General features: G+C 70.1%; 54 protein-coding genes (2 of these 54 cut by a window edge). 6 read left to right on the top strand and 48 right to left on the bottom strand.

All coding sequences use genetic code 11. The features are described 5' to 3' along the window. The 13 genes from metK to pyrR form a co-directional block, all read right to left on the bottom strand. A protein-coding gene (metK, locus tag ACFYNL_RS24965; protein WP_388807138.1) for a methionine adenosyltransferase crosses the window boundary here: on the bottom strand, nt 1-232 show its start. It extends 977 nt beyond the left edge of the window; 232 of the gene's 1,209 nt are visible here — the first part of the coding sequence; it begins with the start codon at nt 230-232; the stop codon falls past the left edge of the window. A 238-nt stretch (nt 233-470) separates the two neighbouring features. After that, the gene (gene coaBC, locus ACFYNL_RS24960) at nt 471-1,673 is read right to left on the bottom strand and encodes a bifunctional phosphopantothenoylcysteine decarboxylase/phosphopantothenate--cysteine ligase CoaBC (RefSeq protein ID WP_388807136.1); all 1,203 of its coding nucleotides are present in this window, start codon (nt 1,671-1,673) and stop codon (nt 471-473) included. Between the two features lie 105 nt (nt 1,674-1,778). Continuing rightward, nucleotides 1,779-2,051, bottom strand: a complete 273-nt coding sequence (gene rpoZ / locus ACFYNL_RS24955) for a DNA-directed RNA polymerase subunit omega (RefSeq protein WP_003988945.1) — start codon at nt 2,049-2,051, stop codon at nt 1,779-1,781. Between the two features lie 109 nt (nt 2,052-2,160). Further along, nucleotides 2,161-2,718 (bottom strand): guanylate kinase, encoded by a 558-nt coding sequence (gene gmk, locus ACFYNL_RS24950; protein WP_388807134.1) that lies wholly within the window; start codon nt 2,716-2,718, stop codon nt 2,161-2,163. Between the two features lie 60 nt (nt 2,719-2,778). Continuing rightward, entirely contained in the window at nt 2,779-3,102 is a 324-nt protein-coding gene (locus ACFYNL_RS24945; protein WP_003977346.1) for an integration host factor, read from the bottom strand. A 320-nt stretch (nt 3,103-3,422) separates the two neighbouring features. Beyond that, on the bottom strand, nt 3,423-4,268 hold the full coding sequence (pyrF, locus tag ACFYNL_RS24940; protein WP_388807132.1) for an orotidine-5'-phosphate decarboxylase: 846 nt from the start codon (nt 4,266-4,268) through the stop codon (nt 3,423-3,425). Next, the gene (locus tag ACFYNL_RS24935; RefSeq protein ID WP_388807130.1) at nt 4,265-5,380 is read right to left on the bottom strand and encodes a quinone-dependent dihydroorotate dehydrogenase; all 1,116 of its coding nucleotides are present in this window, start codon (nt 5,378-5,380) and stop codon (nt 4,265-4,267) included. Before ACFYNL_RS24935 ends, pyrF begins: the two co-directional genes overlap by 4 nt. A 75-nt stretch (nt 5,381-5,455) precedes the next feature. After that, entirely contained in the window at nt 5,456-8,764 is a 3,309-nt protein-coding gene (carB, locus tag ACFYNL_RS24930) for a carbamoyl-phosphate synthase large subunit (protein ID WP_388807128.1), read from the bottom strand. Next, entirely contained in the window at nt 8,757-9,914 is a 1,158-nt protein-coding gene (carA, locus tag ACFYNL_RS24925) for a glutamine-hydrolyzing carbamoyl-phosphate synthase small subunit (RefSeq protein ID WP_388807126.1), read from the bottom strand. The genes carB and carA overlap by 8 nt, the downstream gene beginning before the upstream one ends. Further along, complete coding sequence (locus ACFYNL_RS24920; protein ID WP_388807124.1) at nt 9,911-10,498, bottom strand: hypothetical protein; 588 nt, start codon at nt 10,496-10,498, stop codon at nt 9,911-9,913. The genes carA and ACFYNL_RS24920 overlap by 4 nt, the downstream gene beginning before the upstream one ends. Then, entirely contained in the window at nt 10,495-11,781 is a 1,287-nt protein-coding gene (locus ACFYNL_RS24915; protein WP_388807122.1) for a dihydroorotase, read from the bottom strand. Before ACFYNL_RS24915 ends, ACFYNL_RS24920 begins: the two co-directional genes overlap by 4 nt. Then, a complete protein-coding gene (locus ACFYNL_RS24910; RefSeq protein ID WP_388807120.1) occupies nt 11,778-12,764 on the bottom strand; it encodes an aspartate carbamoyltransferase catalytic subunit in 987 nt (328 codons plus the stop codon). Before ACFYNL_RS24910 ends, ACFYNL_RS24915 begins: the two co-directional genes overlap by 4 nt. A gap of 104 nt (nt 12,765-12,868) precedes the next feature. Then, the gene (gene pyrR, locus ACFYNL_RS24905) at nt 12,869-13,438 is read right to left on the bottom strand and encodes a bifunctional pyr operon transcriptional regulator/uracil phosphoribosyltransferase PyrR (RefSeq protein ID WP_019757326.1); all 570 of its coding nucleotides are present in this window, start codon (nt 13,436-13,438) and stop codon (nt 12,869-12,871) included. A gap of 255 nt (nt 13,439-13,693) precedes the next feature. On the opposite strand from pyrR, the gene bldD reads away from it, so the two are divergent. Then, entirely contained in the window at nt 13,694-14,197 is a 504-nt protein-coding gene (gene bldD, locus ACFYNL_RS24900; protein WP_019757325.1) for a transcriptional regulator BldD, read from the top strand. Between the two features lie 173 nt (nt 14,198-14,370). Here the strand turns inward: bldD and nusB are convergent, their stop codons facing one another. The 19 genes from nusB to ACFYNL_RS24805 form a co-directional block, all read right to left on the bottom strand. After that, nucleotides 14,371-14,805 carry a transcription antitermination factor NusB gene (gene nusB / locus ACFYNL_RS24895; protein ID WP_388807117.1) on the bottom strand — a complete coding sequence of 145 codons (435 nt, stop codon included), beginning with the start codon at nt 14,803-14,805 and terminating at the stop codon, nt 14,371-14,373. A 2-nt stretch (nt 14,806-14,807) separates the two neighbouring features. After that, nucleotides 14,808-15,374, bottom strand: a complete 567-nt coding sequence (gene efp / locus ACFYNL_RS24890; RefSeq protein ID WP_015661807.1) for an elongation factor P — start codon at nt 15,372-15,374, stop codon at nt 14,808-14,810. Between the two features lie 51 nt (nt 15,375-15,425). Beyond that, nucleotides 15,426-16,532, bottom strand: coding sequence for an aminopeptidase P family protein (locus ACFYNL_RS24885; RefSeq protein ID WP_388807115.1), 1,107 nt, complete (start codon nt 16,530-16,532; stop codon nt 15,426-15,428). 736 nt (nt 16,533-17,268) lie between these two features. Continuing rightward, complete coding sequence (locus tag ACFYNL_RS24880) at nt 17,269-18,153, bottom strand: Pro-rich N-terminal domain-containing protein (RefSeq protein WP_388807113.1); 885 nt, start codon at nt 18,151-18,153, stop codon at nt 17,269-17,271. 168 nt (nt 18,154-18,321) lie between these two features. Continuing rightward, nucleotides 18,322-19,413: a 3-dehydroquinate synthase gene (gene aroB, locus ACFYNL_RS24875; protein ID WP_388807111.1), complete on the bottom strand. Its 1,092-nt coding sequence runs from the start codon at nt 19,411-19,413 to the stop codon at nt 18,322-18,324. Next, a complete protein-coding gene (locus ACFYNL_RS24870; protein ID WP_388807109.1) occupies nt 19,410-19,925 on the bottom strand; it encodes a shikimate kinase in 516 nt (171 codons plus the stop codon). The genes aroB and ACFYNL_RS24870 overlap by 4 nt, the downstream gene beginning before the upstream one ends. Continuing rightward, nucleotides 19,922-21,106 carry a chorismate synthase gene (gene aroC / locus ACFYNL_RS24865; protein WP_388807107.1) on the bottom strand — a complete coding sequence of 395 codons (1,185 nt, stop codon included), beginning with the start codon at nt 21,104-21,106 and terminating at the stop codon, nt 19,922-19,924. Before aroC ends, ACFYNL_RS24870 begins: the two co-directional genes overlap by 4 nt. A 182-nt stretch (nt 21,107-21,288) precedes the next feature. Beyond that, the gene (locus ACFYNL_RS24860) at nt 21,289-21,687 is read right to left on the bottom strand and encodes a hypothetical protein (protein ID WP_388807105.1); all 399 of its coding nucleotides are present in this window, start codon (nt 21,685-21,687) and stop codon (nt 21,289-21,291) included. A 51-nt stretch (nt 21,688-21,738) separates the two neighbouring features. After that, complete coding sequence (locus ACFYNL_RS24855; RefSeq protein WP_388807103.1) at nt 21,739-22,578, bottom strand: shikimate dehydrogenase; 840 nt, start codon at nt 22,576-22,578, stop codon at nt 21,739-21,741. Further along, nucleotides 22,559-24,304 (bottom strand): endolytic transglycosylase MltG, encoded by a 1,746-nt coding sequence (mltG, locus tag ACFYNL_RS24850; protein WP_388807101.1) that lies wholly within the window; start codon nt 24,302-24,304, stop codon nt 22,559-22,561. The genes ACFYNL_RS24855 and mltG overlap by 20 nt, the downstream gene beginning before the upstream one ends. 124 nt (nt 24,305-24,428) lie before the next feature. Beyond that, nucleotides 24,429-24,893 (bottom strand): Holliday junction resolvase RuvX, encoded by a 465-nt coding sequence (gene ruvX / locus ACFYNL_RS24845; protein ID WP_388807296.1) that lies wholly within the window; start codon nt 24,891-24,893, stop codon nt 24,429-24,431. Between the two features lie 35 nt (nt 24,894-24,928). Further along, entirely contained in the window at nt 24,929-27,601 is a 2,673-nt protein-coding gene (gene alaS, locus ACFYNL_RS24840; RefSeq protein ID WP_388807099.1) for an alanine--tRNA ligase, read from the bottom strand. Further along, nucleotides 27,601-27,954 carry a hypothetical protein gene (locus ACFYNL_RS24835; protein WP_388807097.1) on the bottom strand — a complete coding sequence of 118 codons (354 nt, stop codon included), beginning with the start codon at nt 27,952-27,954 and terminating at the stop codon, nt 27,601-27,603. Before ACFYNL_RS24835 ends, alaS begins: the two co-directional genes overlap by 1 nt. 9 nt (nt 27,955-27,963) lie before the next feature. Next, nucleotides 27,964-28,404, bottom strand: a complete 441-nt coding sequence (locus ACFYNL_RS24830) for a DUF948 domain-containing protein (protein WP_388807095.1) — start codon at nt 28,402-28,404, stop codon at nt 27,964-27,966. A gap of 345 nt (nt 28,405-28,749) precedes the next feature. Further along, nucleotides 28,750-29,364 (bottom strand): 30S ribosomal protein S4, encoded by a 615-nt coding sequence (gene rpsD / locus ACFYNL_RS24825; protein ID WP_062674288.1) that lies wholly within the window; start codon nt 29,362-29,364, stop codon nt 28,750-28,752. Between the two features lie 301 nt (nt 29,365-29,665). Further along, nucleotides 29,666-31,021: a replication-associated recombination protein A gene (locus ACFYNL_RS24820; protein ID WP_388807093.1), complete on the bottom strand. Its 1,356-nt coding sequence runs from the start codon at nt 31,019-31,021 to the stop codon at nt 29,666-29,668. Nucleotides 31,022-31,064: 43 nt separating this feature from the next. Beyond that, a complete protein-coding gene (locus tag ACFYNL_RS24815) occupies nt 31,065-31,727 on the bottom strand; it encodes a vitamin K epoxide reductase family protein (protein ID WP_388807091.1) in 663 nt (220 codons plus the stop codon). A 195-nt stretch (nt 31,728-31,922) separates the two neighbouring features. After that, nucleotides 31,923-33,185 (bottom strand): histidine--tRNA ligase, encoded by a 1,263-nt coding sequence (gene hisS, locus ACFYNL_RS24810; protein ID WP_388807089.1) that lies wholly within the window; start codon nt 33,183-33,185, stop codon nt 31,923-31,925. An 11-nt stretch (nt 33,186-33,196) separates the two neighbouring features. Continuing rightward, nucleotides 33,197-33,904 carry an MBL fold metallo-hydrolase gene (locus ACFYNL_RS24805; RefSeq protein WP_388807087.1) on the bottom strand — a complete coding sequence of 236 codons (708 nt, stop codon included), beginning with the start codon at nt 33,902-33,904 and terminating at the stop codon, nt 33,197-33,199. Nucleotides 33,905-34,085: 181 nt separating this feature from the next. Here ACFYNL_RS24805 and ACFYNL_RS24800 point away from each other — a divergent pair, with 181 nt between their 5' ends. Then, a complete protein-coding gene (locus ACFYNL_RS24800) occupies nt 34,086-34,931 on the top strand; it encodes a peptidylprolyl isomerase (protein ID WP_388807085.1) in 846 nt (281 codons plus the stop codon). Nucleotides 34,932-35,066: 135 nt separating this feature from the next. Beyond that, nucleotides 35,067-36,296, top strand: a complete 1,230-nt coding sequence (locus tag ACFYNL_RS24795) for a DUF349 domain-containing protein (protein WP_388807083.1) — start codon at nt 35,067-35,069, stop codon at nt 36,294-36,296. An 89-nt stretch (nt 36,297-36,385) separates the two neighbouring features. On the opposite strand, the gene relA is transcribed toward ACFYNL_RS24795, so the two are convergent. The 15 genes from relA to pgsA all read right to left on the bottom strand — a co-directional run bounded on the left by relA (nt 36,386) and on the right by pgsA (nt 52,068). After that, a complete protein-coding gene (gene relA, locus ACFYNL_RS24790; RefSeq protein ID WP_388807081.1) occupies nt 36,386-38,923 on the bottom strand; it encodes a GTP pyrophosphokinase in 2,538 nt (845 codons plus the stop codon). A gap of 501 nt (nt 38,924-39,424) precedes the next feature. Continuing rightward, on the bottom strand, nt 39,425-39,964 hold the full coding sequence (locus tag ACFYNL_RS24785) for an adenine phosphoribosyltransferase (protein ID WP_388807079.1): 540 nt from the start codon (nt 39,962-39,964) through the stop codon (nt 39,425-39,427). Then, a complete protein-coding gene (gene secF, locus ACFYNL_RS24780; protein ID WP_388807077.1) occupies nt 39,961-41,082 on the bottom strand; it encodes a protein translocase subunit SecF in 1,122 nt (373 codons plus the stop codon). Before secF ends, ACFYNL_RS24785 begins: the two co-directional genes overlap by 4 nt. Nucleotide 41,083: 1 nt before the next feature. Further along, the gene (gene secD, locus ACFYNL_RS24775; RefSeq protein ID WP_388807075.1) at nt 41,084-42,826 is read right to left on the bottom strand and encodes a protein translocase subunit SecD; all 1,743 of its coding nucleotides are present in this window, start codon (nt 42,824-42,826) and stop codon (nt 41,084-41,086) included. A 132-nt stretch (nt 42,827-42,958) separates the two neighbouring features. Then, nucleotides 42,959-43,456, bottom strand: coding sequence for a preprotein translocase subunit YajC (gene yajC / locus ACFYNL_RS24770; protein WP_388807073.1), 498 nt, complete (start codon nt 43,454-43,456; stop codon nt 42,959-42,961). Between the two features lie 174 nt (nt 43,457-43,630). Then, nucleotides 43,631-44,701, bottom strand: a complete 1,071-nt coding sequence (gene ruvB, locus ACFYNL_RS24765) for a Holliday junction branch migration DNA helicase RuvB (RefSeq protein WP_388807072.1) — start codon at nt 44,699-44,701, stop codon at nt 43,631-43,633. A 59-nt stretch (nt 44,702-44,760) separates the two neighbouring features. Continuing rightward, a complete protein-coding gene (gene ruvA, locus ACFYNL_RS24760; protein ID WP_388807070.1) occupies nt 44,761-45,366 on the bottom strand; it encodes a Holliday junction branch migration protein RuvA in 606 nt (201 codons plus the stop codon). Further along, nucleotides 45,363-45,902: a crossover junction endodeoxyribonuclease RuvC gene (gene ruvC / locus ACFYNL_RS24755; RefSeq protein WP_388807068.1), complete on the bottom strand. Its 540-nt coding sequence runs from the start codon at nt 45,900-45,902 to the stop codon at nt 45,363-45,365. The genes ruvA and ruvC overlap by 4 nt, the downstream gene beginning before the upstream one ends. Before the next feature lie 166 nt (nt 45,903-46,068). Beyond that, nucleotides 46,069-46,821: a YebC/PmpR family DNA-binding transcriptional regulator gene (locus ACFYNL_RS24750; protein ID WP_019759338.1), complete on the bottom strand. Its 753-nt coding sequence runs from the start codon at nt 46,819-46,821 to the stop codon at nt 46,069-46,071. A gap of 48 nt (nt 46,822-46,869) precedes the next feature. Next, nucleotides 46,870-47,478, bottom strand: a complete 609-nt coding sequence (pdxT, locus tag ACFYNL_RS24745) for a pyridoxal 5'-phosphate synthase glutaminase subunit PdxT (RefSeq protein ID WP_388807066.1) — start codon at nt 47,476-47,478, stop codon at nt 46,870-46,872. A 24-nt stretch (nt 47,479-47,502) separates the two neighbouring features. Continuing rightward, nucleotides 47,503-48,408: a pyridoxal 5'-phosphate synthase lyase subunit PdxS gene (gene pdxS, locus ACFYNL_RS24740; protein WP_388807064.1), complete on the bottom strand. Its 906-nt coding sequence runs from the start codon at nt 48,406-48,408 to the stop codon at nt 47,503-47,505. 126 nt (nt 48,409-48,534) lie between these two features. Further along, complete coding sequence (locus ACFYNL_RS24735) at nt 48,535-49,077, bottom strand: hypothetical protein (RefSeq protein WP_388807062.1); 543 nt, start codon at nt 49,075-49,077, stop codon at nt 48,535-48,537. Between the two features lie 185 nt (nt 49,078-49,262). Then, the gene (locus ACFYNL_RS24730) at nt 49,263-50,477 is read right to left on the bottom strand and encodes a glycosyltransferase family 4 protein (protein ID WP_388807060.1); all 1,215 of its coding nucleotides are present in this window, start codon (nt 50,475-50,477) and stop codon (nt 49,263-49,265) included. Further along, nucleotides 50,474-51,382, bottom strand: a complete 909-nt coding sequence (locus tag ACFYNL_RS24725; RefSeq protein WP_388807058.1) for a phosphatidylinositol mannoside acyltransferase — start codon at nt 51,380-51,382, stop codon at nt 50,474-50,476. Before ACFYNL_RS24725 ends, ACFYNL_RS24730 begins: the two co-directional genes overlap by 4 nt. Then, nucleotides 51,379-52,068 (bottom strand): phosphatidylinositol phosphate synthase, encoded by a 690-nt coding sequence (gene pgsA / locus ACFYNL_RS24720; RefSeq protein WP_388807056.1) that lies wholly within the window; start codon nt 52,066-52,068, stop codon nt 51,379-51,381. The genes ACFYNL_RS24725 and pgsA overlap by 4 nt, the downstream gene beginning before the upstream one ends. 303 nt (nt 52,069-52,371) lie before the next feature. Between pgsA and ACFYNL_RS24715 the strand changes: the two genes are divergently transcribed. Together ACFYNL_RS24715 and ACFYNL_RS24710 are read left to right on the top strand one after the other, a co-directional pair. Then, nucleotides 52,372-54,570, top strand: coding sequence for an elongation factor G-like protein EF-G2 (locus ACFYNL_RS24715; protein WP_388807054.1), 2,199 nt, complete (start codon nt 52,372-52,374; stop codon nt 54,568-54,570). Between the two features lie 189 nt (nt 54,571-54,759). Then, complete coding sequence (locus tag ACFYNL_RS24710) at nt 54,760-56,421, top strand: hypothetical protein (protein WP_388807052.1); 1,662 nt, start codon at nt 54,760-54,762, stop codon at nt 56,419-56,421. A gap of 118 nt (nt 56,422-56,539) precedes the next feature. Here the strand turns inward: ACFYNL_RS24710 and ACFYNL_RS24705 are convergent, their stop codons facing one another. After that, entirely contained in the window at nt 56,540-57,088 is a 549-nt protein-coding gene (locus ACFYNL_RS24705; RefSeq protein WP_388807050.1) for an HIT family protein, read from the bottom strand. A 78-nt stretch (nt 57,089-57,166) separates the two neighbouring features. Here ACFYNL_RS24705 and ACFYNL_RS24700 point away from each other — a divergent pair, with 78 nt between their 5' ends. Further along, nucleotides 57,167-57,230, top strand: the 5' end (the start) of a protein-coding gene (locus tag ACFYNL_RS24700) for a potassium channel family protein (protein WP_388807048.1). It continues 596 nt past the right edge of the window; 64 of the gene's 660 nt are visible here — the first part of the coding sequence; its start codon is at nt 57,167-57,169; its stop codon lies off the right edge, out of view.

The raw sequence follows: 57,230 nt of genomic DNA, 5'->3' as shown, positions 1-57,230 counted from the left end.
AGCCGATCTCGAGGATCTTGTTCCGGACCAGAGTGGCGATGTCCGCGTACGTCTTGGTCGTGACCTCACCGGCCACGTGGACCAGACCGGTCGTGATCAAGGTCTCGACGGCGACCCGGGAGGTCGGGTCCTCGCGCAGAAGCGCGTCGAGAATGGTGTCGCTGATCTGGTCAGCGATCTTGTCGGGGTGACCTTCGGTCACGGACTCCGAAGTGAACAGGCGACGGGACACAACGCTCCCTGTGGTTGCAGCGGCTGCTGGCTGATCATTGGCGGACGGGACGGGGGCTGCGCCCGGCGTCGTCCGAGGACAGTTTATCTGTCGTGCTCGGTCACGGACCCCCTGTCTCGCCTCTCGGGAGCGCTGTGACCTGCGGCACGGGCATTCTGCCCAATGTCACCCGCCCTGACCAGAGGCGCCACACCCGAATCGTGCGGCGCCCCACGGAAGTCCGCAGCGCATCAAACATTCATCCGAACCGCCGCGTCACCAGGTCCCATACGGTTTCGGCCAAGGCTTCCTTGGGCCCGTACGGCACCGGGGTCTCACTGCCGTCGGCGCCGAGGACGACCGCCTCGTTCTCCTCCGAACCGAACGTCTTGCGCTCGCCCACCTCGTTCACCACAAGGAGATCGCACCCCTTGCGTTCCAACTTCCTGCGGCCGTTGGCCAGGACGTCGTCCGTCTCGGCGGCGAAGCCGACGACGACCTGGCCGGGGCGGGCTCGCTCGGCGGAGAGCTCGGCGAGAATGTCCGGATTCCGCACCAGAACGATGGGCTCCGGGTCCTGGCCGTCCTTCTTCTTGATCTTCCCGGCGGCGTACGCGGCCGGGCGGAAGTCCGCGACGGCCGCGGCCATCACCACCGCGTCGGCGTCCGCGGCCGCCTTGAGGACCGCCTCCCGCAGTTGTAGTGCCGTGCCGACCGGGACGACGTCCACGCCCGCCGGGTCGGGGAGCCCGGCGTTGGCCGCGATCAGCGTGACACGGGCGCCCCGGGCCGCGGCCGTACGGGCGAGGGCGTAGCCCTGCTTGCCCGAGGAGCGGTTGCCGAGGAAGCGGACCGGGTCGAGGGGCTCGCGTGTCCCACCCGCGCTGACGACGACGTGGCGGCCCTTGAGGTCCGGCTCGGCGACACCCCGTGCCAGGACTCGGCGGCAGACCTCGAAGATCTCGCCGGGCTCGGGCAGCCGGCCCTTACCGGTGTCCACGCCGGTGAGGCGGCCGACGGCGGGCTCGATGACGACAGCGCCGCGCCGGCGCAGGATCGCCACGTTCTCCTGGGTGGCCGGGTGCTCCCACATCTCGGTGTGCATGGCGGGTGCGAAGACGACAGGACAGCGGGCCGTGAGGAGCGTGTTCGTCAGCAGGTCGTCGGCGAGGCCGTGGGCGGCCCTGGCGAGGGTGTCGGCCGTCGCGGGGGCCACGATCACCAGGTCGGCGTGCTGGCCGATGCGGACGTGGGGGACCTCGTGGACGTCGTCCCAGACCTCGGTGGAGACCGGGTTGCCGGAGAGGGCGGACCAGGTGGCGGCGCCGACGAAGTGCAGTGCGGAGGCGGTGGGTACGACGCGCACGTCATGGCCGGACTCCGTGAGCCTGCGCAGCAGCTCACAGGCCTTGTACGCGGCGATGCCGCCGCTGACCCCCAGAACGACCTTCGGCTTGTCCACCGTCTCTCCCCGCACTCGGCAACGTACGACTCCACTACACACCACAGGCCCGGCAGTCGCGCTGCCGGGCCTGTGGAAAAGTCAGCTGCAAGCTGTAAATAGCACTTACTGCGCCGGGCCCTCGACGGCCTCGGACGTCAGCAGACCCGCGTTGATCTCGCGCAGGGCGATCGAGAGCGGCTTCTCGTGGACATGGGTGTCGACGAGCGGACCGACGTACTCGAGGAGGCCCTCGCCGAGCTGCGAGTAGTACGCGTTGATCTGGCGGGCCCGCTTGGCCGCGTAGATCACGAGGCTGTACTTCGAGTCGGTGGCCTCGAGGAGCTCGTCGATCGGCGGGTTGATGATGCCCTCGGGCGCGGAGATGGAAGAGGACACGCTCTACCTTCCGATGGATGGGAAAGATTCAGTGCGAGTGATCAAGCCTGAGCGATCACTTCTGAATGATCAGTCACGACCAGACAGTCAACGATCACACAGTCAACGATCACACAACGTCCATCAAGGCTAGCAGCTCGCGCGCCACGTCCTCGACGGAGGTGTTGACCAAGGTCACATCGAACTCCGGTTCCGCCGCGAGTTCGACCTTCGCCGCGTCCAGGCGGCGCTCGATCACCTCGGGCGGCTCGGTGCCGCGTCCGGTGAGTCTGCGCACGAGCTCCTCCCAGGAGGGAGGAGCCAGGAACACCAGCTGGGCCTCCGTCATGGACTCGCGGACCTGCCGGGCCCCCTGGAGGTCGATCTCCAGCAGGACGGGCTCACCCGCCTCCAGCCGCTCCTGCACGGCCGCGCGCGGCGTGCCGTAGCGGTTGCCGGCGAACTCGGCCCACTCCAGCAGTTCGCCATTGGCGATCAGCTTGTCCATCTCGTCGTCGGTGACGAAGAAGTAGTGGACTCCGTGCTGCTCGCCGGGGCGAGGCTTTCGGGTCGTCGCCGACACCGAGAGCCAGACCTCCGGGTGTTCCTTGCGCATATGAGCGACGACCGTGCTCTTGCCGACCCCCGAAGGGCCGGAGAGCACGGTCAGCCGCGGACGTTCACTCATGCAGCGATTATTCCAGCAATCCCGGAGTGCCCGGGACTCCCGGTCCGGAGTACTCCGGACTCAGGAGCCGGTGCTGCCGAACTCACGCTCCAGGGAAGCGATCTGGTTCGAGCCGAGACCGCGCACGCGGCGGCTCTCGGAGATGCCGAGTCGCTCCATGATCTGCTTGGCGCGGACCTTGCCCACGCCCGGCAGCGACTCAAGGAGAGCGGAGACCTTCATCTTGCCGATGACGTCGTTCTCCTGGCCCTGCTTGATGACCTCGTGCAGGGAGGCGCCGGAGTGCTTGAGTCGATTCTTGACCTCGGCCCGCTCCCGGCGAGCCGCGGCGGCCTTTTCGAGCGCGGCTGCGCGCTGTTCAGGGGTAAGGGGCGGAAGAGCCACGCCTACGTCACCTCGGATGTCGAACTGTCGGATACGGACCGGTGAGGAACCTAGTCGCCCCACACCTGGGGAGGCACGAGCAACACGCTGCCCGTTCTCCCCCACTGCTTTGGAGAGCGTGGGAGGTGCCCCCACTCGTCGGAGACTAGCGGTCAAGTCCGCCAGAGTCAGCGAGAACAGCGGAAAAGTCCTGGTCAGCCTCCGTCAGGCCTGACATTTAGGACATAATGCCCCGGATTTGAGGATGTATTCAGACTCAAGTCGCCGCGAGCCACTCGTCGGAGGTCCCGTGCGAGCAGCTCGAACACGCCTGACGACGGTCAGCCGGCCGTCACAGCCGCCCGGACCTCCTCGGCGAAGCGTGACGAGGCATCACGCAGCGCGACGACGTCGGGTCCGTGCCGCAGCACCCCCCGGCTGACGTTCGGGACGACATTGCGCACCGCGGCGCCGAAGACCCGGGGAAGGTCGGCCGGGGTGGCGCCCTGCGCGCCGATGCCGGGCGCGAGAAGCGGACCGTTGATGTCGAGGTCGTACGTCGACAGGTCGCCGAGCGTGGCGCCGACGACCGCTCCGAAGGACCCCATGGGCTCCTCCCCCACGTTCTCCGCCGCGAGGTGCGCCAGCATCGTCGCCGCGACGGTGCGGCCGTCCGCACGCACCGCGTGCTGGACCTCGCCGCCCTCCGGGTTCGACGTCAGCGCGAGCACGAACAGCCCGGCACCGCTCTCGCGGGCCAGCGCGACGGCCGGGGACAGCGAGCCGTAGCCGAGATACGGGGAGACGGTCAGCGCGTCCGAGAACAGCGGGGAGTCCTTGTGGAGGAAGGACTCGGCGTACGCGGCCATGGTCGAGCCGATGTCGCCGCGCTTGGCGTCCATCACGACCAGCGCACCGGCCGCCCGCGCCTGAGCCACCGACTTCTCCAGGACCGCGACGCCACGCGAGCCGAAGCGCTCGAAGAACGCGCTCTGCGGCTTGAGCACGGCCACCCGGTCGGCCATGGCCTCGACCACCGTGCGGCTGAACCGCTCCAGGCCGGCCACGTCGTCGTTCAGGCCCCACTCCGCGAGCAGGGAGGCGTGCGGGTCGATGCCGACGCACAGGGGGCCGCGCTCGTCCATGGCGCGGCGCAGCCGTGCGCCAAAGGGTTCCAGAGCACTCATGCGGTCTTCCTTGCCTTCCTGACGTCGGCACCGACTGCGTCGGCGAGGGTGGCGTAGGGGCTGGTGCGCAGGCGCGCGGCGAGCCCCTTGTGGATGGCGCGGCCCCAGAAGGGTCCTTCGTAGATGAAGGCGCTGTATCCCTGGACCAGCGTGGCGCCCGCCAGGATGCGCTGCCAGGCGTCCTCGGCGTTCTCCACGCCGCCCACGCCCACGAGGGTGATCCGGTCGCCCACGCGCGCGTACAGGCGTCGCAGCACCTCCAGGGAGCGTGCCTTGAGCGGTGCTCCGGAGAGACCGCCGGTCTCCTTGACCAGGGAGGGTTCGGATTTCAGACCGAGGCCCTCGCGCGCGATGGTGGTGTTGGTGGCGATGATGCCGTCCAGGCCCAGCTCGACGGCCAGGTCGGCGACCGCGTCGATGTCCTCGTCGGCGAGGTCGGGCGCGATCTTCACCAGGAGCGGCACCCGACGGCGGGTCACCGTGCGGTCGGCCGCCTCGCGGACGGCGCTCAGCAGGGGACGCAGGGCCTCGGTGGCCTGGAGGTTGCGCAGGCCGGGCGTGTTGGGCGAGGAGACGTTGACCACCAGGTAGTCGGCGTACGGCGCCAGCCGCTCCGTCGACTTCACGTAGTCACCGACGGCCTCCGCCTCCGGGACGACCTTCGTCTTGCCGATGTTGACGCCCACGACGGTTCTGAAGACAGGCGTACGCGACGCCAGGCGGGCCGCCACGGCCAGCGAGCCCTCGTTGTTGAAGCCCATGCGGTTGATCAGCGCGTGGTCCTTCACGAGCCGGAACAGCCGCTTCTTGGGGTTGCCGGGCTGGGCCTCCCCGGTGACCGTGCCGATCTCGACGTGGTCGAAGCCGAGCATCGACATGCCGTCGATCGCGACCGCGTTCTTGTCGAACCCGGCGGCGAGGCCGAAGGGGCCGTGCATGCGCAGGCCGAAGGCCTCCGTGCGCAGTTCCTTGTAGCGGGGCGCGAGCGCGGCGGCGACGAAGGTGCGCAGCACGGGGATGCGGACGGCGAGGCGGATCCAGCGGAAGGCCAGGTAGTGGGCCTGTTCCGGGTCCATCCGTGTGAAAACCAGACGGAAGAAGAGCTTGTACATGTCGGTGTCCTCTTGAAGTCTCAGGTGACCTCATGAAGAGGGGGACACCGTTTCCGGTGTCCCCCTCGTGGGCTGCTAGTCGCGGGCCGCGGTCAGGTGTTCCGCGTGTTCCTGGAGGGAACGGACCCCCACGTCACCGTGGTTGAGTGCGTCGATGCCCTGGACGGCGGCGGCGAGCGCCTGGACCGTCGTGAGGCAGGGGACCGACCGCGCCACGGCCGCCGTACGGATGTCGTAGCCGTCGAGGCGGCCGCCGGTGCCGTACGGGGTGTTGACGATGAGGTCGACCTCGCCGTCATGGATGAGCTGGACGATGGTCTTCTCGCCGTTCGGGCCGGTGCCCTCGGACTGCTTGCGCACGACGGTGGCGTTGATGCCGTTGCGCTTGAGCACCTCGGCCGTACCGGACGTGGCGAGCAACTCGAAGCCGTGGGCGACCAGTTCACGCGCCGGGAAGATCATCGAGCGCTTGTCCCGGTTGGCCACCGAGATGAACGCGCGGCCCTTGGTGGGCAGCGGGCCGTAGGCGCCCGCCTGCGACTTGGCGTACGCCGTGCCGAAGACGGAGTCGATGCCCATGACCTCGCCGGTGGAGCGCATCTCCGGGCCGAGGACGGTGTCGACGCCGCGGCCGTGGATGTCGCGGAAGCGCGACCACGGCATGACGGCCTCCTTGACGGAGATCGGCGCGTCCAGCGGCAGCTCGCCGCCGTCGCCGTTCGCCGGGAGCAGGCCCTCGGCGCGCAGCTCCGCGATGGTCGCGCCCAGCGAGATGCGGGCGGCGGCCTTCGCCAGCGGCACCGCGGTCGCCTTCGAGGTGAAGGGGACCGTGCGGGACGCGCGCGGGTTGGCCTCCAGGACGTACAGGATGTCGCCGGCCATCGCGAACTGGATGTTGATCAGGCCGCGCACGCCGACGCCCTTGGCGATGGCCTCCGTGGAGGCGCGCAGGCGCTTGACGTCGAAGCCGCCGAGGGTGATCGGGGGCAGGGCGCACGCCGAGTCGCCGGAGTGGATGCCGGCCTCCTCGATGTGCTCCATGACGCCGCCGAGGTACAGCTCCTGGCCGTCGTAGAGGGCGTCGACGTCGATCTCGATGGCGTCGTCGAGGAAGCGGTCGACGAGGACCGGCCGGGTGGGGCTGATCTCGGTCGACTCCGCGATGTACGCCTCCAGGCGCGTCTCGTCGTAGACGATCTCCATGCCGCGTCCGCCGAGCACGTACGACGGCCGCACCAGGACCGGGTAGCCGATCTCGTCGGCGATGGCCTTGGCCTCGGTGAAGGTGGTGGCCGTGCCGTGCTTGGGGGCGGGAAGCCCGGCCTCGGCGAGCACGCGCCCGAAGGCGCCCCGGTCCTCGGCGGCGTGGATGGCCTCCGGCGAGGTGCCCACGATCGGCACGCCGTTGTCCTTCAGCGCCTGGGACAGGCCGAGCGGGGTCTGGCCGCCCAACTGGACCACGACACCGGCGATCGGGCCGGCGAGCGACTCGGCGTGGACGATCTCCAGCACGTCTTCCAGCGTCAGCGGCTCGAAGTACAGCCGGTCGGAGGTGTCGTAGTCGGTGGAGACGGTCTCCGGGTTGCAGTTGACCATGACGGTCTCGAACCCGGCCTCGCTCAGCGCGAAGGAGGCGTGGACGCAGGAGTAGTCGAACTCGATGCCCTGGCCGATGCGGTTCGGGCCGGAGCCCAGGATGATCACCGCGGGCTTCTCGCGGGGCGCGACCTCGCTCTCCTCGTCGTAGGAGGAGTAGAAGTACGGCGTCTTCGCGGCGAACTCGGCGGCGCAGGTGTCGACCGTCTTGTAGACCGGGCGGATACCGAGCGCGTGCCGCACCTCGCGGACGACGTCCTCGCGCAGACCGCGGATCTCGCCGATCTGCTGGTCGGAGAAGCCGTGCCGCTTGGCCTCGGCGAGCAGCTCGCGGGTGAGCTCCGGGGCCTCGGCGAGTTCGTCGGCGATCTCCTTGATGAGGAAGAGCTGGTCGACGAACCAGGGGTCGATCTTCGTGTACTCGAAGACCTCCTCGGGCGTGGCGCCCGCCCGGATGGCCTGCATGACGGCGTTGATCCGGCCGTCGGTGGGCCGTACGGCCTCCCGCAGCAGCTCGTTCTTGTCGCCGGGCTCGCCGACGAACGTGAACTGGCTGCCCTTCTTCTCCAGCGAGCGCAGGGCCTTCTGGAAGGCCTCGGTGAAGTTGCGGCCGATGGCCATGGCCTCGCCGACCGACTTCATGGTCGTGGTCAGCGTGGAGTCGGCCTGCGGGAACTTCTCGAAGGCGAACCGCGGGGCCTTGACGACCACGTAGTCGAGCGTGGGCTCGAAGGAGGCGGGGGTCTCCTGCGTGATGTCGTTCGGGATCTCGTCGAGGGTGTAGCCCACGGCGAGCTTGGCGGCGATCTTGGCGATGGGGAACCCGGTCGCCTTGGAGGCGAGGGCCGAGGAGCGCGACACGCGCGGGTTCATCTCGATGACGATGACGCGGCCGTCGGCCGGGTTCACCGCGAACTGGATGTTGCAGCCACCGGTGTCCACGCCGACCTCGCGGATGACCGCGATGCCGATGTCACGCAGGATCTGGTACTCGCGGTCGGTGAGGGTCATCGCCGGGGCGACGGTGATGGAGTCGCCGGTGTGCACGCCCATCGGGTCGAAGTTCTCGATGGAGCAGACGACCACGACGTTGTCGTGCTTGTCGCGCATCAGCTCCAGCTCGTACTCCTTCCAGCCGAGGATGGACTCCTCCAGGAGCACCTCGGTGGTCGGCGAGAGGGTGAGGCCCTGCCCGGCGATGCGGCGCAGCTCCTCCTCGTCGTGGGCGAAGCCGGAGCCGGCGCCGCCCATGGTGAAGGAGGGGCGGACGACGACCGGGTAGCCGCCGAGCTCCTCGACGCCCGCGAGGACCTCGTCCATGGAGTGGCAGATGACCGAACGGGCGGACTCGCCGTGCCCGATCTTCTTGCGCACCTCCTCCACGACCTCCTTGAACTGGTCGCGGTCCTCGCCCTTGTGGATGGCGGCCACGTTGGCGCCGATGAGCTCGACCCCGTACTTGTCCAGGACGCCGTTCTCGTGCAGCGCGATCGCGGTGTTGAGCGCCGTCTGACCGCCCAGGGTGGGCAGCAGGGCGTCCGGCCGCTCCTTGGCGATGATCTTCTCGACGAACTCCGGGGTGATCGGCTCGACGTAGGTGGCGTCGGCGATCTCCGGGTCGGTCATGATCGTCGCCGGGTTGGAGTTCACGAGGATGACGCGCAGGCCCTCGGCCTTGAGCACGCGGCACGCCTGCGTACCGGAGTAGTCGAACTCGGCGGCCTGGCCGATGACGATCGGGCCGGAGCCGATGACCAGGACGGACTGGATATCGGTGCGCTTAGGCACGCTGGCCCTCCATCAGGGATACGAAGCGGTCGAACAGGTAGGCGGCGTCGTGCGGGCCGGCTGCCGCTTCGGGGTGGTACTGGACGCTGAAGGCCGGCCTGTCGAGGAGCTGGAGGCCCTCCACCACGTTGTCGTTGAGGCAGACGTGGGAGACCTCGGCGCGGCCGTAGGGGGTCTCGGAGACCTTGTCGGTCGGGGCGTCCACGGCGAAGCCGTGGTTGTGCGCGGTGACCTCGACCTTGCCGGTCGTACGGTCCTGGACCGGCTGGTTGATGCCGCGGTGGCCGTACTTCAGCTTGTAGGTGCCGAAGCCGAGCGCGCGGCCCAGGATCTGGTTGCCGAAGCAGATGCCGAAGAGCGGGGTGCCGCGCTCCAGGACGGCCTGCATGACGGAGACCGGGTGGTCGGCGGTGGCCGGGTCGCCGGGGCCGTTGGAGAAGAACACGCCGTCGGGGTTCACGGCGTACACGTCCTCGGCGGTGGCCGTGGCGGGCAGTACGTGCACCTCGATGCCGCGTTCGGCCATCCGGTGCGGGGTCATGCCCTTGATGCCGAGGTCGACGGCGGCGACGGTGAACTTCTTCTCACCGATCGCCGGGACGACGTACGCCTCCTTGGTGGCGACCTCGGCGGAGAGGTCGGCGCCCTTCATCTCGGGGGCCTGGCGGACCTCGGCGAGCATGGTGCCCTCGTCGGGCAGGGCGTTGCCGGAGAAGATGCCGACGCGCATGGCGCCGCGCTCGCGCAGGTGGCGCGTGAGGGCGCGGGTGTCGATGCCGGAGATGCCGACGACGCCCTGGGTGCGCAGCTCGTCGTCCAGGGAGCGCCGGGAGCGCCAGTTGGACGGCACGCGCGCGGGGTCGCGCACGACGTATCCGGCGACCCAGATCCGCTTGCTCTCCGGGTCCTCGTCGTTGACGCCGGTGTTGCCGACGTGCGGGGCGGTCATCACGACGACCTGGCGGTGGTACGACGGGTCGGTGAGGGTCTCCTGGTAGCCGGTCATGCCGGTGGAGAACACGGCCTCGCCGAAGGTCACCCCCACGGCCCCGTAGGCGCGGCCGCGGAAGATCCGGCCGTCCTCCAGGACGAGTACGGCGGGAGCCGCCTTGTGCCTCGGCGAGGCGGTCCCCTGGTTGGAGGTCGTCATCGTTCGGCGCCTTCCGTGCTGTTGCTGTTGATCATGGAGTTAATGACGTCGACCCACTCGTTGTGCTCGGCTGCGTGGTCCGAGCGGAACCCCGAGTCGATCAGCCGTTCACCGTGGGCCCAGGTGACCACGAGCAGTCCGCCCTCGGTGAGGACCTTGCCGGCGATTCCCTTGTCCAGCCGGGCCTCGCGCAGCTGTGCGGCCGGGACGAAGAAGTCGGTCGCGCCGGGGCGTACGACGTCCAGTCCCGCGTCCGTCAGGGTGAGCTCGACCCGGCTGCGGGTGCCCAGGCCGTGCGCCACGATGCGGTCCAGCCACTGACCTGCCGTGGTCGAGCCGTGGTAGCGGCCGCTCATGCTCAGTCTGGCCGGGCCGGGGTCGTCCGGCGCGCTGGGCAGCTCGGGCAGGTCGCCCTGGAGCGTGCCGCGCCATTTCCAGCCCTCGCGCATCAGCCAGTAGACGAGCGCGACGAAGAGGGCTAGTCCGACGACCCAGCCGATGCGGGCGGCCCAGTCGGTCACTTCGGCCGACTTCTGGTCGGCCGCGAGGTGGGTGCCGGCTGCGAGCAGTGGTGCAGGTGTCACGTGAGCTTCCCGTCGACGAGCGTGGCCTTGCCCCGGAGCCACGTGTGCGTGACACGGCCCGGCAGCTCACGCCCCTCGTACGGGGTGTTGCGGCTGCGCGAGGCGAAGCCCGCGGGGTCCACGCCCCCACGGTATTCCGTGTCGACGAGCGTGAGGTTGGCGGGCTCACCAGCCGAGACGGGACGCCCGTGGCCCTTGGCCTGCCCGATCTCGGCGGGCTTGAAGGACATGCGCTCGGCGACCTTGGCCCAGGTGAGGAGCCCGGTGTCCACCATGGTCTCCTGCACCACCGACAACGCGGTCTCCAGGCCGACCATCCCCATGGCGGCCGCGGCCCACTCGCAGTCCTTGTCCTCGTGCGGGTGCGGGGCGTGGTCGGTGGCGACGATGTCGATCGTGCCGTCGGCGAGCGCCTCGCGCAGGGCCATGACGTCACGCTCGGTGCGCAGCGGCGGGTTCACCTTGTAGACCGGGTTGTACGTGCGGACCAGTTCGTCGGTGAGGAGCAGGTGGTGCGGGGTGACCTCGGCGGTGACGTCGATCCCGCGGGACTTGGCCCAGCGCACGATCTCCACCGAGCCCGCGGTCGACAGGTGGCAGATGTGGACACGCGAGCCGACGTGCTCGGCGAGCAGGACGTCCCGGGCGATGATCGATTCTTCGGCCACCGCGGGCCAGCCGCCGAGTCCGAGTTCGGCGGAGACGACACCCTCGTTCATCTGGGCGCCCTCGGTCAGTCGCGGCTCCTGCGCGTGCTGGGCGACGACACCGCCGAACGCCTTCACGTACTCCAGCGCCCGCCGCATGATCACGGCGTCGTCGACGCACTTGCCGTCGTCGGAGAAGACGGTCACCCCGGCGGCCGACTCGTGCATGGCGCCCAGCTCGGCGAGCTTCTTGCCCTCCAGGCCGACGGTGACGGCGCCGATGGGCTGCACGTCGCAGTAGCCGTGCTCACGGCCCAGTCGCCAGACCTGCTCGACGACACCGGCGGTGTCGGCCACCGGGAAGGTGTTGGCCATGGCGAACACGGCCGTGTAGCCGCCGGAGGCGGCCGCGCGCGTGCCGGTCAGCACGGTCTCGGAGTCCTCACGGCCGGGCTCGCGCAGGTGGGTGTGCAGGTCGACGAGCCCCGGCAGGAGCACCTTGCCGCCGGCCTCGACGACGTCGGCGCCCTCGTCGGAGAGCCCGGCACCGACGGCCTCGATGACGGAACCGTTGATCAGGACATCCTGCGGCTCGCCGCCGAGCACCTTCGCACCACGGATCAGGATCTTGCTCATCGGTCTTGCTTCTCCTCGGTACGGGTGTGGGTGACGGCGGGTTCGTTGCCCCCGAGCAGCAGGTACAGAACGGCCATCCGGATGGAGACTCCGTTTGCGACCTGCTCGATCGCGGTGCAGCGCTCGGAGTCGGCGACCTCGGCGGTGATCTCCATGCCGCGGACCATCGGGCCGGGGTGCATCACGACGGCGTGCTCGGGCATCCGCGCCATGCGGTCGCCGTCGAGCCCGTAGCGTCGCGAGTACTCGCGCTCGGTGGGGAAGAAGGCGGCGTTCATGCGCTCGCGCTGCACGCGCAGCATCATCACCGCGTCGGACTTGGGCAGTGTGGCGTCGAGGTCGTACGACACCTCGCAGGGCCAGTTCTCGACGCCGACGGGCACCAGGGTGGGCGGCGCGACCAGGGTGACCTCGGCGCCCAGGGTGTGCAGCAGGTCGACGTTGGAGCGGGCGACCCGGCTGTGCAGGACGTCACCGACGATCGTGATGCGCTTGCCGTCGAGGTCCTGGCCGATGCCGGCGTCCCGTCCGACGAGGCGGCGGCGCATGGTGAAGGCGTCCAGCAGCGCCTGGGTGGGGTGCTGGTGGGTGCCGTCACCGGCGTTGATGACGGCGGCGTCGATCCAGCCGGAGTTGGCCAGCCGGTACGGGGCTCCGGAGGCGCCGTGCCGGATGACGACGGCGTCGACGCCCATGGCCTCCAGGGTCTGGGCGGTGTCCTTGAGGGACTCGCCCTTGGAGACGCTCGACCCCTTGGCGGAGAAGTTGATCACATCCGCGGACAGCCGCTTCTCGGCGGCCTCGAAGGAGATGCGGGTGCGGGTGGAGTCCTCGAAGAAGAGGTTCACGACGGTGCGGCCGCGCAGGGTCGGCAGCTTCTTGATCGGCCGGTCGGCGACCCGGGCCATCTCCTCGGCGGTGTCGAGGATCAGGACGGCGTCGTCGCGGGTGAGGTCGGCGGCCGAGATGAGATGACGCTGCATCTGTCAGGCTCCGTAAGGCAGTTCAGGTCAGGAGTGTTCGGACGGCACGCACGCGTGGAGGCGCGCCGAGCCGGCGTACGGCAGCGCCGTACGCCTTCCGCGTGCTACGGGGTCTGCTTCGCACCGAGCAGCACGGTGTCACGACCGTCCTCCTCGGCGAGCTGGACCTTGACCGTCTCCCGCAACGACGTGGGGAGGTTCTTGCCGACGTAGTCGGCGCGGATGGGCAGTTCGCGGTGGCCGCGGTCGACGAGGACCGCGAGCTGGACCGCGCGCGGACGCCCGATGTCGTTCAGGGCGTCGAGGGCGGCACGGATGGTGCGGCCGGAGAACAGGACGTCGTCGACGAGGACGACGAGGCGGCCGTCGATCCCGTCGCCGGGGATCTCCGTGCGGGCCAGCGCACGCGGCGGGTGCATGCGCAGGTCGTCGCGGTACATGGTGATGTCGAGCGAGCCGACCGGGATCTTTCGCTCGGTGATCTGCTCCAGCTTTGCGGCGAGCCGCTGGGCGAGGAAGACGCCGCGGGTCGGAATGCCGAGGAGCACCACGTCGTCGGCGCCCTTGGCGCGTTCGACGATCTCGTGGGCGATGCGGGTCAACACCCGCGCGATGTCAGGGCCTTCGAGAACGGGCCGGGCGTCGGACGCTTGCGTGTCCTGCTGGCTGTCCATACGAAAGGGACCTCCTTCTCCGCCTCACGGGACGGACCTTAAAGGACGTCTGGTTTGCGCCATCCACCGTAGCAGGCCGAGGAGACCCCACCGTTCACCCCCTTGGCCTAATAGGCCGCTGATAGCACGGAAGCGTCGGTGTGGACCATTCGGCTTGACGCGCCAGAGTAACGCTGCGTAACCTCACAGTGAGTTACCAGCCGCGCGGCCTGGAACCCAAAGCCAGTCGCGTCGACACAGTGTCCGGGGAGCTATATGTCCAGCGAATACGCCAAACAGCTCGGGGCCAAGCTCCGGGCCATCCGCACCCAGCAGGGCCTTTCCCTCCACGGTGTCGAGGAGAAGTCCCAGGGTCGCTGGAAGGCCGTGGTGGTCGGTTCGTACGAGCGCGGCGACCGTGCCGTGACCGTGCAGCGCCTTGCCGAGCTGGCGGATTTCTACGGCGTTCCGGTGCAGGAACTGCTGCCGGGCACCACGCCGGGCGGCGCCGCCGAGCCGCCGCCGAAGCTGGTCCTCGACCTGGAGCGGCTGGCTCATGTGCCGGCCGAGAAGGCGGGCCCGCTGCAGCGGTACGCCGCTACGATCCAGTCGCAGCGCGGTGACTACAACGGCAAGGTGCTGTCGATCCGCCAGGACGACCTGCGCACACTCGCCGTCATCTACGACCAGTCCCCGTCGGTCCTCACCGAGCAGCTGATCAGCTGGGGTGTGCTGGACGCGGACGCGCGTCGTGCGGTCACCCACGCCGAGGAGAGCTGAGGTCCCTCGGGATCGACCCACTCCGCAGAAACGTGCCGCCGGGGTGGCCGGAACTTTACGGTTCCGGCCACCCCGGCGGCGTTCTGCGGGCTTCAGGGGACGCGGAGGCACCACAGACGCCGGAGGGCCCGCAGCATGCGTGCTGCGGGCCCTCCGGCGTTTTCGGAAATCCCTTACGCTTCCCCGCGTCGCAGCGAGGGCTTCAGGTCCTTGAGCCGGCCGAGCAGGCCGTTGACGAACGAGGGCGACTCGTCCGTGGAGAACTCCTTCGCCAGCTGCACCATCTCGTCGAGCACGACCGCGTCCGGGGTCTCGTCGACCCAGATCAGTTCGTACGCGCCGAGGCGCAGGATATTGCGGTCCACGACCGGCATCCGGTCGAGCGTCCAGCCGACGGAGTACTGCGCGATCAGCTCGTCGATGCGCTTCGCCTTCTGCGCGTACCCCTCGACCAGCTGCATGGTGTACTCGCTCACCGGCGGCTGCCGGGTGTCGGTCCGGGAGAGCCGGATCCAGTCCGCGAGGACCGTCAGGACGTCGGCCCCGCGCTGGTCGCCCTCGAAGAGGATCTGGAAGGCGCGCTTGCGGGCCGTGTTGCGGGCAGCCACGGTTAGCTGTTCACCCGGCCGAGGTAGTCGCTCGTACGGGTGTCGACCTTGATCTTCTCACCGGTGGTGATGAAGAGCGGGACCTGGATCTGGTGACCGGTCTCCAGCGTGGCCGGCTTGGTTCCGCCGGTGGAGCGGTCGCCCTGGACGCCCGGCTCGGTCTCCTGGATGACGAGCTCGACGGCGGCCGGCAGCTCGACGAAGAGCACCTCGCCCTCGTGCTGCGCGACGGTGGCGGTGAAGCCCTCGATCAGGAAGTTGGCGGCGTCGCCGACGGCCTTGCGGTCGACCATCAGCTGGTCGTAGGTCTCCATGTCCATGAAGACGAAGTACTCGCCGTCCATGTAGGAGAACTGCATGTCGCGCTTGTCGACGGTGGCCGTCTCGACCTTCACGCCGGCGTTGAAGGTCTTGTCGACGACCTTCCCGGACAGCACGTTCTTGAGCTTGGTGCGCACGAAGGCCGGGCCCTTGCCGGGCTTGACGTGCTGGAACTCGACGACGGACCAGAGCTGGCCGCCTTCGAGCTTGAGCACCATGCCGTTCTTGAGGTCGTTCGTGGAAGCCACGGTTGCGGAATCTCCTGGACTGACGTGGACGACCCCGGCGCACGCCACTGTCTACAGGGCGAGCAGCTCCTTGGTCGTGATGGTGAGTAGCTCGGGTCCGCCGTCCGCCTCGGGGCGGACGACGAGCGTGTCATCGATCCGGACGCCGCCCCGGCCCGGGAGGTGGACCCCCGGTTCGACGGTGACCGGCACGCAAGCGTCCAGTTTACCCATGGCCGCGGGAGCCAACTGAGGGTCCTCATCGATTTCGAGCCCTACGCCGTGGCCGGTGAGGGGTGGCAGGCCCGTGTGGTACCCGGCGGAGTCCAGTACCTGACGTGCGGCGCGGTCCACGTCGCGGTAGGCGACTCCCGGTGCCAGGGACTCCCGTCCGGCGCGCTGGGCGGCGAAGACGAGGTCGTACAACTCGATCTGCCAGTCCGCGGGGGATGTGCCGATGACGAACGTACGGCCGATCTCGCAGCGGTAGCCGCGATACATCGCCCCCAGGCATACGGAGAGGAAGTCACCCTCCTCGACCCGGCGGTCGGTGGGCCGGTGGGCGGGCCGGCCTGCGTTCGGGCCGGTCGCGACGGACGTGGGGAAGGCGGGGCCGTCGGCGCCGTGATCGACCAGGCGTCGTTCGAGTTCCAGTGCGAGGTGACGTTCGGTACGGCCGACCAGGATGGATTCGAGCAGCTCCCCGAGGGCCTGGTCGGCGATCTCGGCCCCGATGCGGAGGCAGGAGATCTCCTCCTCGTCCTTGACCACCCTGAGCTGCTCCACGGCTGAGCCGAGGTCGGCGAGGCGCAGTCGCGGGACGACCGAGCGGATGGCTCGGTGACGGGCCACGGTGAGGTGGTGTTCCTCCACGGCGAGACAGACCCCGCCCTGCGCCGCTGCGAGGTCGGCGGCGGCGACGGCCGGGTCGCCTCCGGCGCTGGGGAGGACGTGGATCCGCAGGGCCTCGTCCGGGCGGCCCACACCGGGCCGGTCGTCCGGCGGGCCGGAACACACGAGCAGGTCTTCGGTCTTGCCGAGAAGCAGCACGGAGCCCTGCGGGGCGGCGCCCGCGAGGTAGCGGACGTTGGCGGGGCGGGAGATCAGCGCGGTGGCGCTGCCGCTGGCCTGGCAGCGGTCCCTCAGCCGGGATCGGCGGGTGGCGTACGCCTCTGACATGACCCGAGCGTAAGAGCTCCGCGGGGTTGGCGCCGGTTGGGGGCGTCTGAGTGGGCGGTGAGCGGTTTGTGCGGGTTGGGGTGGCGGCTGGGGGCCGGGGTGGGGCCGGCTGTGGTGTGCCGGGTGCGGGCGCGCGGGGGCTGGGCGCGCAGTTCCCCGCGCCCCCGGAGGGCGACCGAGAGGGGCCGCTCGGGCCTGCGGGGACGTGCGCGGAACCGCCGGGAGCCGGGGTGGGACCGGACGTGGCGTGCCGGGTGCGGGCGCGTGGGGGCTGGGCGCGCAGTTCCCCGCGCCCCCGGGGGGGCGACCGAGTGGGGCCGCTCGGGCGTGCGGGGATGTGTGCGGGACCGCCGGGAGCCGGGGTGGGACCGGACGTGGCGTGCCGGGTGCTGGCGCGCGGGGGCTGGGCGCGCAGTTCCCCGCGCCCCCGGAGGGCGACCGAGAGGGGCCGCTCGGGCCTGCGGGGACGTGCGCGGAACCGCCGGAAGCCGGGGTGGGGTCGGCTGTGGTGTGCCGGGTGCGGGCGCGTGGGGGCTGGGCGCGCAGTTCCCCGCGCCCCCGGGGGGCGACCGAGTGAGCCGGGACCGGCCGTGCGGGGATGTGCGCGGGATCGCCGGAAGCCGGGGTGGGACCGGACGTCGTGAGCCGGGTGCTGGCGCGCGGGGGCTGGGCGCGCAGTTCCCCGCGCCCCCGGAGGGCGACCGAGAGGGGCCGCTCGGGCCTGCGGTCGGCTCGGTTACCAGTTCGGGGGGCTTGCGATGGACCGGGAGAGGACGTCGTCCAGGACCTGGGCCGTCTGAGGGACGTCGAGCTGGGAATTGTCGATGATCGGGAGGCCGGAGCCGTACCAGCCCGCCATGCGGCCGTGGATGCGGGCGACCTCCTCGTCGCTGAGGCGGCGGTTGCCCGTGCGTTCGGCGTTGCGCTCCAGGACGATCTCCAGGCCCGGGAGCAGCACCACGGGCAGGAGGCCGGGGCCGACGTGGCGCTTCCAGCCGCCGAGCCCCACGACGGGGCGGTCGGGGAAGACGGCGTCGTCGAGGATGCAGGAGATGCCGTTGGCCAGGAAGTTGCGCGCGGCGAAGCCGCAGGTGCGGCGGGCCAGGCGGTACTGGGCCTCGGAATGGTCGTTCCACCCGGACTGGGGGTCGGCGAAGCCCGAGCGGACCCATTCGCGTACGTCGTCGAGGCTGATGTGGGCCGTGGGGACCCGTCGGTGGTCCGCCCAGTACTTGGCCACGCTCGTCTTGCCGGCTCCCGCCGGTCCGATGAGCAGCACCGCGAGGGTGGTGGTGGTCGGGTCGGGTGCCGCGGTGGCCGGTGGGGTGCTCGGCACGGCGACGGGACCGCCGGGCGGCAACGGGACGTGGCCCGTGGTCTCCGGTGCCGGCGGGGCAGGGGCGTGGTGCGGTCCGGGCGGGACCTGGCCGGGAGGTGTGTATCCCGAAGCAGGGGGCGGCGGGGGCACGGGAGCGGAGTGCTGGTGCGGGGCGGGTCCCTGATGCGGGGTGGCTTGCTGCTGCGCGCCCGGGTGGTGCTGACCCGGGTGTTGTGCGGCCGGTGACCAGCCGTGCCCCGACTGGTGGGGCGGCGGCAGCGGAGACCCCACTGCGTGCTGCATCCGGTGCCACTCCGTCTCGTCTTACAGGGCCATTGACGCTGGCAGCAGGGCACGCACCCCGCCGCTACCGAACGGTACCGCCCCCGGCCACCATTTGGTGAACGGCCGGAGGCGGCCCGAAGTGCCCGTCGCCACAGGCGAATCGGACGGAGAGGCGGTTCGGTGGACTTACTGGCCGACTTCGCCGTAGGCGGCGAGCAGCACGGCCGGGTCCGGGCCCTCCAGGACGGTCGGCTTGGCCAGGCCGTCCAGGACGATGAAGCGCAGCAGGTCGCCGCGGGACTTCTTGTCGACCTTCATGGTCTCCAGCAGCTTGGGCCACTGGTCGTGGCGGTAGTGCAGCGGAAGTCCGACCGACTCCAGGATCGTGCGGTGGCGGTCGGCCGTCGCGTCGTCCAACCGGCCTGCCAGACGGCCCAGTTCGGCGGCGAAGTGCATGCCCACCGCGACCGCGGCGCCGTGCCGCCACTTGTAGCGCTCGTTCTTCTCGATGGCGTGACCGAGCGTGTGGCCGTAGTTGAGGATCTCCCTGAGCCCCGACTCCTTCAGATCCGAGGAGACCACCTCGGCCTTGACCCGGATCGACCGCTCGATCAGCTCGGCGGTGTGCGGGCCCGCGGGGGTACGGGCGGCCTCGGGGTCGGCCTCGATCAGCTCCAGGATCCTCGGGTCGGCGATGAAACCGGCCTTGATGACCTCCGCGAGACCCGACACGTAGTCGTTGACCGGGAGGGAGTCCAGCGCGGCCAGATCGCAGAGCACACCGGCCGGCGGGTGGAAGGCACCGACGAGGTTCTTGCCCTCGGCGGTGTTGATGCCGGTCTTGCCGCCGACCGCCGCGTCCACCATGGCCAGCACGGTGGTGGGGATCGCGATCCAGCGCACCCCGCGCAGCCAGGTCGCCGCGACGAAGCCGGCGAGGTCGGTGGTGGCCCCGCCGCCGACGCCGACGATGACGTCGGTGCGGGTGAACCCGGACTGGCCGAGCGCCTTCCAGCAGTACGCGGCCACCTCGGCGGTCTTCGCCTCCTCGGCGTTCGGCACCTGGATGGCGACCGCCTCGTAGCCCTGCTCGGCCAGGTCGGCACGGAGCGCCTCACCGGTCTCGGCCAGCGCCTCGGGGTGGACGACGGCGACGCGCTTGGCCTTCTCCCCGATCAACCCGCCCAGCTCGCCCAGGAGCTGACGGCCCACCAGGACCTCGTACGGGTCGGATCCCGCCGTGCCGCCGACCTGGATCCGGGTCACTGCCTCGCTCATGCTTCCTTCAACTCCAAAGCGTCCAACGCTACTTCGGTGACCTCTTCGGGCGTACGTCCGTCGGTGGCGACCACGACCGTGGCGACCTCCTCGTACAGGTGCCGGCGGGCCTCCATCAGCTCGCGCCACTGCTTGCGCGGGTTGACCGCGAGCAGCGGGCGGGCGACGCCCAGGCCGGTGCGTCTGACCGCCTCCTCGACGTCCATCGACAGGTAGGCCACCCGCTGGCCGGCGAGCAGCGCCCGTGTGTCGGCGTCGAGGATCGCGCCGCCGCCCAGCGCCAGGACGCCGTCGTGCTCGGTGAGCGCCCGGTGCACGGCCGCCTTCTCGATCGCCCGGAAGGCCGGCTCCCCCTCGTCGACGAAGATGTCGGCGATGGTCCGGCCCTGCTCGGCGACGATGTCGTCGTCGGTGTCCCGGTATCCCACCCCGAGCCGTTCGGCCAGAAGCTCCCCGACGGTGGACTTGCCCACTCCCATGGGGCCCACCAGGACGACGACCGGCCGGTTCATCGGATGGCGAGGTTGTCGAGGTACGAGGTCACGTTCCGGCGGGTCTCGGTCACCGAGTCGCCGCCGAACTTCTCCGCCACCGCGTCCGCGAGCACGAGGGCCACCATGGCCTCGGCGACGATGCCGGCTGCCGGCACCGCGGAGACGTCGGAACGCTGGTGGTGGGCGGCGGCCGCCTCGCCCGTGGTGACGTCCACGGTCTGCAGGGCGCGGGGCACGGTCGCGATCGGCTTCATCGCGGCGCGGACCCGCAGCAGCTCACCGGTGGTCAGGCCGCCCTCGGTGCCGCCGGAACGGCCGGAGGTGCGCCGGATGCCCTCGTCGGTCTTCACGATCTCGTCGTGCGCCTTGGACCCCGGGACGCGCGCCAGTTCGAAGCCGTCGCCGATCTCGACGCCCTTGATCGCCTGGATGCCCATGAGCGCGCCGGCGAGCCGGGCGTCCAGCTTGCGGTCCCAGTGCACGTGCGAACCGAGGCCCACGGGGACGCCGTACGCCAGGATCTCGACCACGCCACCGAGGGTGTCGCCGTCCTTGTGGGCCTGGTCGATCTCGGCGACCATCGCCTTCGAGGCGTCGGCGTCCAGACAACGCACGGGGTCGGCGTCCAGCTTCTCGACGTCGGCCGGGGTCGGGTACACGCCCTGCGGCGCCTTCGCGGAGGCCAGCTCGACCACGTGGCTGACGATCTCGATCCCGGCGGTCTCCTTCAGGTACGACCGCGCCACCGCGCCCAGCGCCACACGAGCGGCGGTCTCCCGGGCGGAGGCCCGCTCCAGGATGGGGCGCGCCTCGTCGAAGCCGTACTTCTGCATACCGGCGAGGTCGGCGTGGCCGGGACGCGGCCGGGTCAGCGGGGCGTTGCGGGCGAGCCCCGCCAGGATCTCGGGGTCGACCGGGTCGGCGGCCATGACCTGTTCCCACTTCGGCCACTCGGTGTTGCCCACCATGATCGCGACCGGCGAGCCCAGGGTGAGTCCGTGGCGGACGCCGCCGAGGAAGGTGACCTGGTCCTGCTCGAACTTCATGCGCGCACCGCGGCCATAACCGAGCCGGCGCCTGGCCAGGTGGTCCGCCACCATCTCCGTGGTGATCGGCACGCCGGCGGGAAGGCCCTCCAGCGTCGCGACGAGTGCGGGGCCATGGGACTCCCCCGCGGTCAGCCAGCGCAACCTGCTCAACGGTGCTCCTCGATGCTCGCGCCCGGTACTGCCCTGTGTACGCGCGTCCTCGCGTACGGCGACGGCGCGACCGGATGCGCGGCCCCGGCCCGCCATCTCCGATCCTCCCATGTCCGGCGCCGGTGTCCGGCCGCCGGTCCATCAGGCGGACGGCGAACGGCCGGGGGGCGCGACGGAGGCGATCAGGCCGGGTGGTTGCCCTGGCGCTGCTGCGGGGCGTACGCGCCGAGGAAGTCGGCGCCGCTGGGCTGCGGCCCCGGCTGCACGGCCGGCGCCTGGTGCGGGGCGTACGCGCCGAGAAAGTCGGCGCCGCTGGGCTGCTGTGCCTGCTGCTGGGGAGCATACGGACCCAGATGATCGGCGCCCCGCCCCTGCCCGGCCTGCGCCGTCGGCTGACCGGCCGGGCCCTGACGCCTGGCGCGTCGCTGGGCGATCTTGCGCTTCAGCTTGAAACCCCAGGACGCCAGGACGAGGAGCACGATCAGGACGAGCACGGAGATCTGCACCCAGTCCGGCATGAACTGCAGAACGATCTCGAATATCTCGCTCTTGCCGGACGCCGACGACACGCCAGTGGACACGCTGGTGCTCCCCCTCTGTTGTTCTCCGCCCCCTGCGGAACCCAGCGGATCCTAGCGGGCCGCGAGCGCGCGCTCCCCCGCTTTTCGCATGGCCTCCAGGGGCGCGGGGGCACGCCCGGTCATCTGCTCCACCTGGAGCACCGCCTGGTGCACCAGCAGGTCGAGCCCGCTGACGACGGCTCCGCCGAACATGGACCAGCGGGCCGCGAGGGGGGTGGGCCAGGGGTCGTAGAGCACGTCGAAGAGGGTGGCGGGGCGCTCCGGTACGGCCGTGGCGAGGGCGTCCGTCGCACTGGCGGGGGTGGTCGCGATCACCAGCGGTGCGTGCAGCGCCCGCTCCGCGTCCGCCCAGTCCGCCGTTCGCACGTCGACGTCGAGCCGCTCGCCCCACTGCCGCATCTCGGCGGCACGGGCCTCGCTGCGCACATACGCCACGACCTCACCGGTACAGACGCGCGCCAGCGCGGCCAGCGCGGACGAGGCCGTGGCGCCGGCGCCGAGGATCGCGGCGGAGTCGACCTGTTCGATACCCCGCTCCCTCAGGGCCGCGACCATGCCGGGGATGTCGGTGTTGTCGCCGGCCCGGCGGCCGTCCTCGGTGAGGACGACCGTGTTGACGGCCTCCACCGAGGCCGCCGTCTCGCTGATCTCGTCGAGCAGCGGGATGACGGCCCGCTTGAGCGGCATGGTCAGCGACAGTCCGGCCCACTCCGGCCCGAGTTGCGCGAGGAACCCGGGCAGAGCGGCCTCGTCGGTCTCGAAGCGGTCGTACGACCAGTTCGTGAGTCCCATTTCCTCGTAGGCGGCGCGGTGCAGCACCGGGGAGAGGGAGTGGGCGATGGGCTTGCCGAGTACGGCGGCCCGGCGGGCGTCAGTTGCCCCTGCTCTCATTGAACTTGTCCTTGAGCCTGAGGAATTCATCGTGGGTCTTGGCGAATTCGGTCTTGTTGAAACCGTCGGTCGCCACGAAGTAGTACCAGCCCTGGTCGGTCGGGTTCAGCGTCCCCTTGATCGCGCCTTCCCCCGGGTTTCCGATCGGGCCGGGCGGCAGACCCTTGTGGTAGTACGTGTTGTACGGGTCCGGGTTGCTCTTGATCTCCGACTCGCTGATGTCGATGTTGCTCTGGCCCTTCAGGTAATTGAAGGTCGAGTCGAACTGCAGGGCACCGTAGGTCTCGGGGTTGGCGAGGTCGAGGCGGTTGTAGACGACCTCCGCCATCTTGCGGTAGTCGTCGTTGGTCTTGCCTTCGGCCTGGACCAGGCTGGCGACCGTGATGACCTGCAGCGGACTGTCCAGCTTGAGCGCCTTGGCCTTGGCCTCCAGACCCAACGCGTCGTACTTCTCCGCGGCTTGGGTCACCATCGCCTTGAGCACGACCTCGGGCTTCATGCCCTTGGCTGCGGGATAGGTACCCGGCGAAAGGAATCCTTCCAGCGGGTCCTTGATCTCCTTGTTGTCGTTCGCCCAGCTGGGCAGTCCGAGACTCTTGAATTTCTCCTCGGCCACCTTCGCGGTGCTGCCGGACTTCAATTCGAGCTGTTCGTCGATCGCCTTGTAGACGGTCACGTTGCGCTCGCCCGGCCTGACCAGGACGTTGTTCTGGCTCTTGGGGTCGAGCATCAACTCGACGGCGCTCGCGGCGGACATCCGCTTCTGCAGCAGATAAGCGCCCGCCTGGATCCTGTCGCCTTTGGGATTGTCCTGCTGAGCGGCGACAAAGGCATCGACGCTCGCCACGACACCGGCTGCCTTCAGCCGCTGCCCGATCACGGATCCGATCGCACCCTTGGGGATCTCGACGGTCACCTTCTCACCGGTGCCGTCACCGGCGTAGTCCGGCACATCGCCGAAACGATCCTGGTAAAACTGGTACCCGAAATATCCGGCCCCGGCGACGCCACCGCCGAAGACCAGAACGATCACCAGGCAGGCGAGACCACTTCGACGTTTCTTGGGTTTGCCACTGCGACCGCGGCCGCCGCGCCCCCGGCCGCCGCCCGACTCGTCGTCGAAGCCGTCGTCCTCGTCATCGTTGCCGCCACCGGCGAAGAAGGCGTGTTCACCCTGGTCGGGGCCCGGGTCCCAGTCGGTCTCGGGCGGCTCGGGCTCAGCCTGCCGCCGACCCGGCGGCTGCGGCGGCGGGTAGGCCTCGGGCGTGCCGTAGTAGTCGGGTTGCCGGCCGCCGTATGTCGCCGCCTGCTGGCCGTAGGGGTCCGACTGGTCGGGGTACTGGGCGTGCGCCTGCGTCCCGTCCTCCCAGCCGCCGTTTCCGTACGACTGCTGCCCCTGACCCGCGTACTGCTGCTGGTCGTAATGGTGCTGGTCGTACTGCTGCTGGTACTGCTGTCCCTGACCCTGCTGCTGGTACTGCTGCGTCTGACCCTGCTGCTGGTACTGCTCCTGCGCCTGACCGTACGCGGCCTGCTGGCCGTCGCCCCAGTCGCCGTACTGCTGTTGCTGTTGCTGTTGCGACTGCTCCGGATAGTGCTGCGGCTGGCCGCCGTAGGCAGCCTGCCGGCCCGCGTGGGCCTGCTGCCCTTCCCATCCGCCGTCCCCGTACAACGGGTCCTCCGGATGCCACGGTTCGGAGCCTGGGCCCCGGCCATACTCAGTCATCGATCCCCTAGAGCCGCGAGGCGGCGGTCACGCGGCTGGTGTTGATCCGGCTCCCGTTCCGCCTCTCTTGTTGCGTCGGCTGTTCGAAAACCGGCGCATCGCGCGGAACGTTACCGTATCGCGATCAGATGACCACTTCGACGCCCTCGCCGGGAGCTTTACCTGACACCCGTTCGGATTCGAGCGCCTGCTGCAAGATGATCACAGCGGCTGCCTGGTCGATCACGGACCGGCCCTTCTTCGACTTCACGCCCGAGGCGCGCAGTCCCTGACTGGCCGTCACGGTCGTCATCCGCTCATCCACGAGCCTGACCGGTACGGGCGCGATCATGCGCGCCAGTTCCTGGGCGAAGGCCCTGACCTTGACCGCGGCCGGTCCCTCGCCCCCCTTGAGGGAGCGGGGCAGACCGATGACGACCTCGATCGGCTCGTACTCCTCGACGAGTTGCTTGAGCCTGCGGTGCGCCGCCGCGATGTCCCGGCCCGGCACCGTCTCCACCGGGGTGGCGAGGATCCCGTCGGGGTCGCACGAGGCGACCCCGATGCGGGCGTCCCCGACGTCGATGGCGAGGCGACGGCCGCGGCGCATGACCGGGCCGTCGCCGTTCGCCTGTCGGTCGGCGCTCACTTGGCCGTTTCCGCCACGAGCCGCTCGACGGCCTCGACGGCCTCGCCGACCGCGGCCGGGTTCTGCCCGCCGCCCTGGGCGACGTCCGGCTTGCCGCCACCGCCGCCGCCGAGGGTCTTGGCGGCCGTACGGACCAGGTCGCCGGCCTTGAGACCGCGCTCACGGGCGGCTTCGTTGGTGGCGATGACCGTCAGGGGCTTGCCGTTGTTGACCGTGAACAGGGCGACCACGGCGGCCCGGCCGCCCTGGATGCGGCCGCGCACGTCGAGGACCAGCTTGCGCAGGTCGTCGGGGGTGGTGCCGTCCGGAACCCGGCCGGTGACGACGGCGATACCGCGCACGTCCTTGGCGGACTCGGCGAGACCGGCGGCGGCCTGGAGCACCTTCTCGGCCCGGAACTTCTCGATCTCCTTCTCGGCGTCCTTCAGCTTGCCGAGCATGGCGGAGACCTTCTCCGGGAGCTCCTCCGGGCGACCCTTGATCAGCTCCTGGAGCTGGGCGACGACCGTGTGCTCACGGGCGAGGAAGTTGTAGGCGTCCACGCCGACGAGGGCCTCGATACGGCGCACACCGGAGCCGATGGAGGACTCGCCGAGCAGCTTGACCAGGCCGAGCTGGGCGGTGTTGTGCACGTGGGTGCCGCCGCACAGCTCCTTGGAGAAGTCGCCGATGGTCACGACGCGGACGCGCTCGCCGTACTTCTCGCCGAACTCGGCGATGGCGCCCTGCTTCTTGGCCTCGTCGATGCCCATGACCTCGGCGTGCACGTCGAGGTCGCGGGCGAGCACCTCGTTGATCTTCTGCTCGACGTCGGTCATCACGGCCGTCGGCACGGCGGACGGCGAGCCGAAGTCGAAGCGGAAGCGGCCGGGCTGGTTCTCGGAACCGGCCTGGGCGGCCGTCGGGCCCAGGGCGTCACGCAGGGCCTGGTGGGTGAGGTGCGTGGCGGAGTGGGCGCGGGCGATGGCCCGGCGGCGCAGGGAGTCGATGGAGGCGTGGGCCTTGGCACCGACCGTGACCTCGCCGACCTGCACGACGCCCTTGTGGACGTACACACCCGGCACCGGCTTCTGGCAGTCGCGGATCTCGATGACGGCACCGGAGTCGACCTTGATCTTGCCGGTGTCGCCGATCTGGCCGCCGCCCTCGGCGTAGAACGGGGTGCGGTCGAGGACGATCTCGACCTCGTCGCCCTCGGTGGCGGCCGGAGAGGAGGCGCCGTCGACGAGGATGCCGACGATGGTCGACTCGCCCTCGGTGTCGCTGTAGCCGATGAAGTCGGTCTCGCCGACCTTGTCCGCGATCTCCCGGTAGGCGCCGGCACCGGCGTGACCGGTCTTCTTCGCCTGGGCGTCGGCCTTGGCGCGCTCCCGCTGCTCCTTCATCAGGCGGCGGAAGCCGTCCTCGTCCACGGACAGCCCCTGCTCGGCGGCCATCTCCAGGGTGAGGTCGATCGGGAAGCCCCAGGTGTCGTGGAGCAGGAACGCCTTGTCACCGGGCAGGACCGTGGAGCCCGCGGCCTTGGTGTCGCTGACGGCGGTGTCGAGGATGTTGGTGCCGGCCTTCAGCGTCTTGAGGAAGGCGTTCTCCTCGGCGAGGGCGACCTTCTCGATGCGCTCGCGGTCGGTGACGAGCTCGGGGTACTGCTGGCCCATCATGCCGATGACGACGTCGATGAGGTCCTTGACGACCGGGCCGGTGGCACCGAGCAGGCGCATGTTGCGGATGGCGCGGCGCATGATGCGGCGCAGGACGTAGCCGCGGCCCTCGTTGCCCGGGGTGACACCGTCGCCGATGAGCATGGTGGCCGTACGCATGTGGTCGGTGACCACACGCAGGGACACGTCCGAGTGGTGGGCGTCGCCGTAGGCCACGCCGGTCAGCTCGGTGGCCTTCTTGATGACGGCCATGGAGGTGTCGATCTCGTACATGTTCTGCACGCCCTGCAGAATCATGGCGAGTCGCTCAAGGCCCAGGCCGGTGTCGATGTTCTTGCTCGGCAGCTCGCCGAGGATCTCGAAGTTGTCCTTGCCGGTGCCCTGGCCACGCTCGTACTGCATGAAGACCAGGTTCCAGATCTCCACGTACCGCTCGTCGTTGACGGCGGGCCCGCCCTCGACTCCGAACTCGGGGCCGCGGTCGTAGTTGATCTCGGAGCAGGGGCCGCAGGGGCCGGGGACGCCCATGGACCAGTAGTTGTCCTTCATGCCGAGGCGCTGGATACGCTCCTTCGGCACTCCGACGACGTCGTGCCAGATGCGCTCGGCCTCGTCGTCGTCCTTGTAGACGGTGATCCACAGACGCTCGGGGTCGAGGCCGTAACCGCCCTTGTCCTGGGGCGTGGTGAGCAGCTCCCAGGCGTACTTGATGGCGCCTTCCTTGAAGTAGTCGCCGAAGGAGAAGTTGCCGCACATCTGGAAGAACGTGCCGTGCCGCGTGGTCTTGCCGACCTCTTCGATGTCGGGCGTGCGCACGCACTTCTGGACGCTGGTGGCGCGGTCGAAGGGCGGCTTGACCTCACCCAGGAAGTAGGGCTTGAAGGGCACCATGCCGGCCGGGACGAGGAGCAGAGTCGGGTCGTCCGCGATGAGCGACGCCGAAGGGACGACGGTGTGCCCGCGCTCCTCGAAGAAGCTCAGCCAGCGGCGGCGAATCTCGGCCGACTCCATCAGTGGTCCTCATTCCGGTTGTACGGGTACGTCTGGTACGTCGAGCCCTCGACGTACTTCGGGTGGTTGCGGTTCTCGATGGCGGCGTGCCGCCGGGGTGCGGGAAGTTCGGGGCTCTCGTTGATCCCGAGGGCGTCGCCCAACTCGGCCTCCCGCACGGCCATGTTGTCCCGGACGTCGAGCGCGAAGCCCACCGCGCGGTCCTTGATGCGGTGACCGGCCTCGATCGCCTTGTTGGCGGCGGTGGCGGCCAGGCTCTCGGGGGTCAATTGCCTCAGCTTGCGGTTGACCTTGGTGGTGGCCCACACACCCGCGGCGACGCCGGTGGTGAACCAGAAGGTACGGCGGAACATCGCTGGCTCTCAGTCCCTCTTCCCTCGGGCGCTGCGCCGAGAGACCGTGCGGCCCACGATCACGGTACGCCTCGACGCCTTGGCGGGCACGTCCTCCTTGCGGCCGCCGAGGGCCCGGCGCACGCCGTAGCCGAAGGCGGCGACCTTGACCAGAGGGCCGCCGAAGGTGGAGGCGACGGTGGTCGACAGCGCGGAGGCGTTGGAGGTGACCTCCTGGACGTCGGAGGCGATCGCGTCGACCCGGTCGATCTGGGTCTGCGCGGACCGCACCGCCGTGGAGGCCTCGGTCAGGAGCGGGACGGCCTGGTCGGTCACGTCCGCGACGAGCTTGGTGGTCGCCTTGAGCGTCTGGGCCAGCCTCGCCAGCGCAACGGCGAGGAAGGAGACCAGGATCGCCCAGAAGACCGCCACCAGGATCCCGGCAACCTCACCACCGGACACTGTGTGCACCCGCTCCCTGAAACGTGCCTCTGCATCGGTCTGCATCGAAAAAGTCGTGCACCGAGCCTATCGCGCCGGGGATGGCGCTCCGCACCGGATTAGCGCTCGTCCGGAGCCTGACCGAGAGAAGCGATTGTACGGAATGATCACGGTTCGGTCCGCGCCGTATCCCCTGCGGGACCGACAGGACGTACGTCCACCCCCCGGGTCCGGTACATCGCCTCCGGGGAGCCCGATGTCGGCGGGAGGGCCGAGGGTCGGCTCTGCCTGCACATGCGAAAGCCCGCCGCCCCCCACCCGCAAGGGCGAGGAGACGACGGGCTGAGGCGCAGGTGTCCTACGGCCGCTGAGGGATCAACGGGCGTAGTACTCGACGACGAGCTGCTCGTCGCAGATCACCGGGATCTCCTTGCGGTTCGGCTCACGGTCCAGGCGGAACGCCAGGGCCTTGAGGTTCACCTGGAGGTAGCGCGGGGTCTCACCCTCGGGGGCGAAGCCGCCCTCACGGGCGATGGAGAAGAGGGTCTTCTCGCGGCTGCGCTCACGGACCATCACGACGTCGTCGGGCTTGACGCGGAAGGACGGCTTGTCGACCTTCTGGCCGTTGACCTCGATGTGGCCGTGAACGACCATCTGACGGGCCTGGTAGATGGTCCGGGCGATGCCCGAACGCAGGACCAGGGCGTCGAGACGACGCTCCAGCTCGATGATCAGGGCCTCACCGGTCTTGCCCTGAACCTTGGAGGCACGCTCGTAGGCGCGGACGAGCTGGCGCTCGGACACGTCGTACTGCGCACGCAGACGCTGCTTCTCCAGCAGACGGACCTTGTAGTCCGAGTTCTGCTTGCGGCCACGGCCGTGCTCACCCGGCGGGTAGGGACGGGCCTCGAAGTACTTGACGGCCTTCGGGGTCAGCGCGATGCCGAGGGCACGCGACTTCTTGACCTTGGGGCGGGACTGGTTCGCCACTTCTTTTCCTTTTCCTGTATCGGCTGCCTCAGGGTTACGGGAGGTCGCAATCCGCAGCCGGGGAATCCCGACAGGCCCCGAGGGACTTGCCAGGTAGCCGCTCCCCTGGTCTGGGCACATACGTGCAGCACACGAACGGCCCACCGACCGGTCCCGGAGCTCCGGGTGGTGGTGGGCTGCCCGCGACACCTACGACGGTGCGCGACGCTCCTGGATCAGAAGATCCGGCTGGTTGTCCCGCCTGAGGCGCCGACCGGAGCCGGACACGGGACTCAGCACTTCGAGCGAGTCTACAGGCTGTTCAGGACCGTCTGCGACCGAGGTGCTTCCTGGTCCACTCCACGGCGTCAGCGTACCGCGCCTCGGCCCCGTGCCTGGTCGGGGTGTAGTACTCGCGGTCCTTCAGAGCGTCGGGGGCGTACTGCTGCTCGGCGATGCCCTCGGACAGGTCGTGCGGGTAGACGTACCCCTGCGCGTGGCCGAGCTTGGCGGCGCCCTTGTAGTGGCCGTCGCGCAGGTGCGGCGGGACGGGGCCCGCCAGTCCCTTGCGTACGTCGTCCAGGGCGGTGCCGATCGCGGTGGTCGCGGAGTTGGACTTGGGGGCGAGGGCGAGGGCGATGGTGGCGTGGCTGAGGGTGAGGGCGGCCTCGGGGAAGCCGATCATGGCGACGGCCTGGGCGGCGGCGACGGCGATGGGCAGCGCGTTGGGGTCGGCGAGGCCGATGTCCTCGCTGGCGGAGATCATCAGGCGGCGGGCGATGAAGCGGGGATCCTCGCCGGCCTCGATCATCCGGGCCAGGTAGTGCAGGGCGGCGTCGACGTCGGAGCCTCGGATGGACTTGATGAGCGCGCTGGCCACGTCGTAGTGCTGGTCGCCGTCGCGGTCGTACTTCACGGCGGCCCGGTCGACGGTCTGCTCCAGCGTCTGCAGGCTGATCTCGGTCTCGCCCTGGTCCAGGGCGGCTCCGGCGGCGGCCTCCAGGGCGGTCAGGGCGCGGCGGGCGTCGCCACCCGCGATCCGCAGCAGGTGCTCCTCGGTGTCCTCGGGCAGACCGACGGCGTCCTTCAGTCCGCGCTCGTCGCTCAGCGCGCGCCTGAGCAGGTCTTTGACGTCGTCGTCCGTGAGGGGTTCGAGGGTCAGGAGCAGGGAGCGGGACAGCAGCGGGGAGATGATCGAAAAATACGGGTTCTCGGTGGTGGCCGCGATCAGGGTCACCCAGCGGTTCTCGACGGCCGGGAGGAGGGAGTCCTGCTGGGCCTTGCTGAAGCGGTGGATCTCGTCGAGGAAGAGGACGGTCTCCTTGCCGAAGCCACCGGTGGCGCGGCGGGCACCGTCGATGACCGCCCGGACCTCCTTGACGCCCGCGGTGATGGCGGACAGCTCCACGAAGCGCTTATTGGTGGCCTTGGAGACGACGTACGCGAGGGTGGTCTTGCCGGTGCCGGGCGGACCCCAGAGGATCACCGACGACGGTCCCGCGGGGCCCTTCGCCCCCTCGCCGACCAGTCGGCGCAGGGGTGAGCCGGGCTTGAGCAGATGCTGCTGGCCCACGACCTCGTCCAGGGTGCGCGGGCGCATGCGCACCGCCAGGGGGCTCCCGGCGGGGTCCTTCTCCTGGCGTTCTTCTGCGGCGGCGGTGAACAGGTCGGGCTCCACGTGGAAACCCTAAATCACCGCACTGACATCGACGTCGGGCGGATCAGGAGGCGGCCCAGAGCTGGCTGCCCCAGCGGGTGAGGATCAGCATGGCGATGACGCCGACGTGGGTCACCGGAAGCACCCAGGTGAACTCGGCGAGGAAGTTCTTCAGCGGGCGCGGGGCCGGCAGGAAGCCGTTGCGGATGTTGAAGGAGGTCACGTACCAGAACATCGTGAGCGTCGCGACCCAGGCGAGCGAGCACCACAGGCACAGCGCGTTGATGTTGTACAGCGACTGGTACATCAGCCAGGTGCAGAAGGCGACGCCGAAGAGGGTGCCGGCGTTGAAGGTGAGCCAGTACCAGCGCGGGAAGCGGGCGCGGGCGAGCAGGCTCATGCCGACGCAGATGACGATGCCGTAGCAGACGAGGCCGAGCACGGGGTTGGGGAACCCGAAGACGGACGCCTGCTCGCTCTGCATGACGCTTCCGCAGGCGACGATCGGGTTGAGGCTGCAGCCGGGCGTGAAGGTCGTCCCCGCGATCTCGGCTTCGAGGAGCTTGAACTTGTCGACGGTGATGACCCATGCGGCGAGCACGCCTGCCGCGCCGGTGATCACCAGCATCCACGCGAACGCGCGGCTGGCGCCCAGCGAGAGGGGCGCCGCTTCGGCGCGCTCCGGCTCTGACTCGGTGGAGACGTCCTGGACTGTCGTCTTGCTCATCACGCCGATTCCGTCACTTGAGACTTGGAGTTTCTCCGGACAGCCACATTCTGCCGTACATACACCCCCGCTCTCAGTTCACTCGGCATAAGGAAATACGCGCGAGCGGGTAATGCCGCTCGGTTCCGGACACGGCGAAACGGCAAGGGGGCGGGGACCCAACGGCCCCCGCCCCCCTCGGCCGGATCGGCTGACTCAGCCCAGTCGGGCTTCCAGCTCGGCGACGATCTCGTTGACGCCGACGGCCGTCTGCTCACCGGACTCCATGTCCTTGAGCTGGACGACGCCCTCGGCGAGGTCGCGCTCGCCGGCCACGACCGTGTAGCGCGCGCCGCTGCGGTTGGCGTTCTTCATCGCGCCCTTGAGGCCCTTGCCGCCGTAGGCGAAGTCGGCCGCGATGCCGTTCTTTCGCAGCTCCGTGACCTTGGCGAACAGCACCCGGCGGGCCTCCTCGCCGAGCGGGACGGCGAACACGCTGGTGGTGGCGGGGAGTTCGAGTTCGATGCCCTCCGCCTCCAGGGCGAGGACCGTGCGGTCGACGCCGAGGGCCCAGCCGACGGACGGCAGCGCGGGGCCGCCGATCATCTCCGACAGGCCGTCGTAACGTCCGCCACCACCCACCGCGGACTGGGAGCCCAGACCGTCGTGGACGAACTCGAAGGTCGTACGCGTGTAGTAGTCGAGGCCGCGCACCAGCTTCGGGTCGTCCTCGAAGGCGACGCCCGCCGCCGTGATCAGCTCGCGGACCTCCTCGTGGTACGCCTTGCAGGCGTCGCAGAGGTAGTCACGCAGCAGCGGCGCCCCGGTCAGCTGCTTCTGCACGGACTCGCGCTTGTCGTCGAGGACGCGCAAGGGGTTGATGTCGACCCGGCGCCGGGTGTCCTCGTCGAGGTCCAGGGCGCGCAGGAAGTCCTGGAGCGCCGCTCGGTACACCGGGCGGCACTCCTTGTCGCCCAGGCTGTTCAGGAGGATGCGGAAGTTGCGCAGCCCCAGGGAGCGGTACGCCTGGTCGGCGAGGATGATCAGCTCGGCGTCCAGCGCGGGGTCCTCGGCGCCGATCGCCTCGGCACCGACCTGGGAGAAGTGCCTGTAACGGCCCTTCTGGGGGCGCTCGTAGCGGTACTGCGAGCCCGAGTACCAGACCTTGACCGGCAGGTTGCCCGTCTTGTGCAGGTTCGCTTCCAGGACCGCCCGGAGTACCGGAGCGGTCGTCTCGGGACGCAGGGCGAGCTTGTCGCCGCCCTTGGTCTCGAAGACGTACATCTCCTTGGTCACGATGTCGGTGGACTCGCCGACACCGCGCGCGAAGAGCTCGACGTTCTCGAAGCCGGGGGTCTCGATGTAGCCGTAGCCGGAGTTGCGCAGCGGGGCGGCGATCGCCTCACGGATGGCCAGGAACCGGGCGCTCTGCGGCGGCAGCAGGTCGTAGGTGCCCTTGGGGGCCTTGAAGGTGCTCACGGAAGGTCTCGTCACATTCCTCGTCGGGGAGCCTGGGCGGCTCCCTGGCCGGCGGCCACCTGCCGCAGGTACGGGTTGGTGGCGCGCTCTTGGCCGATGGTCGTCTGGGGGCCGTGGCCCGACAGCACCACGGTCGAGTCGTCGAGCGGCAGGCACACGCGGGCCAGCGAGTCGAGCATCTCGGCCATGTCACCGCCGGGCAGGTCGGTGCGTCCGATGGAGCCGGCGAACAGCAGGTCGCCCGAGAACAGGATCGACGGGATGTCCGCCGCCTCGGGCAGGCCGAAGGTCACCGACCCCTTGGTATGGCCCGGCGCGTGCGACACCGTGAGCTCCAGGCCCGCCAGTTCGAGCTTCGCGCCGTCGGTGAGCTCCCTGACGTCGTCCGGCTCCCCCACGGTCAGCTCGCCCATCAGCTGCATGCCGATGGACCGGCCGAGCGCCTTCCCGGGGTCGCTCATCATGTACCGGTCCTCGGGGTGGATCCAGGCCGGTACGTCGTTCGCTCCGCACACCGGGACGACCGAGGCCACGTGGTCGATGTGGCCGTGGGTGAGGACGACGGCGACGGGCTTGAGCCGATGCTTCTTCAGTGCTTCCTCGACTCCGGGGGCCGCCTGGTGGCCCGGGTCGATGATCACGCACTCCTCACCGGCGGCGGGGGCGACGAGATAACAGTTCGTCCCCCAGGCCCCGGCGGGGAACCCGGCAATGAGCACGATCGTCCTTCGTTTGTGTCGACACAGATGGTCTGTCGGCGGGCTGACGCCTGTCGTCAGAGCCTACCGGCGCTGCCGATTACACAGCGAACCCATATACGGTACGGGGCACACGCAGGCGGTCGGATCATCGGGCGCTCGCGTACCGGTCGACACACACGACGCATGAGGAGAAAACCCGGTGGTCAGCCAGGAACAGCGGCGGCGTCAGCTCGCTCGGGAGAAGTTCTTGCGGCAGCAGCAGCGGCGCACGGAAGCCCGGCGCAAGTCGCGCATGCGCAACTCGGTGATCGCGTCGGTGCTCGGAGTGGTCGTCATCGGCAGCCTCGCGCTGTACACGACCGGGGTTTTCAAGGACGACGGTTCGAAGAAGGAGAACGCTGGCGCCGAGGTCAGCCCGAGCCCGACCAGCAAGGCCCCGGACCCGTGCGAGAAGCCCGCCGAGGGCAAGGCCGGGACGGCGACCTGGAAGAAGGAGCCGGCGATGACCATCGACAAGTCGGCGAAGTACACGATGAAGCTGGCGACGACGTGCGGTGCGATAGACATCGCGCTGAAGGCGTCGGCCGCGCCGCACACGGTGAACTCGTTCAACTTCCTCGTCGGAAAGGGCTACCTCGACCACACCAAGTGCCACCGGCTCACCGACACCGGCATCTACGTGCTCCAGTGCGGCGACCCCCAGGGCACCGGGATGGGCGGACCCGGGTACACCATCCCGGACGAGAACCTCAAGGACAAGAGCCTCAAGGGTGGCGTCTACCCGGCGGGCACGGTGGCGATGGCCAACCAGTACAACGCGCAGACGAAGCAGGGGCGCGACAGCGGCGGAAGCCAGTTCTTCCTCGTCTACCAGGACAGTCAGCTGCCGCCCGACTACACACCGTTCGGCACGGTGTCCGAGGCGGGCATGAAGGTCCTCAAGAAGATCGCGGCTGCCGGAGCCCAGGCCGTCGACCCCGCGACCGGGACCACCGCCCCCAACGCGACCGTCGTGATCAACAAGGCAACCGTCACGAAATCCTGACCCTCAACTGCGTAATTTCGGTCGCGCGGGATGCGGACAGGCAACCCGCCGGTCGCCTATGTTGGCCGTGACGAAACTGTGGACGATGCCCGGGGGAGCACCAGCCCCTCGCAGGCATCATGTGGAGGAGGCGCTGTGAGCAGCGACCCGTGGGGCCGCGTCGACGAGACGGGGACCGTGTACGTGCGTACGGCCGACGGCGAGCAGGTCGTCGGATCCTGGCAGGCCGGCTCCCCCGAGGAGGCGTTGGCCTACTTCGAGCGCAAGTACGAGGGCCTGGTTGTCGAGATCGGCCTCCTCGAGAAGCGAGTGAAGACCACCGACCTGTCGGCGAAGGACGCCCAGGCCGCGATCGACCACATCCGTGAGCAGGTCGACGCCCATCACGCGGTCGGTGACCTGGACGCCCTGCGGACCCGCCTGGACAAGCTGGTCGAGACGGTCGAGAAGCGCCGTGAGGAGCGCAAGGCACAGCGCGCCAAGCAGTCCGACGAAGCCCGGCACGCCAAGGAGGCCCTGGTCGCCGAGGCGGAGGAACTGGCCCGGTCCGACCAGTGGCGGGCCGCCGGTGAGCGTCTGCGGTCGCTGGTGGACACCTGGAAGAGCCTGCCGCGGCTCGACCGCAAGTCGGACGACGAGCTGTGGCACCGCTTCTCGCACGCCCGGTCGGCGTTCTCCAAGCGCCGCAAGGCGCACTTCGCGCAGCTGGACGCGCAGCGCGAGGAGGCCCGCAAGACCAAGGAGCGGCTGGTCGCCGAGGCCGAGTCGCTGTCCGGGTCGACGGAGTGGGGTCCGACGGCCGCGCGCTACCGCGAGCTGATGGCCGAGTGGAAGGCCGCGGGCCGCGCCCAGCGCGAGCACGAGGACGACCTGTGGAACCGCTTCCGCGGCGCCCAGGACATCTTCTTCGCCGCCCGCAGCTCGGTCTTCGCCGAGCGCGACGCGGAGCAGGCCGAGAACCTGAAGCTGAAGGAGGAGCTGGCCGAGGAGGCCGAGAAGCTCCTGCCGATCGGCGATCTGAAGGCCGCGCGGGCCGCCTTCCGCTCGATCAACGAGCGCTGGGAGGCCATCGGCCATGTGCCGCGGGACGCCCGCCCCAAGGTGGAGGGCCGGATGCACTCCGTCGAGCGGGCCATCCAGGAGGCCGAGGAGGCCGAGTGGCGCCGGACCAACCCGGAGGCACGGGCGCGTGCCGAGGGCCTGACCGGTCAGCTCCAGGCCGCCGTCGACAAGCTGAAGGGCCAGATCGAGCAGGCCCGCGCGCAGGGCAACAACGCCAAGGCGGACAAGCTGGAGCGTGAGCTTGAGGGCCGGCAGGCGCTCTTGGACCAGGCCCTGAAGGGTCTGCAGGAGTTCGGCGGCTGACGCACCCGGTCACGCGAAAGAGGGGCTCCCGTACACCAGGTACGGGAGCCCCTCTTTCGTATGCCGTGCGAAGGCTCCTTCGTCTGCCTCTACGACCGGTTGCGTGCCGACGTCACGCGGTACACGTCGTAGACGCCCTCCACTCCCCTGACCGCCTTCAGGACGTGCCCGAGGTGCTTCGGGTCGCCCATCTCGAAGGTGAAGCGGGAGGTGGCGACGCGGTCGCGGGAGGTCTGGACGGCCGCGGAGAGGATGTTGACGTGCTGATCGGACAGGACACGCGTGACGTCCGACAGGAGCCGGGAGCGGTCAAGTGCCTCGACCTGGATGGCGACCAGGAAGACCGAGGACTGGGTGGGCGCCCATTCGACCTCCAGGATGCGCTCGGGCTCGCGGGACAGTGACTCCACGTTCACACAGTCGCTGCGGTGAACCGATACACCACTACCGCGTGTGACGAAGCCGATGATCGGATCGCCGGGGACCGGGGTGCAGCAGCGGGCCAGCTTGACCCATACGTCCTCGACGCCCTTGACGATGACACCCGGATCGGCACTGGAGCGGCGCTTGCGACTGCGACCGCGTGTCGGCGGGACCGACTCGTCGATCTCCTCGGTCGCGGCTTCCTCACCACCGAGGGCCTGGACGAGCTTCTGCACGATGTTCTGCGCCGAGACATGGCCCTCGCCGATCGCCGCGTACAGCGCGGAGATGTCCGCGTAGCGCATCTCGTGCGCGAGGGTCACCAGCGAGTCGCCGGTCAGGATCCGCTGGATCGGCAGGTTCTGCTTGCGCATCGCCCGGACGATCGCGTCCTTGCCCTGCTCGATCGCCTCGTCACGGCGCTCCTTGGAGAACCACGCCCGGATCTTGTTGCGGGCGCGGGGCGACTTGACGAAACCGAGCCAGTCGCGGGACGGCCCCGCGCCGGGCGCCTTGGAGGTGAAGACCTCGACCAGGTCGCCGTTGTCCAGGGTGGATTCGAGCGGTACGAGACGGCCGTTGACCCGCGCTCCTATGGTGCGGTGGCCCACTTCGGTGTGGACGGCGTACGCGAAGTCGACGGGGGTGGCACCGGCCGGGAGCGCTATGACGTCGCCCTTGGGGGTGAAGACGAAGACCTCGTTGCGGGAGAGGTCGAAGCGCAGGGACTCCAGGAACTCGCCGGGGTCCTCGGTCTCCTTCTGCCAGTCCAGCAGCTGGCGCAGCCACGCCATGTCGTTGAGGTGGTCGTCCTTGCCCTTGCCGGACGTCTTCGGCGCGTCAGTGCGGATCTTGGAGGCGCCGGCGACGGCCTCCTGCTTGTACTTCCAGTGCGCGGCGATGCCGTACTCGGCGCGGCGGTGCATGTCGAACGTGCGGATCTGCAGTTCGACCGGCTTGCCGTTGGGGCCGATCACCGTGGTGTGCAGCGACTGGTACATGTTGAACTTGGGCATCGCGATGTAGTCCTTGAACCGGCCGGGGACCGGGTTCCATCGCGCGTGCACCGTGCCGAGGGCGGCGTAGCAGTCGCGGACCGTGTCGACGAGGACGCGGATGCCCACCAGGTCGTAGATCTCCGCGAAGTCACGGCCGCGGACGATCATCTTCTGGTAGACGCTGTAGTAGTGCTTCGGGCGGCCGGTGACGGTCGCCTTGATGCGGGCGGCCCGCAGGTCCTGCTGGACCTCGTCGGTCACTATGGCCAGGTACTCGTCACGCTTCGGTGCCCTCTCGGCCACCAGCCGTACGATCTCGTCGTACATCTTGGGGTAGAGGATCGCGAAGGCGAGGTCCTCCAGCTCCCACTTGATGGTGTTCATGCCGAGGCGGTGGGCGAGCGGCGCGTAGATCTCCAGGGTCTCGCGCGCCTTCTTCTCCTGCTTCTCGCGCTTGAGGTAGCGCATGGTGCGCATGTTGTGCAGGCGGTCGGCGAGCTTGATGACCAGGACGCGCGGGTCCTTGGCCATGGCGACGACCATCTTGCGCACGGTCTCGGCCTGCGCGGCCTCGCCGAACTTGACCTTGTCCAGCTTGGTGACGCCGTCGACGAGCAGGGCCACGGAGTCACCGAAGTCGCGGCGGAGCTGGTCGAGGCCGTACTCGGTGTCCTCGACGGTGTCGTGCAGCAGGCCCGCCATCAAGGTGGCCGGATCCATGCCCAGTTCGGCGAGGATCGTGGTCACCGCGAGCGGGTGGGTGATGTACGGGTCGCCGCTCTTGCGCTTCTGGCCGCGGTGCCAGCGCTCGGCGACCTGGTAGGCCTTCTCGATCTGGCGGAGGGTCGCGGTCTCGATCTTGGGGTCGTTGCTGCGGACTATGCGCAGCAACGGCTCCAGCACCGGGTTGTACGGGTTGGAGCGCTGGACGCCGAGACGGGCGAGGCGGGCGCGGACGCGGTTGGAGGAGCCGGAGCGTGCGGGCTGCCCGGTGGCGGGGCGGGCCGGCGGATTGACGGGCCGCTCGGGCGGGGCCGGCTTGGGTCGCGTCTGCTCGGCCGGCTTGTCGACGGGCGCGGACTGGGCGTGCTCGACCGGCCCGCGGGTGTCGTTCTTCGCGTGCGACGCGTTCGGCGCGGGCTTCGCCGCGGGCCCCGAGGCGGACTCGGGCTTGGCGGCGGTCAGGTGCTGGGCCTCGTCTGGCAAGAGGGCTCCTCGTGCGCGATCCGGGTCCCCCGGTCAGGCTCCGGAAACCCCATGGTAGCGATCCCGCGCCCCGGGATCGCCTTCAGCCCGATGTGAGGGCCGTCCATCGGAGAAACGCAAGGAGCCGTCAAAGGATTCCTGTGCCGTCGTCCGCGTGCTGTGGCAGGGGTGGTGCGAGCGGTTCCAGCGGCTGTGGCCTGGGGGATGCGAGCGTGTCCAGAGGCGGTCGCGGGGGTGTGCTGGGCCCTTGAGGAGACGGCGTGCGCGGCTTCGCGGGCGCGTGATGCGAGCCAGGTGGTGACGGGGGCCGGGTGGTGACGGGCGCCGAAGCGATGCCTCGGTGCACACGCCGGGGAGCGGTGCCTCGATGCGCACGCCGGGATTCGGTCCTCGGCTGGGGCCCGAGACACGCGTGTGCCACACATGCGTATGCCGCGCGCCTCGTGCGGAGGCGCGCGGCATGAGGAGCGGGTCCGAGGGCCCGCCCTGCGGCGATTCGGGTCAGACCGTCAGGAGCGACTCCAGCGGGGCTCCGGCCAGGGCCGGCTCCAGACGGGCGCGGCCTCCGAGGAAGCCCAGTTCCATCAGCACGGCCAGTCCGGCCACATCGGCACCGGCCCGGCGGATCAGCTGGATCGAGGCTTCCGCGGTGCCGCCGGTGGCCAGGACGTCGTCGATGACCAGGACACGGTCGCCCGCGGCCAGGTCCTCGGCGTGCACCTCGATCTCGGCGGAGCCGTACTCCAGGTCGTAGGCCTGGCTGAGCGTCGCCCCGGGCAGCTTGCCCGCCTTGCGCACCGGAATGAAGCCGATGCCCGCGCGGACGGCGACGGGAGCGCCGAGGATGAAGCCCCGGGCTTCCAGGCCGACGATCTTCGTGGCGCCGGTGTCGCCCGCGATCTCGGCGAGGGCGTCGGTGAGCGCCGTGAACGCCGCCGGGTCCGCCAGGAGCGGGGTGATGTCCTTGAACATCACGCCCGGCTCCGGGTAGTCCGCCACGTCCCGGATACGGCTGAGCAGCAGCTCCCTGATCTCGGTCATCGGCGCTTCCCCGAGGAGCGGCCGCGGCCACGGCCACGGGACGCCGGCTGGGTACGCGGGCCCACCACCGCGGGGGCGGCGTCCTCCGGCTCGCCGCCGTGGAACTCGCCACTGACCTGCGCGTCCGCGGCCTCGCCCGGCGTGGCGCCCTGGGCGCGCTTGGCGAGGACACGCTTGCGCAGGGCCTTCATCTGCGGCTCGCGCTCCTTGAGGTCGGCGACGAGCGGCGTGGCGATGAAGATCGAGGAGTACGCACCGGCCGCGAGACCGACGAACAGCGACAGCGAGATGTCGTTGAGCATGCCGGCCCCGAGGAAGCCGCCACCGATGAACAGCAGGCCCGCCACCGGCAGCAGCGCGACCACGGTGGTGTTGACGGAGCGGACCAGGGTGCTGTTGATCGAACGGTTGGCGATGTCGCTGTAGGTCCAGCGGGTCTGCTTGGTGATGTCCTTCGTCTGCTCCTTGAGGCTGTCGAAGACGACGACCGTGTCGTAGAGCGAATAACCGAGGATCGTGAGCAGACCGATCACCGTGCCCGGCGTCACCTCGAAGCCGACGAGGGCGTAGATGCCGACGGTGATGGTGATGTCGTGGATGAGGGCGACGAACGCGGCGACCGCCATGCGCCATTCGAACGCGATCGCCAGATAGATCACGACGAGGACCAGGAAGATCCCGAGACCCTGCCAGGCCTTGTTGGCGATCTGCTCACCCCAGCTGGGGCCGACGAGTTCGCCGGTGACGTCCTTCTCCGCGACACCGAGGTCCTTGGCGAGCTGCGCGGAGACCTTGTCGGCCTCGGTGGTGTCGATGCCCGCGACCTGGATGCGGAGCGTGGCCTTCTCGCCGCTGCCGAGCTCCTGGACGATCGCGTCGTGGCCGGACGCCTCTTCCGCGTACTCCTGCGCCTGGGACACCGAGACGGTGCTCGGGGTGTTGAAGACGGCTCCGCCCTGGAACTCGATGCCCATGTTCAGGCCGCGCCCCGCGAGGCCGACGATGGCCAGGATGGTGATCAGGATCGAGACGCCGTACCAGATCTTGCGGTTGCCGACGAAGTCGTAGCCGACCTCGCCACGGTGCAGTCGGGCGCCGAGGTTGCCGAGCTTCGACATCTCACGCCTCCTTCGTCTCGATGGGGGCGGCGGGGCGGCGGGTGCGGCGCAGCGGTGGCTGGGCACCCAGTCGCTTGGGATCGAGGCCGGACCAGCGGTGGCCGTTCGCGAAGAACTCGGTGCGTGCCATGAGCGTCAGCAGGGGCTTGGTGAACAGGAACACGACGACCACGTCGAGCAGGGTGGTCAGGCCCAGCGTGAAGGCGAAGCCCTGGACCTTGCCGACGGTGACGATGAACAGCACCGCGGCGGCGAGGAACGACACGAAGTCGGAGACCAGGATGGTGCGCCGGGCGCGCGGCCAGGCCCGCTCGACCGCGGGGCGCAGCGAGCGGCCCTCGCGGATCTCGTCGCGGACGCGTTCGAAGTAGACGATGAACGAGTCGGCGGTGATGCCGATGGCGACGATGGCGCCGCAGACGGCCGGCAGGTTGAGCGCGAAGCCGATGGTCGGGCCGAGCAGCGACATGATCGTGTAGGTCAGTGCCGCGGAGACCAGCAGCGAGAGGATCGCGATGAAGGACAGGCCGCGGTAGTAGACCAGCAGGTAGATGATCACCAGGGCCAGGCCGATCGCACCGGCGATCAGACCCGCCTTCAGCTGCTCACCGCCGAGCGCCGGGGACACCGTGGTGACGCTGTCCTCGCTGAAGGTCAGCGGCAGCGCGCCGTACGACAGCATGTTGGCGAGGCTCTGGGCCGACTGCTGGGTGAAGTTGCCGGAGATCTCGGCGCTGCCACCGGTCAGGGCTTCCGAGACGCGCGGGTCGGAGATGACCTGGCCGTCCAGGACGATGGCGAACTGGTTCTGCGGCGGCTGGTTCTTGGCGAGCTTCCCGGTGATGGCCGCGAACTTGTCGGACCCCTTGCCCGTGAACTTCATGGTCACGGTCCAGCCGGCGCCGGTCTGCGTGTTGAAGACGGCCTGGGCCTCGTCGACGTCCGTGCCGTCGACCTCGGCGGGGCCGAGGATGTACTTCTGCCACTCACCGCTGGAGTTCTGACCGCAGGCGACCGTGGACTCGGTGGGCTTGGCGCCGTCACCCGCCTTGGCGCGGACCGACTCCTTGGTGCAGTCCAGCGCGGCGTACTGCGCTTCGAGCTTGCCACTGGGCTGGTCACCCGTGGGGGTGCCGCTCGCGGACGGGGAGGCGCTGGAGTCGGCGCTCTTGGAGGGCGTCGGGTCGGCCTTCAGCGCCTCGGTGACCGCGCGGCCCTGCTGGGTCGCGGTCGCCGAGGGGGTGCCGGAGGGAGACGCGGAGGAGGTCGCCTTCTCGCCGGCGTCGCCGGACGCGCTGCCGGAGGCGCTCGGCGAGGGGGTGGGCGCCGTGCCGCCGGCCAGCTCGGTGGCGACGACCGGTCGGAAGTACAGCTTGGCGGTGGTGCCTACCTGGTCCCGGGCTTCCTTGGAGTCCGTGCCCCGGGGGATGTTGACGATGATGTTCCTGTCGCCCTGGGTCTGAACCTCGGCCTCCGAGACACCCAGACCATTGACACGGCGCTCCATGATCTCGACCGCGGTGTCCATGTTGGTCTTGTTGATCGCGGATTCCTGGCCGGGCTCGGCTTCCGCGCGCAGCGTGATGCTCGTGCCGCCGGCCAGGTCGATACCAAGACGCGGAGTGGTGTGCCCCGAGGCGAACATCCCTCCGGTGAGCGCCGCGATGGCGATCAGGATGAGGGCCAGCGAGCGCCACGGCTTGCTCTGGGCGCTCGCGTTCCGGCCCTTCTTAGGTGCTGCCACCTTCTCGTACTCCCTCTCGGGCCGCCTCGCTCCGGATCAACGGGCGGGCGGCCATGACATGGTGTCGGGATCCCGTGCGAGCTCAGCATGCCCGGGGGCGCGCAGGCCTGGCCCGCGCGCCCCGGAACATGGCTACTTCGCGTCGGAGTCGCCGCCTGACTTCTTGGACTCGTCGTCCGTCTTCGCCTCGGCGGACACGGCGTCGGACGACTCCTCGGCCTCGTCCTTCGCGTCCTTCTTGCCGAGGTCGACGGACTTCTCGTCGGAGGCGGCGGCAGCGGCGGGCTCGTCGGTCTCGGTGAGGGAGGAGGCGTCGTCCGGGACGACGTCGGACTTCAGGTCGTGCTCGATGCCGTGCACGATGCGGTTGTACTCGTCGTCCGAGAGGACGGCGCCGATCGCGTTCTTGGCGAAGAGGAGCTCCACGCCCGGGCCGGCGTCGAGGAGGACGGTGTCGTCGCTGACCTCCTTGACCGTGGCGTACATGCCCCCGATGGTGCGGACACCGGATCCGGGCTGCATCTGGTTCCGCATGTCGGCGGCCTGCTGCTGCTTCTTCTTGGCCGACCGGGTCATCAGGAACATGGCCCCGATGAGCACGATGAACGGGAGGAGGGTCACGAGACTCACGGGTCGGAACTTCCTTCACACGACCGCGCTGTGAGCGGCCTGATGGTTGGGGGATTGTCTGCCGCCGACAAAGGCGGCATCGGCGGAGTCTAAGCGAGTCTCCGCGCAGGGAACAACGCTCAGCATGGCACTGGGGTTCCCCCTGCGGCCACTGAGCTCGCCGTCACGATGTCGTCACGCCCCGAACAGGTCCTGTTGTCCGTTTCCCGCAGCTGACGAGCCCGGTGGGGTGAGGCCGAGGTGCGCCCACGCGGCCGGCGTGGCGACCCGGCCGCGCGGGGTGCGCGCGAGCAGGCCCTGCCGTACGAGGAAGGGCTCGGCGACCTCCTCGACGGTCTCGCGCTCCTCCCCCACCGCGACCGCGAGCGTGGACAGCCCGACCGGGCCGCCGCCGAACAGCTTGAGCAGGGCTTCCAGGACGGCGCGGTCGAGCCGGTCGAGGCCGCGGGTGTCCACCTCGTAGACGGCGAGGGCGGCCGCGGCGATGTCCTGGGTGATGATCCCGTCGGCCTTGACCTGGGCGTAGTCGCGGACCCTGCGCAGCAGGCGGTTGGCGATACGGGGTGTGCCACGGGAGCGGCCGGCGATCTCGGCGGCGCCGTCGGCCTCGATCTCCACGTCGAGCAGGTTCGCCGAGCGATGGATGACGCGCTCCAGCTCGGCCGGCTCGTAGAACTCCATGTGGGCGGTGAAGCCGAAGCGGTCGCGCAGCGGGGGCGGCAGCAGACCGGCGCGGGTGGTAGCGCCGACCAGGGTGAACGGGGGCAGTTCGAGCGGGATGGCGGTGGCGCCCGGTCCCTTGCCGACGATCACGTCGACGCGGAAGTCCTCCATCGCCATGTACAGCATCTCCTCGGCGGGCCGGGACATGCGGTGGATCTCGTCGAGGAAGAGGACCTCGCCCTCCTGGAGGGAGGACAGGATCGCGGCGAGGTCACCGGCGTGCTGGATGGCGGGGCCGCTGGTGATGCGGATGGGGGCGCCCATCTCGGCCGCGATGATCATCGACAGGGTGGTCTTGCCGAGGCCCGGGGCACCGGAGAGCAGCACATGGTCGGCGGTGGCGCCTCGCGCGCGGGCGGCCCGCAGGACGAGGTCGAGCTGTTCGCGGACCTTCTCCTGGCCGATGAACTCGCCCAGGTCCTTCGGGCGCAGGGCGGCCTCGACGGCCTGGTCCTCACGGTCGGCGGACGCACCGACGAGCCGCTCGGGGGCGGGGGTGTCGGTGGTGTCGTCCCAGTTCATGGAGTGTGCCTCGGGGGTCGCGATGGGTGGCGTACGTGAGTGGCGTCAGGGGCCGTCGGTCAGCGGGCTCTGTTCAGGGTCTGCAGGGCCGCCTTCAGCAACTGGCCCACCTGGGGCGTGCCCTCGGCGGCCTCGGCCTGCGGGGTGACGGCGGCGACGGCCTCGTCGGCCTCACGGGTGGCGTAGCCGAGGCCGATGAGGGCGGCATGCAGCTGGTCGCGCCAGCCCTGGGTGACGGGGGCGCCGACGGCGGGCGCGCCGATGGGTTCGCCGAGGCGGTCCTTCAGCTCCAGGAGCAGCTTCTGGGCGCCCTTCTTGCCGATGCCGGGGACGGCGGTGAGTGCCTTCTCGTCGGCGGTCGCCACGGCCCTGCGCAGGGCGTCGGGCGTGTGCACCGCCAGCATCGCCTGGGCCAGGCGCGGTCCGACCCCGCTCGCGGTCTGGAGCAGTTCGAAGGTCTGCCGCTCGTCGTCGTCGGCGAAGCCGTACAGCGTGAGGGAGTCCTCGCGGACGACCAGCGAGGTGTGCAGCTTGGCCGGCTGGCCCATGCGCAAGGTGGACAGGGTGTTCGGGGTGCACTGGACGGCCATGCCGACGCCGCCCACCTCGACCACCGCGGCGTCCGGAGCGAGGGCGGCCACTGTGCCGCTGACGAAGGCGATCATGCCGTACGGCCTTTCGGTGCTTTGGCTGAGTGCAGGGCGACGGCCTGCTGAAGTCGGTTCTGCGCGGGGGCGCGCCAGATGTGGCAGATGGCGAGCGCGAGGGCGTCGGCGGCGTCGGCCGGTTTGGGCGGGGCGGTGAGCCTGAGCAGACGGGTGACCATGGCGCCGACCTGTGCCTTGTCGGCGCGGCCGCTGCCGGTGACGGCGGCCTTGACCTCGCTGGGGGTGTGCAGGGCGACGGGGATACCGCGGCGGGCGGCGCAGAGCATGGCGACGGCGCTGGCCTGGGCGGTGCCCATCACCGTACGGACGTTGTGCTGGCTGAACACCCGCTCCACGGCGACGTATTCGGGCCGGTGCTCGTCCAGCCACTGCTCGATGCCCTGCTCGACGGCGACGAGGCGGTGGCCCAACTCGGCGTCCGCGGGTGTGCGGACGACGCCGACGCCGAGCATGGTGAGCGGGCGTCCCGCGACCCCTTCGACCACGCCGACACCGCATCGGGTCAGCCCCGGGTCCACCCCCAGTACGCGCACGCGCCCCTCCTTCGATCTCCCCGGCTCCGCTGGGCGGTATCCCCAGTTCGTGCAGGCTATCGGGTGCCGCTGACAACGCCGGTCAGCAACTCCCGGCAAAGGCGACGGGCCGACGGGATCGTCCCGTCGGCCCGTTGAGCCTGAACCCGGCCGCGTCGCGGCTGCGTTACGCGTCGACCTTCTCCATGATCTCGTCGCTGACGTCGAAGTTGGCGAAGACGTTCTGGACGTCGTCGCTGTCCTCCAGCGCGTCGATCAGCTTGAAGATCTTCTTGGCGCCTTCCTCGTCGAGCTCGACCTGCATGGTCGGAACGAAGTTGGCCTCGGCGGAGTCGTAGTCGATCCCCGCCTCCTGCAGGGCGGTGCGCACCGCGACCAGGTCGGTGGCCTCGCTGAGGACCTCGAAGGACTCACCGAGGTCGTTGACCTCCTCGGCGCCCGCGTCCAGGACCGCGCCCAGGACGTCGTCCTCGGTCAGCTCGCCCTTGGGGACGATCACGACGCCCTTGCGGTTGAAGAGGTACGACACGGAGCCCGGGTCGGCCATGGAGCCGCCGTTGCGGGTCATGGCGACGCGGACCTCGGAGGCGGCGCGGTTGCGGTTGTCCGTGAGGCACTCGATCAGCACGGCGACGCCGTTCGGGCCGTAGCCCTCGTACATGATCGTCTCGTAGTCGGCACCGCCGGCTTCGAGACCGCCACCGCGCTTGATCGCGGAGTCGATGTTCTTGTTCGGAACCGACTGCTTCTTGGCCTTCTGGACGGCGTCGTAGAGGGTCGGGTTTCCTTCGAGGTCGACGCCGCCCATGCGCGCCGCGACCTCGATGTTCTTGATCAGCTTCGCGAAGAGCTTGCCGCGCTTGGCGTCGATCACGGCCTTCTTGTGCTTCGTCGTGGCCCATTTAGAGTGGCCGGACATCTGCCTGTCTCCTTCGCGTAACCCATCTATGAACGAACGCCAGAGATCCTACAAGGACTCGGCCGCCCGGTTCGCGTGCACCATGTCGACGAACAGGCCGTGCACGCGGTGGTCGCCGGTCAGTTCCGGGTGGAACGACGTGGCCAGCGCGTTGCCCTGGCGGACCGCGACGATGTGGCCGTCGTGCTCGGCGAGGACCTCGGCCTCGGCGCCGACGGACTCGACCCAGGGGGCGCGGATGAAGACGCCCTCCACAGGATCGCCGTCCACGCCCTTGAGGTCGACCGCCGCCTCGAAGGACTCGTTCTGACGCCCGAAGGCGTTGCGGCGCACGATCATGTCGATGCCGCCGACGGTCTCCTGGCCCGAACGCGGGTCGAGGATCTTGTCGGCCAGCATGATCATGCCTGCGCAGGTGCCGTAGACGGGCATGCCCGCCCGCACGCGCGCGCGGAGGGGCTCCATCACGCCGAACAGGACGGCCAGCTTGGAGATGGTCGTGGACTCTCCGCCGGGGATGACGAGACCGTCGACCTCGGCGAGTTCCTCGGGGCGCCGCACCGGCCTGGCCACGGCGTCGGCCGCGGCCAGGGCGATGAGGTGCTCCCGTACGTCGCCCTGGAGGGCCAGGACGCCTATGACGGGTGCGTCAGTCATGTACGTGCAGTCCTTGAGGGTGCGTTACCAGCCGCGGTTGGCGTAGCGCTCGGTCTCGGGGAGGGTGTCGCAGTTGATGCCGACCATGGCCTCGCCGAGGTTGCGCGACGCGTCCGCGATGATCTTCGGGTCGTCGTAGAAGGTGGTCGCCTTCACGATGGCCGCGGCGCGCTTGGCCGGGTCGCCGGACTTGAAGATGCCGGAGCCGACGAAGACGCCCTCGGCGCCGAGCTGACGCATCAGGGCGGCGTCGGCCGGCGTGGCCACGCCACCGGCGGAGAACAGCACGACGGGGAGCTTGCCGAGCTCGGAGACTTCCTTGACGAGCTCGTACGGGGCGCGCAGCTCCTTGGCGGCGGCGTACAGCTCGTTGTTGTCGAAGCCGCGCAGCTTGGCGATCTCGTTCTTGATCTGGCGCAGGTGGCGCACGGCCTCGACGACGTTGCCGGTGCCGGCCTCGCCCTTCGAGCGGATCATCGCGGCGCCCTCGGCGATGCGGCGCAGGGCCTCGCCCAGGTTGGTGGCGCCACAGACGAACGGGGTGGTGAACGCCCACTTGTCGGAGTGGTTGACCTCGTCGGCCGGGGTGAGCACCTCGGACTCGTCGATGTAGTCGACCCCGAGGGACTGCAGGACCTGGGCCTCGACGAAGTGGCCGATGCGGGACTTGGCCATGACCGGGATCGAGACGGCGTCGATGATGCCCTCGATCATGTCCGGGTCGGACATGCGGGCCACGCCGCCGTCCTTGCGGATGTCGGCGGGGACCCGCTCCAGGGCCATGACGGCGACGGCGCCCGCGTCCTCGGCGATCTTCGCCTGCTCCGGCGTGACGACGTCCATGATCACGCCGCCCTTGAGCTGCTCGGCCATGCCGCGCTTCACGCGGGCGGTGCCGGTCTCGGGAGCCTGGTTTTCGGAGTTGGACACGGGTGACCTCACACGGTGAAAGAGGGTTACTGCAAGCACAGAGGAAACGGGAGTGGACCAGGCCACAGCAAGGGCCAATGCGAAGCCGGTGGATCCTTTTTCGGGCCGATGGCGTGAATGCGCTGGTCAGGCGGCTCGGTCGGCCAGTACGGCGGGCGGCTCGTCGTCCATCTCGAAGGCCAGGGGGAACGGCGCGTGGCCGGCCAGCCGGAACCAGCGGACCTTGCGGTGGCGGCGCAGGGCCCTGGCGGCCCGTACGGCGTCGTTGTGGAAGCGGCGGGCCATCGGTACCCGGCGCACGGCCTCGGTCAGCTCATGGGCGGCCTGCTCGCCCCCGGGGGCCTCGCGTACCGCCTCCACCTGCTGGGCCTCCGCGAACACCGCCCGCAGCGCCTGGCTCAGCTCGCTCTCGGCGACCTCCCGCTGCTCCTCCTCGGCCTGCCGGGCGGCGTGGGCGGCCTCGTACAGGACGATCGACGCGGCCGGGTCCAGGACGCCGGAGGTGGCCACCTCCTGGGCGACCGAGGCGCGGCGGAGCAGTTGGGCGTCGAGTGCGGCGCGGGCCGCGTCGATCCTGGCGTGCAACCGGTCGAGGCGGCCCGCGGTCCAGCTCAGGTAGAGGCCGATCGCGACGAGGGCTACGAGGGTCCAGATGAGTGTTGCGGTCACGGGCGGAGCCTAGTCCCGCGGGGCGGGCCGGATGTCGAGCGGGGGCGTTCGCGGGGCAGCGCGGGCGCCGAGGTGACGGTCACCGGGACTGCCCTGCGGACTGCCGGCCGCAGACCCCGCTTCGGCCCGAGGGGCCTCGCCCCGGCACGCCGGGCGGGCCGATCGCCGACCCGAGCATGCGGCGCTCAGTCCCTCGCCAGTCTCAGCCTCGCCCGCAGCCCGCCTCCGGTCCCCTCGTCCGCCGCCACCGCCGCCGCGCCCGCCGTCACCGTCTCGTAGACGGACAGGATGTCCGCGCCGACGGTCGACCAGTCGAAGCGGCGGACGTGCGCACTCCCCCGCTCCCGCAGTTCCGCCCGTCGCTTCGGGTCCTCCAGGAGGCGTACCGCGGCCTCGGCGAGGGCGTCGGCGTCCTCGTTGGCGAAGAGTTCGCCGGCCGCGCCCTGGTCCAGGACCTGGGCGAACGCGTCCAGGTCGGAGGCGAGGACCGGGGCGCCGGCCGACATCGCCTCGACCAGGATGATCCCGAAACTCTCGCCGCCGGTGTTGGGAGCGACGTACAGGTCGACGCTGCGCAGGAGGCGGGCCTTGTCCTCGTCGCTGATCATGCCGAGGAACTCGACCCGCGAGCGCAGTTCGGCGGGCAGGGACTCGACCGCCTCCTCCTCGTCTCCCCGGCCGGCCACCAGGAGCCTGGTACGCGGGCGGGCGGCGAGGATCTTGGGCAGGGCCCGCATCAGGACCGGCAGACCCTTGCGGGGCTCGTCGATGCGGCCGATGAAGCCGATCGTCTCGCCCGCCCGCCCCTCACCGCCGCCCTCGACCGCGCCGCGCGCCCCTTCCGACTGCCAGTCGGGGTTGGGCTCGGCCCGGGCGAAGAAGTCGACGTCGACGCCGTTCGGGATCACCACCGCGTCCCCACCGAGGTGCTCCACCAGCGTGCGGCGGGCGTACTCGCTGACCGCGATCCGGGCGCTGATCTTCTCCAGGGCCGCCTGGAGGATGGCGTACGCCGCGATCATCGCCCGGGAGCGCGGGTTGGAGGTGTGGAAGGTCGCGACGATCGGACCCTGTGCCGCCCAGCAGGTCAGCAGGCCCAGGGACGGCGACGTCGGCTCGTGGATGTGGATGACGTCGAACGCGTTGTCGTGCAGCCAGCGACGCACCCGGGCCGCCGAGAGGAAGCCGAAGTTCAGGCGGGCGACCGAGCCGTTGTACGGCACGGGGACGGCGCGGCCCGCCGAGACCACGTACGGCGGGAGCGGGGTGTCGTCGTCGGCGGGCGCCAGGACGGACACCTCGTGGCCGAGCCGGATGAAGTACTCGGCGAGGTCACGGATGTGGAACTGGACGCCGCCCGGCACGTCCCAGGAGTACGGGCAGACGAGACCGATCCTCACGAGGGTCCCTTTCCGGGGTCCAGATCAGCGAGCCACAGGCGCTGGAGCATGTGCCAGTCCTCCGGATGTTCGGCGATCCCCGAGGCGAAGGCGTCGGCCAGCGCCTGTGTCATGACAGACGTCTTCTCGGCCCGGGTGCCTGACTCGGGCACCTGGACCGGGGGGTGGACCCGGCCTCGCATGACGGGTGTGTCGTCGTACCAGAGCGTGACCGGGAGCAGCAGCGCCCCGGTCTGCTGGGCCAGCAGCGCCGGGCCGGCGGGCATCCGGGCCGCGGCGCCGAAGAAGTCCACCTCGACGCCGGAGGCGGACAGGTCGCGGTCGGCGACCAGGCAGACCAGGCCGCCGTCGCGCAGCCGCCGGGCGAGGGTGCCGAAGGCGGTGCCGCCGCTGTGCGGCAGGACCTCCATACCGAGGCCCTCGCGGTAGGCGACGAAACGGTCGTACAGGGTCTCGGGCTTGAGGCGTTCGGCGACCGTCGTGAACGGGGTCTCCAGCTTGGTGGTGACCCAGGCGCCCGCGAGGTCCCAGTTGGCCAGGTGCGGCAGGGCGAGTACGACGCCGTTGCCCGCGGCCAGACCGTCGGTCAGGTAGTGGAGGTCCTTCGCTTCGAAGCCGTCCTTGACGCGCTCGGCGCTCCAGGCCGGGAGCCGGAAGGACTCCATCCAGTAGCGCAGGTAGGAGCGCATGCCCGCGCGCGAGAGCTCGGCGAGGCGCTCCGGGCTCGCGCCCGGCACCACGCGCGCGTAGTTGCTCTCCAGCCGTTGCACGCCCTTGCCCCGCTGCTTCCAGGCGAGGTCGGCGATGGTGCGCCCGAGCCGTACCGCGACCGGTTCGGGAAGCTTCTTCACCGTGCCCCAGCCGAGCCCGTACAGGGCGTCCGTGAGCCGCTCGTGGGCACTCACTTGGCTGCCTCGCTCCCTTGAGAGGCGTTCTGCGGCTTCTCCTCCTGCGCAGCCGCCGCCTCCGCTTCGGCCGACTCGCGGCGGACGGTGACGACCCGCTGGATGAGCGTGACGAGACTGCCCACGGCGACGATCCACAGGGCGACGGGCAGCAGGTACTGGATACCGGGTACCCCGAACACGTGCAGGCCCGCCAAACCGGCCGCGACCAGCGAGATCACCAGGCGTTCGGCGCGCTCTACGAGGCCGTTGACCGCGACCGGCAGACCGATGGACTCGCCCCTGGCCTTGGTGTACGACACCACCTGGCCGCTGGCCAGGCAGAAGATCGACACGGCGCACAGGACGAGGTCGTCGCCGCCACCGGCGTACCAGAGGATGAAGCCGCCGAAGATCGCGCCGTCGGCCACCCGGTCGAGCGTGGAGTCCAGGAAGGCGCCCCAGCGGCTGGAGCGGCCGAGCTGGCGGGCCATGTTGCCGTCGACGAGGTCGGAGAACACGAACAGCGTGATCACGACCGTGCCCCAGAAGAACTCGCCCCTCGGGTAGAAGACCAGCGCGCCGGCGACCACACCGGCGGTGCCGATGAGCGTGACGGTGTCGGGGCTGACGCCCCGCCGGATCAAAAACGCGGCGAACGGTGTGAGAACACGCGTGAAGAAAGCACGCGCGTACTTGTTCAGCATGGCCTTCCCGAGGGTCGGTGTGGCGCCGTGCGGCCCCTGCTGGCCACCGGCTGGCCCATCGTAGCCACGCGCGCGTTGCCGCGACCCCCGGGCACTCGTGCACGGGTCGGGCGGCCCCGTCCACCGACGCCGGACGGCGCGATCACGTCCGTCGTATGGACGCACCGTGACGGGAGTGGAAAGCTCGAAGAACCGCGGGCGTCACCGGAGCCGCCTCGCTGGGGGCACCTCCCGGAAGAAGTCCGGGGAGGATCCGTACGTCCCGCGCCCACAGTGACCTCACCGTGCACGGGAGGCAGGATCATGGGCGACAAGGCGAACGCACACCCCGGAGCCGCCGGCAGGGCAACGGCGGCCGACCACCCCGCATCCGTACGGAACGTGGTGCTGGTCGGCCACAGCGGATCCGGCAAGACGACTCTGGTGGAGGCCCTCGCGCTCACAGCGGGGGCGGTGAACCGGGCGGGCCGCGTGGAGGACGGCGGCACCGTCTCCGACTACGACGAGATCGAGCACCGCCAGCAGCGCTCGGTGCAGCTCTCCCTGGTGCCCGTCGAATGGGACGGCATCAAGGTCAACCTGCTGGACACCCCCGGATACGCCGACTTCGTCGGGGAACTCAGGGCCGGTCTGCGAGCGGCGGACGCGGCCCTCTTCGTCGTCTCGGCCTCGGACGGCGTGGACGGCTCCACCCGCATGGTGTGGGAGGAGTGCGCGGCGGTCGGCATGCCGCGCGCGATCGTCGTCACGCACCTGGAGGCCGCGCGGGCGAACTACGAGGAGATGACACGGATCTGCGCGGACGCCTTCGGCGGGGACGATCCCGACGCCGTGCTCCCGCTGTATCTGCCCCTGCACGGCCCGCAGGGCCCGGACGGGCACGCTCCCGTCACCGGTCTGATCGGCCTGCTGTCGCAGAAGCTCTTCGACTACTCCTCCGGTGAGCGCAAGGACTCCGAGCCGGGCGAGGACCAGCTGCCGCTGATCGAGGAGGCCCGCAACCGGCTGATCGAGGGGATCATCGCGGAGAGCGAGGACGAGACCCTCATGGACCGGTATCTGGGCGGTGAGCAGGTCGACGTCAAGACGCTGATCGAGGACCTGGAGCGGGCCGTCGCGCGGGGCACGTTCTTCCCCGTCCTGGCGGCCGCGCCCGCCGCCGACGGCGCCAGGCAGGGACTCGGCACGGTCGAGGTGCTCGAACTGATCACCCGTGGCTTCCCGACGCCGCTGGAGCGCGAGGCGCCCGGCGTCACCACGATCGACGGCAAGCCGCGCGAGCTGAAGCCGTGCGACCCGGACGGGCCGCTGGTCGCCGAGGTCGTGAAGACGGCGTCCGACCCGTACGTCGGCCGGGTGTCGATGGTGCGGGTCTTCTCCGGGACCCTGCGCCCGGACGAGACGGTGCACGTCTCCGGGCACGGTCTCGCCGACCGCGGGCACGAGGACCACGACGTCGACGAGAAGATCGGCGCTCTGTCCGCGCCGTTCGGCAAGCAGCAGCGGACGCTCAGCCACGCCATCGCCGGTGACCTCGCGTGCGTGGCGAAGCTGAGCCGCGCGGAGACCGGCGACACCCTGTCGGCCAAGGACGATCCCCTGCTGATGGAGCCGTGGCAGATGCCCGACCCGCTGCTGCCGCTCGCCATCCAGGCGCACAGCAAGGCGGACGAGGACAAGCTGTCGCAGGGGCTCGCCCGGCTGGTCGCCGAGGACCCGACCATGCGGCTGGAGCAGAACCAGGCCACCCACCAGGTCGTGCTGTGGTGCCTGGGCGAGGCACACGCGGACGTCGCCCTCGAACGGCTGCGCAGCCGGTACGGGGTGCAGGTCGACGTCGTGCCGCACAAGGTCTCCCTGCGGGAGACGTTCGCGAGCAGGTCGGCGGGGCGCGGCCGGCATGTGAAGCAGTCCGGTGGCCATGGGCAGTACGCGATCTGCGAGATCGAGGTGGAGCCGCTGCCGGGTGGCTCGGGCATCGAGTTCGTGGACAAGGTCGTCGGCGGCGCGGTGCCACGGCAGTTCATCCCGTCGGTGGAGAAGGGCGTGCGGGCCCAGGCCGCCAAGGGAGTCGCGGCCGGTCACCCGCTCGTCGACATCCGGGTCACGCTGCTCGACGGCAAGGCGCACTCGGTGGACTCCTCCGACGCCGCGTTCCAGACGGCCGGCGCGCTCGCGCTGCGGGAGGCGGCGGCCGATGTGAAGATCCATCTGCTGGAGCCGGTCGCCGAGGTGTCCGTCCTGGTCGGCGACGAGTACGTCGGCCCGGTGATGAGCGATCTGTCCGGGCGGCGGGGTCGCGTCCTCGGCACCGAGCAGACCAGCGGAGGCCGGACGGTCATCAAGGCCGAGGTGCCCGAGATCGAGATCGGGCGGTATGCGATCGACCTGCGGTCGATGTCGCACGGCACGGCACGGTTCAGCCGCCGCTATGCGCGGCACGAGCCGATGCCGCAGCAGATCGCGGAAAGGATTCGTGAAGAGGCGCGCGCCGCCTCGTAGTTCGCGCCGGGCGCCGCCAAGTGGGCGTGCCGCCCCGGTGGAACGCTTCCCTCCGTGTAGGCGGGCGGCTTCGGCCGTCCGCCGACGGTTGTCGGTGGCTGGGGATACGCTGATCATTGATCAACAGGTGTGCGCAGTACGGAAGTCGGGAAGGCCGCAGAAGCGACAGTGCGGCGATCGGGGGCGGGAATGACCGTTGAGGGCGGTTACGCGGACATCTTCGGTCCGCAGGTGCCGCGCACGGCCGGCGAAGGGCAGACGGCGACGTACGCCCTGGCCTCGGCGGCCTACCGGGACAATCCGTTTCAGGACATCAAGAAGGCCGACAACGAATGGCACCAGACGGACGTCAAGGAAGGCCGCAGGTGGGCGAGGATCTTCCGGCCCAACCTGGGTGAGGCCTTCTCGCGCGCCGTCGTCGACCGCATGCTCGGCAGCGGCCGCAAGCCGCTGATCCAGTCCTTCGGCACCGAGCCGCAGGTGGTCGTCGAGCACTGTCTGGCCGCCAACAACATCCGCAAGGCCCGCGACCGGATGCTCTCCGCGATCACGGTGGTCTGCGGTGTGCTCTTCCTGCCCGGCCTCCTGGTGTGGCTGCTGATCTTCCAGCTGCGCACCACGATCGGCAAGGCGAACGAGAAGCGGGGCGGCGCGCTGGCCTCCGTGCTGCTCGTCGCGGCGGGCGCGCTGGCCGTGATCTTCCTGATCCGGATGCCGTTCGGCGGGTTCTGGGCGTGGTACGCCCGGGCCTGTGTCGTCATGCCCGTGGTCGGCTGGTTCTGGGCCAAGCAGGTCTGCGAGCGCACCGCGCGGGACCTGCGGGAGCGGTGGGACAGCCTGCTGGCGGGCAGCAGCGTCGGCGCGAAGGTGCCGGAGGCGGTGCCGACCAGCCCCAGCGAGACCCAGGCCGAGCAGCTGCGTCAGTCGCTCGCCAAGCTCAGCGCGGAGCAGCAGTCCAACTCCGTGTTCTACGCCGGGCCCAAGGGGATACTCGGCATGGGAACCCGGTGGGGCAGCTGGCAGCTGGCCGAGAACCTGTCTCCGGCCGACCCCGGCCGGGAGATCCACCCCTTCCGCAGCTGGGACGTGATCCGCTCGATCCATGACCAGTTGCGCATGCTGGAGCGCGGTCCGCTCAACACCGGTGGTTTCCCCAAGCCTTCGATACGGCACTGGGTCGTCACGCCGATCGCCGAGGGCGCGAAGGCGGTGTCCCGGCCGGAGGGCACGGACGTCGAGGCGTACCAGGTCAAGCCGCACGCGATACAGGACATCTGCAACAAGCAGCAGTTCGGCAGCGGTGACCGGCACTACCTGGGCGTCCAGTGGACGCTCTGGGACGGGCAGTTGATCATCACGATGCTGATCACGGTGACCGTGCTGCACGAGACGTTGCGCATCGAGGTCACCGGGCACGCGCTCGGCCCGGTGAACGGGCTGTTCCAGGAGAAGCCCGAGGCACCGACCAAGGAGGTCGCCAAGTCACTGAAGCCGTGGGAGACCCGCAAGATCAAGCTTCCGCTGGTGAACAGTGACGAGGTGGTACGGCTGGCGGTACGGGCCCCGATCTCCTGGTACCCGCCGCTGCTGAACTGGCTCGGCGGGACGATAGGCCTGCCCGAGCCGTTCGGGCTCCGGCACGCGTGGGCGGACCAGCCGTGGCGCCACCGGTTCATGGCCGACGACGCGCTGCGCGCGGCCACGCCCGTGCTGCGGGTGGTCCATGCCGCGGCGATCAAGGTCCTGGAGGAGAACGGCGTGGACACCGAGAAGTTCGGTGCCCGGTCGGCGTTCCTCAGCACGGCCGTGCAGGATCCGACGCCGAGGAAGGCGGACGTCTACGACGCGTAGGCCGCGCCGGGCGGGTCTGGGTGACCGTCCCCGAGGGCTGTGCCCCCCGGACCCCTTCGGTGGTGGCCTCGTCCTCAGGCGCCGGCCGGGCTGATCGGCCCCACCGTCGGCCGGGGCGTCAGGCGTTCGGCCACGCCTCGGCCAGCATCTTCCGGGTGTCGGCGAGGAGCTGCGGCAGCACCTTGGTGTGGCCCACCACCGGCATGAAGTTCGTGTCGCCGCCCCAGCGCGGAACGATGTGCTGGTGGAGGTGGGCCGCGATGCCGGCGCCGGCGACCGTGCCCTGGTTCATGCCGATGTTGAAGCCGTGCGCGCCCGAGGCGGTGCGCAGGGCCGTCATCGCCTGCTTGGTCAGGGCGGCGAGCTCGACGGTCTCCGCGTCGGTGAGATCGGTGTAGTCGGCGACGTGGCGGTAGGGCACGACCATGAGGTGGCCGCCGTTGTACGGGTAGAGGTTGAGGACCGCGTACACCTGCTCGCCGCGCCTGACGACCAGACCGTCCTCGTCGGACTTGGCCGGGATCGAGCAGAAGGGGCAGCCGTCGTCCGCTCCGGGACCGGTCGGCTTGTTCTCACCCTGGATGTAGGCCATCCGATGGGGCGTCCACAGACGCTGGAACGCGTCCTGGATCCCCACTCCCCACTGCTGCTCCGGCTCACTCGTCATGCGTGCAGCATATGGCTTCGTCCGTTCGCGGCGTGTCGCCGGGGCGGCGGGAGGATGGTCACCGGCCAAGCTGGCCCAGTGGACGACGACAGCCCCTACACCCGCTGGGAGCAGCGCACCGAGATCCCGCTGTTCCTGGCCT

Source organism: Streptomyces sp. NPDC007808 (genome assembly GCF_042868655.1).
Taxonomy (GTDB): domain Bacteria; phylum Actinomycetota; class Actinomycetes; order Streptomycetales; family Streptomycetaceae; genus Streptomyces.
Note: the sequence above shows the minus strand (reverse complement) of the source record. Positions and strands in the feature narration are given on the sequence as shown.

What these genes read in the sequence shown, in the direction of transcription:
- gmk (WP_388807134.1), bottom strand. Translation starts at nt 2,718, where the DNA reads ATGAGTGAACGTCCGCGGCTGACCGTGCTCTCCGGCCCTTCGGGGGTC.
- pyrF (WP_388807132.1), bottom strand. Translation starts at nt 4,268, where the DNA reads ATGAGTGCTCTGGAACCCTTTGGCGCACGGCTGCGCCGCGCCATGGAC.
- ACFYNL_RS24935 (WP_388807130.1), bottom strand. Translation starts at nt 5,380, where the DNA reads ATGTACAAGCTCTTCTTCCGTCTGGTTTTCACACGGATGGACCCGGAA.
- carA (WP_388807126.1), bottom strand. Translation starts at nt 9,914, where the DNA reads ATGACGACCTCCAACCAGGGGACCGCCTCGCCGAGGCACAAGGCGGCT.
- ACFYNL_RS24915 (WP_388807122.1), bottom strand. Translation starts at nt 11,781, where the DNA reads ATGAGCAAGATCCTGATCCGTGGTGCGAAGGTGCTCGGCGGCGAGCCG.
- ACFYNL_RS24910 (WP_388807120.1), bottom strand. Translation starts at nt 12,764, where the DNA reads ATGCAGCGTCATCTCATCTCGGCCGCCGACCTCACCCGCGACGACGCC.
- pyrR (WP_019757326.1), bottom strand. Translation starts at nt 13,438, where the DNA reads ATGGACAGCCAGCAGGACACGCAAGCGTCCGACGCCCGGCCCGTTCTC.
- bldD (WP_019757325.1), top strand. Translation starts at nt 13,694, where the DNA reads ATGTCCAGCGAATACGCCAAACAGCTCGGGGCCAAGCTCCGGGCCATC.
- ACFYNL_RS24885 (WP_388807115.1), bottom strand. Translation starts at nt 16,532, where the DNA reads ATGTCAGAGGCGTACGCCACCCGCCGATCCCGGCTGAGGGACCGCTGC.
- ACFYNL_RS24880 (WP_388807113.1), bottom strand. Translation starts at nt 18,153, where the DNA reads ATGCAGCACGCAGTGGGGTCTCCGCTGCCGCCGCCCCACCAGTCGGGG.
- aroB (WP_388807111.1), bottom strand. Translation starts at nt 19,413, where the DNA reads ATGAGCGAGGCAGTGACCCGGATCCAGGTCGGCGGCACGGCGGGATCC.
- ACFYNL_RS24870 (WP_388807109.1), bottom strand. Translation starts at nt 19,925, where the DNA reads ATGAACCGGCCGGTCGTCGTCCTGGTGGGCCCCATGGGAGTGGGCAAG.
- ACFYNL_RS24855 (WP_388807103.1), bottom strand. Translation starts at nt 22,578, where the DNA reads ATGAGAGCAGGGGCAACTGACGCCCGCCGGGCCGCCGTACTCGGCAAG.
- mltG (WP_388807101.1), bottom strand. Translation starts at nt 24,304, where the DNA reads ATGACTGAGTATGGCCGGGGCCCAGGCTCCGAACCGTGGCATCCGGAG.
- ruvX (WP_388807296.1), bottom strand. Translation starts at nt 24,893, where the DNA reads ATGCGCCGCGGCCGTCGCCTCGCCATCGACGTCGGGGACGCCCGCATC.
- alaS (WP_388807099.1), bottom strand. Translation starts at nt 27,601, where the DNA reads ATGGAGTCGGCCGAGATTCGCCGCCGCTGGCTGAGCTTCTTCGAGGAG.
- ACFYNL_RS24835 (WP_388807097.1), bottom strand. Translation starts at nt 27,954, where the DNA reads ATGTTCCGCCGTACCTTCTGGTTCACCACCGGCGTCGCCGCGGGTGTG.
- ACFYNL_RS24815 (WP_388807091.1), bottom strand. Translation starts at nt 31,727, where the DNA reads ATGAGCAAGACGACAGTCCAGGACGTCTCCACCGAGTCAGAGCCGGAG.
- ACFYNL_RS24785 (WP_388807079.1), bottom strand. Translation starts at nt 39,964, where the DNA reads ATGACCGAGATCAGGGAGCTGCTGCTCAGCCGTATCCGGGACGTGGCG.
- secF (WP_388807077.1), bottom strand. Translation starts at nt 41,082, where the DNA reads ATGTCGAAGCTCGGCAACCTCGGCGCCCGACTGCACCGTGGCGAGGTC.
- ruvB (WP_388807072.1), bottom strand. Translation starts at nt 44,701, where the DNA reads ATGAACTGGGACGACACCACCGACACCCCCGCCCCCGAGCGGCTCGTC.
- ruvA (WP_388807070.1), bottom strand. Translation starts at nt 45,366, where the DNA reads ATGATCGCCTTCGTCAGCGGCACAGTGGCCGCCCTCGCTCCGGACGCC.
- ACFYNL_RS24750 (WP_019759338.1), bottom strand. Translation starts at nt 46,821, where the DNA reads ATGTCCGGCCACTCTAAATGGGCCACGACGAAGCACAAGAAGGCCGTG.
- pdxT (WP_388807066.1), bottom strand. Translation starts at nt 47,478, where the DNA reads ATGACTGACGCACCCGTCATAGGCGTCCTGGCCCTCCAGGGCGACGTA.
- pgsA (WP_388807056.1), bottom strand. Translation starts at nt 52,068, where the DNA reads ATGCTGAACAAGTACGCGCGTGCTTTCTTCACGCGTGTTCTCACACCG.
- ACFYNL_RS24715 (WP_388807054.1), top strand. Translation starts at nt 52,372, where the DNA reads ATGGGCGACAAGGCGAACGCACACCCCGGAGCCGCCGGCAGGGCAACG.
- ACFYNL_RS24710 (WP_388807052.1), top strand. Translation starts at nt 54,760, where the DNA reads ATGACCGTTGAGGGCGGTTACGCGGACATCTTCGGTCCGCAGGTGCCG.
- ACFYNL_RS24705 (WP_388807050.1), bottom strand. Translation starts at nt 57,088, where the DNA reads ATGACGAGTGAGCCGGAGCAGCAGTGGGGAGTGGGGATCCAGGACGCG.